Source organism: Umezawaea sp. NPDC059074, from assembly GCF_042738955.1.
In the GTDB taxonomy this organism is placed as follows: domain Bacteria; phylum Actinomycetota; class Actinomycetes; order Mycobacteriales; family Pseudonocardiaceae; genus Umezawaea.
Map to the genome: position 1 here is coordinate 57,246 of NZ_JBHYHC010000018.1, position 48,017 is coordinate 105,262.

The 48,017-nt window shown below is 71.0% G+C and carries 49 protein-coding genes (1 of these 49 only partly in view); 30 read left to right on the plus strand and 19 right to left on the minus strand.

The features are described 5' to 3' along the window. A protein-coding gene (locus ACFWW9_RS11200; RefSeq protein WP_390374592.1) for a hypothetical protein crosses the window boundary here: on the minus strand, positions 1–47 show its start. The gene continues 505 nt to the left of window position 1, outside the view; the window shows 47 of its 552 coding nt (coding positions 1–47); the start codon lies at positions 45–47; its stop codon lies beyond the left edge, outside the window. 29 nt (positions 48–76) lie between these two features. Between ACFWW9_RS11200 and ACFWW9_RS11205 the strand changes: the two genes are divergently transcribed. The 3 genes from ACFWW9_RS11205 (at position 77) to ACFWW9_RS11215 (ending at position 2,923) form a co-directional block, all read left to right on the plus strand. Beyond that, positions 77–757 carry a response regulator transcription factor gene (locus ACFWW9_RS11205; RefSeq protein WP_390374594.1) on the plus strand — a complete coding sequence of 227 codons (681 nt, stop codon included), beginning with the start codon at positions 77–79 and terminating at the stop codon, positions 755–757. Then, positions 754–2,040, plus strand: coding sequence for an ATP-binding protein (locus ACFWW9_RS11210; RefSeq protein WP_390374596.1), 1,287 nt, complete (start codon positions 754–756; stop codon positions 2,038–2,040). The genes ACFWW9_RS11205 and ACFWW9_RS11210 overlap by 4 nt, the downstream gene beginning before the upstream one ends. Positions 2,041–2,176: 136 nt before the next feature. Next, a complete protein-coding gene (locus ACFWW9_RS11215; protein WP_390374598.1) occupies positions 2,177–2,923 on the plus strand; it encodes a CAP domain-containing protein in 747 nt (248 codons plus the stop codon). Between the two features lie 79 nt (positions 2,924–3,002). Here the strand turns inward: ACFWW9_RS11215 and ACFWW9_RS11220 are convergent, their stop codons facing one another. Both ACFWW9_RS11220 and ACFWW9_RS11225 read right to left on the minus strand, forming a co-directional pair. Beyond that, the gene (locus tag ACFWW9_RS11220) at positions 3,003–3,914 is read right to left on the minus strand and encodes an aminoglycoside phosphotransferase family protein (RefSeq protein WP_390374600.1); all 912 of its coding nucleotides are present in this window, start codon (positions 3,912–3,914) and stop codon (positions 3,003–3,005) included. A gap of 2 nt (positions 3,915–3,916) precedes the next feature. After that, a complete protein-coding gene (locus tag ACFWW9_RS11225) occupies positions 3,917–4,402 on the minus strand; it encodes an Lrp/AsnC family transcriptional regulator (protein WP_390374602.1) in 486 nt (161 codons plus the stop codon). Positions 4,403–4,516: 114 nt separating this feature from the next. On the opposite strand from ACFWW9_RS11225, the gene pdhA reads away from it, so the two are divergent. From pdhA to ACFWW9_RS11240, 3 genes are read left to right on the plus strand one after another with little or no spacing between them, the layout of a single operon-like run. Continuing rightward, positions 4,517–5,608 carry a pyruvate dehydrogenase (acetyl-transferring) E1 component subunit alpha gene (pdhA, locus tag ACFWW9_RS11230; RefSeq protein WP_390374604.1) on the plus strand — a complete coding sequence of 364 codons (1,092 nt, stop codon included), beginning with the start codon at positions 4,517–4,519 and terminating at the stop codon, positions 5,606–5,608. Continuing rightward, on the plus strand, positions 5,605–6,603 hold the full coding sequence (locus tag ACFWW9_RS11235; protein ID WP_390374606.1) for an alpha-ketoacid dehydrogenase subunit beta: 999 nt from the start codon (positions 5,605–5,607) through the stop codon (positions 6,601–6,603). The genes pdhA and ACFWW9_RS11235 overlap by 4 nt, the downstream gene beginning before the upstream one ends. Further along, entirely contained in the window at positions 6,596–7,819 is a 1,224-nt protein-coding gene (locus ACFWW9_RS11240) for a dihydrolipoamide acetyltransferase family protein (protein ID WP_390374608.1), read from the plus strand. Before ACFWW9_RS11235 ends, ACFWW9_RS11240 begins: the two co-directional genes overlap by 8 nt. Here the strand turns inward: ACFWW9_RS11240 and ACFWW9_RS11245 are convergent. Next, on the minus strand, positions 7,816–8,289 hold the full coding sequence (locus ACFWW9_RS11245; protein ID WP_390374610.1) for a DUF1772 domain-containing protein: 474 nt from the start codon (positions 8,287–8,289) through the stop codon (positions 7,816–7,818). The two genes, ACFWW9_RS11240 and ACFWW9_RS11245, sit on opposite strands and share 4 nt — an antisense overlap. 81 nt (positions 8,290–8,370) lie before the next feature. Between ACFWW9_RS11245 and ACFWW9_RS11250 the strand changes: the two genes are divergently transcribed. Further along, positions 8,371–9,294: an AraC family transcriptional regulator gene (locus ACFWW9_RS11250; protein WP_390374612.1), complete on the plus strand. Its 924-nt coding sequence runs from the start codon at positions 8,371–8,373 to the stop codon at positions 9,292–9,294. Here ACFWW9_RS11250 and ACFWW9_RS11255 read toward each other — a convergent pair. Further along, complete coding sequence (locus ACFWW9_RS11255; RefSeq protein ID WP_390374614.1) at positions 9,291–9,674, minus strand: DUF5313 family protein; 384 nt, start codon at positions 9,672–9,674, stop codon at positions 9,291–9,293. The two genes, ACFWW9_RS11250 and ACFWW9_RS11255, sit on opposite strands and share 4 nt — an antisense overlap. 2 nt (positions 9,675–9,676) lie before the next feature. Further along, entirely contained in the window at positions 9,677–10,111 is a 435-nt protein-coding gene (locus ACFWW9_RS11260; RefSeq protein ID WP_390374616.1) for a MarR family winged helix-turn-helix transcriptional regulator, read from the minus strand. A gap of 79 nt (positions 10,112–10,190) precedes the next feature. Between ACFWW9_RS11260 and ACFWW9_RS11265 the strand changes: the two genes are divergently transcribed. Next, the gene (locus tag ACFWW9_RS11265) at positions 10,191–10,712 is read left to right on the plus strand and encodes a DUF2087 domain-containing protein (RefSeq protein WP_390374618.1); all 522 of its coding nucleotides are present in this window, start codon (positions 10,191–10,193) and stop codon (positions 10,710–10,712) included. 25 nt (positions 10,713–10,737) lie between these two features. On the opposite strand, the gene ACFWW9_RS11270 is transcribed toward ACFWW9_RS11265, so the two are convergent. Then, entirely contained in the window at positions 10,738–11,325 is a 588-nt protein-coding gene (locus ACFWW9_RS11270) for a TetR/AcrR family transcriptional regulator (RefSeq protein WP_390374620.1), read from the minus strand. Positions 11,326–11,408: 83 nt separating this feature from the next. On the opposite strand from ACFWW9_RS11270, the gene ACFWW9_RS11275 reads away from it, so the two are divergent. Continuing rightward, entirely contained in the window at positions 11,409–12,587 is a 1,179-nt protein-coding gene (locus tag ACFWW9_RS11275; protein WP_390374622.1) for a thiolase family protein, read from the plus strand. Positions 12,588–12,667: 80 nt separating this feature from the next. On the opposite strand, the gene ACFWW9_RS11280 is transcribed toward ACFWW9_RS11275, so the two are convergent. Continuing rightward, positions 12,668–14,704 (minus strand): MDR family MFS transporter, encoded by a 2,037-nt coding sequence (locus tag ACFWW9_RS11280; RefSeq protein WP_390374624.1) that lies wholly within the window; start codon positions 14,702–14,704, stop codon positions 12,668–12,670. A 99-nt stretch (positions 14,705–14,803) separates the two neighbouring features. Here ACFWW9_RS11280 and hisG point away from each other — a divergent pair, with 99 nt between their 5' ends. Then, entirely contained in the window at positions 14,804–15,661 is an 858-nt protein-coding gene (gene hisG / locus ACFWW9_RS11285) for an ATP phosphoribosyltransferase (protein ID WP_390374691.1), read from the plus strand. Positions 15,662–15,668: 7 nt separating this feature from the next. Here hisG and ACFWW9_RS11290 read toward each other — a convergent pair whose 3' ends face one another. After that, positions 15,669–16,229 carry a TIGR03086 family metal-binding protein gene (locus tag ACFWW9_RS11290; RefSeq protein WP_390374626.1) on the minus strand — a complete coding sequence of 187 codons (561 nt, stop codon included), beginning with the start codon at positions 16,227–16,229 and terminating at the stop codon, positions 15,669–15,671. 95 nt (positions 16,230–16,324) lie between these two features. Between ACFWW9_RS11290 and ACFWW9_RS11295 the strand changes: the two genes are divergently transcribed. Both ACFWW9_RS11295 and ACFWW9_RS11300 read left to right on the plus strand, forming a co-directional pair. Further along, positions 16,325–17,110, plus strand: coding sequence for a DUF6597 domain-containing transcriptional factor (locus ACFWW9_RS11295; RefSeq protein ID WP_390374628.1), 786 nt, complete (start codon positions 16,325–16,327; stop codon positions 17,108–17,110). Between the two features lie 98 nt (positions 17,111–17,208). Further along, entirely contained in the window at positions 17,209–18,540 is a 1,332-nt protein-coding gene (locus ACFWW9_RS11300; RefSeq protein WP_390374630.1) for a carotenoid oxygenase family protein, read from the plus strand. 84 nt (positions 18,541–18,624) lie between these two features. Here the strand turns inward: ACFWW9_RS11300 and ACFWW9_RS11305 are convergent, their stop codons facing one another. Both ACFWW9_RS11305 and ACFWW9_RS11310 read right to left on the minus strand, forming a co-directional pair. Beyond that, on the minus strand, positions 18,625–19,605 hold the full coding sequence (locus ACFWW9_RS11305) for a P1 family peptidase (protein ID WP_390374632.1): 981 nt from the start codon (positions 19,603–19,605) through the stop codon (positions 18,625–18,627). A gap of 85 nt (positions 19,606–19,690) precedes the next feature. Then, on the minus strand, positions 19,691–20,416 hold the full coding sequence (locus ACFWW9_RS11310) for a dienelactone hydrolase family protein (RefSeq protein ID WP_390374634.1): 726 nt from the start codon (positions 20,414–20,416) through the stop codon (positions 19,691–19,693). 261 nt (positions 20,417–20,677) lie between these two features. On the opposite strand from ACFWW9_RS11310, the gene ACFWW9_RS11315 reads away from it, so the two are divergent. Then, the gene (locus ACFWW9_RS11315) at positions 20,678–23,035 is read left to right on the plus strand and encodes a glycoside hydrolase N-terminal domain-containing protein (protein ID WP_390374636.1); all 2,358 of its coding nucleotides are present in this window, start codon (positions 20,678–20,680) and stop codon (positions 23,033–23,035) included. A gap of 90 nt (positions 23,036–23,125) precedes the next feature. Beyond that, a complete protein-coding gene (locus ACFWW9_RS11320) occupies positions 23,126–24,160 on the plus strand; it encodes an MsnO8 family LLM class oxidoreductase (protein WP_390374638.1) in 1,035 nt (344 codons plus the stop codon). A gap of 70 nt (positions 24,161–24,230) precedes the next feature. Here the strand turns inward: ACFWW9_RS11320 and ACFWW9_RS11325 are convergent, their stop codons facing one another. Continuing rightward, entirely contained in the window at positions 24,231–24,665 is a 435-nt protein-coding gene (locus ACFWW9_RS11325) for a hypothetical protein (protein WP_390374640.1), read from the minus strand. A 266-nt stretch (positions 24,666–24,931) separates the two neighbouring features. After that, entirely contained in the window at positions 24,932–25,615 is a 684-nt protein-coding gene (locus ACFWW9_RS11330) for a hypothetical protein (RefSeq protein ID WP_390374642.1), read from the minus strand. Positions 25,616–26,041: 426 nt separating this feature from the next. Here ACFWW9_RS11330 and ACFWW9_RS11335 point away from each other — a divergent pair, with 426 nt between their 5' ends. The 3 genes from ACFWW9_RS11335 to ACFWW9_RS11345 all read left to right on the plus strand — a co-directional run bounded on the left by ACFWW9_RS11335 (position 26,042) and on the right by ACFWW9_RS11345 (position 30,733). Further along, positions 26,042–28,258: an RICIN domain-containing protein gene (locus ACFWW9_RS11335; RefSeq protein ID WP_390374644.1), complete on the plus strand. Its 2,217-nt coding sequence runs from the start codon at positions 26,042–26,044 to the stop codon at positions 28,256–28,258. A gap of 150 nt (positions 28,259–28,408) precedes the next feature. Continuing rightward, positions 28,409–29,611, plus strand: coding sequence for an MFS transporter (locus ACFWW9_RS11340; protein WP_390374646.1), 1,203 nt, complete (start codon positions 28,409–28,411; stop codon positions 29,609–29,611). 81 nt (positions 29,612–29,692) lie between these two features. Then, a complete protein-coding gene (locus ACFWW9_RS11345; protein WP_390374648.1) occupies positions 29,693–30,733 on the plus strand; it encodes an LLM class flavin-dependent oxidoreductase in 1,041 nt (346 codons plus the stop codon). A 4-nt stretch (positions 30,734–30,737) separates the two neighbouring features. On the opposite strand, the gene ACFWW9_RS11350 is transcribed toward ACFWW9_RS11345, so the two are convergent. From ACFWW9_RS11350 to ACFWW9_RS11360, 3 genes are all read right to left on the minus strand, one after another. After that, on the minus strand, positions 30,738–31,508 hold the full coding sequence (locus tag ACFWW9_RS11350; RefSeq protein WP_390374650.1) for a DUF1684 domain-containing protein: 771 nt from the start codon (positions 31,506–31,508) through the stop codon (positions 30,738–30,740). A gap of 95 nt (positions 31,509–31,603) precedes the next feature. Continuing rightward, complete coding sequence (locus tag ACFWW9_RS11355) at positions 31,604–33,316, minus strand: DEAD/DEAH box helicase (protein WP_390374652.1); 1,713 nt, start codon at positions 33,314–33,316, stop codon at positions 31,604–31,606. Between the two features lie 66 nt (positions 33,317–33,382). Continuing rightward, a complete protein-coding gene (locus ACFWW9_RS11360) occupies positions 33,383–33,742 on the minus strand; it encodes a DUF2203 domain-containing protein (protein WP_390374654.1) in 360 nt (119 codons plus the stop codon). 752 nt (positions 33,743–34,494) lie between these two features. On the opposite strand from ACFWW9_RS11360, the gene ACFWW9_RS11365 reads away from it, so the two are divergent. The 12 genes from ACFWW9_RS11365 (at position 34,495) to ACFWW9_RS11420 (ending at position 43,405) form a co-directional block, all read left to right on the plus strand. Beyond that, positions 34,495–34,881, plus strand: coding sequence for a histone-like nucleoid-structuring protein Lsr2 (locus ACFWW9_RS11365; RefSeq protein ID WP_390374656.1), 387 nt, complete (start codon positions 34,495–34,497; stop codon positions 34,879–34,881). 370 nt (positions 34,882–35,251) lie between these two features. Beyond that, the gene (locus ACFWW9_RS11370; protein WP_390374658.1) at positions 35,252–36,010 is read left to right on the plus strand and encodes a BTAD domain-containing putative transcriptional regulator; all 759 of its coding nucleotides are present in this window, start codon (positions 35,252–35,254) and stop codon (positions 36,008–36,010) included. Continuing rightward, positions 36,007–36,837 carry a BTAD domain-containing putative transcriptional regulator gene (locus ACFWW9_RS11375; RefSeq protein ID WP_390374660.1) on the plus strand — a complete coding sequence of 277 codons (831 nt, stop codon included), beginning with the start codon at positions 36,007–36,009 and terminating at the stop codon, positions 36,835–36,837. Before ACFWW9_RS11370 ends, ACFWW9_RS11375 begins: the two co-directional genes overlap by 4 nt. A gap of 98 nt (positions 36,838–36,935) precedes the next feature. Continuing rightward, the gene (locus ACFWW9_RS11380) at positions 36,936–37,187 is read left to right on the plus strand and encodes an acyl carrier protein (protein WP_390374662.1); all 252 of its coding nucleotides are present in this window, start codon (positions 36,936–36,938) and stop codon (positions 37,185–37,187) included. A 26-nt stretch (positions 37,188–37,213) separates the two neighbouring features. Then, complete coding sequence (locus ACFWW9_RS11385) at positions 37,214–38,437, plus strand: beta-ketoacyl-[acyl-carrier-protein] synthase family protein (protein WP_390374664.1); 1,224 nt, start codon at positions 37,214–37,216, stop codon at positions 38,435–38,437. After that, positions 38,437–39,141 carry an alpha/beta fold hydrolase gene (locus ACFWW9_RS11390; RefSeq protein ID WP_390374666.1) on the plus strand — a complete coding sequence of 235 codons (705 nt, stop codon included), beginning with the start codon at positions 38,437–38,439 and terminating at the stop codon, positions 39,139–39,141. The genes ACFWW9_RS11385 and ACFWW9_RS11390 overlap by 1 nt, the downstream gene beginning before the upstream one ends. Before the next feature lies 1 nt (position 39,142). Next, a complete protein-coding gene (locus ACFWW9_RS11395) occupies positions 39,143–40,102 on the plus strand; it encodes a thioesterase family protein (RefSeq protein ID WP_390374668.1) in 960 nt (319 codons plus the stop codon). Between the two features lie 4 nt (positions 40,103–40,106). Continuing rightward, on the plus strand, positions 40,107–41,198 hold the full coding sequence (locus ACFWW9_RS11400; protein ID WP_390374670.1) for a beta-ketoacyl synthase N-terminal-like domain-containing protein: 1,092 nt from the start codon (positions 40,107–40,109) through the stop codon (positions 41,196–41,198). Then, positions 41,195–41,509 (plus strand): 3-hydroxyacyl-ACP dehydratase FabZ family protein, encoded by a 315-nt coding sequence (locus ACFWW9_RS11405; RefSeq protein WP_390374672.1) that lies wholly within the window; start codon positions 41,195–41,197, stop codon positions 41,507–41,509. Before ACFWW9_RS11400 ends, ACFWW9_RS11405 begins: the two co-directional genes overlap by 4 nt. Then, entirely contained in the window at positions 41,506–41,985 is a 480-nt protein-coding gene (locus ACFWW9_RS11410) for a 3-hydroxyacyl-ACP dehydratase FabZ family protein (protein ID WP_390374674.1), read from the plus strand. Before ACFWW9_RS11405 ends, ACFWW9_RS11410 begins: the two co-directional genes overlap by 4 nt. Beyond that, entirely contained in the window at positions 41,982–42,716 is a 735-nt protein-coding gene (fabG, locus tag ACFWW9_RS11415; RefSeq protein ID WP_390374675.1) for a 3-oxoacyl-ACP reductase FabG, read from the plus strand. Before ACFWW9_RS11410 ends, fabG begins: the two co-directional genes overlap by 4 nt. Further along, the gene (locus tag ACFWW9_RS11420) at positions 42,713–43,405 is read left to right on the plus strand and encodes a 2-hydroxychromene-2-carboxylate isomerase (RefSeq protein ID WP_390374677.1); all 693 of its coding nucleotides are present in this window, start codon (positions 42,713–42,715) and stop codon (positions 43,403–43,405) included. Before fabG ends, ACFWW9_RS11420 begins: the two co-directional genes overlap by 4 nt. A 46-nt stretch (positions 43,406–43,451) precedes the next feature. On the opposite strand, the gene ACFWW9_RS11425 is transcribed toward ACFWW9_RS11420, so the two are convergent. Both ACFWW9_RS11425 and ACFWW9_RS11430 read right to left on the minus strand, forming a co-directional pair. Continuing rightward, entirely contained in the window at positions 43,452–44,474 is a 1,023-nt protein-coding gene (locus ACFWW9_RS11425) for a hypothetical protein (RefSeq protein WP_390374679.1), read from the minus strand. 76 nt (positions 44,475–44,550) lie between these two features. Further along, positions 44,551–45,162 carry a TetR/AcrR family transcriptional regulator C-terminal domain-containing protein gene (locus ACFWW9_RS11430; RefSeq protein WP_390374681.1) on the minus strand — a complete coding sequence of 204 codons (612 nt, stop codon included), beginning with the start codon at positions 45,160–45,162 and terminating at the stop codon, positions 44,551–44,553. 41 nt (positions 45,163–45,203) lie between these two features. Here ACFWW9_RS11430 and ACFWW9_RS11435 point away from each other — a divergent pair, with 41 nt between their 5' ends. Beyond that, positions 45,204–46,592 (plus strand): FAD-dependent monooxygenase, encoded by a 1,389-nt coding sequence (locus ACFWW9_RS11435; RefSeq protein ID WP_390374683.1) that lies wholly within the window; start codon positions 45,204–45,206, stop codon positions 46,590–46,592. A 555-nt stretch (positions 46,593–47,147) separates the two neighbouring features. On the opposite strand, the gene ACFWW9_RS11440 is transcribed toward ACFWW9_RS11435, so the two are convergent. Then, on the minus strand, positions 47,148–47,843 hold the full coding sequence (locus ACFWW9_RS11440) for a class I SAM-dependent methyltransferase (RefSeq protein WP_390374685.1): 696 nt from the start codon (positions 47,841–47,843) through the stop codon (positions 47,148–47,150). Positions 47,844–48,017: the final 174 nt, after the last annotated feature.

The following is a 48,017-nucleotide window of genomic DNA, read 5'->3' on the forward strand; positions in this document are numbered from 1 at the left end:
GCCGTCGATGCCAGCCAAGCCGCGATGTACCGGATGCCATGTGCCACGGGTGGCATCCTGCCAGTACCTTCCTCCCATGCCTTCGGTGCTGCTCGTCGAGGACGATCCGGTCGTGCGTTCCGCTGTGACCAGGGCCCTCACCGCACTCGGCAACGCGGTGACCCCGGTCGGGACCGCGCTGGACGCGTTGCGGGAGATCACGTCGGGTTCGTTCGACGTGGTCGTGCTGGATCTGGGTCTGCCGGACATGGACGGCGGCGACGCGCTGCGCATGATGCGCGGCGTGTGCGACGTCCCCGTGATCGTGGCGACCGCGCGGGACGACGAGACGGAGATCGTGCGCCTGCTCAACGCGGGCGCGGACGACTACCTCGTGAAGCCGTTCTCCAGCGACCACCTGGCCGCGCGGTTGGCGGCCGTCCTGCGCCGTGCCAGACGCGACGACGCGCACGAGCCGCTGCGCGTCGGTGAGCTGGTGGTGGACCTGGAACGGCGGGAAGCCGCGTTGAGCGGGCGGGTCCTCGCGCTGACGCGCAAGGAGTTCGACCTGCTGGCGTACCTGGCGGCCCGCGAGGGCAAGGTCGTGCCGCGGGGGGAGCTGCTGTCGAACCTGTGGAACATGCCGGGCAACCAGGACGACCAGACGCTCGACGTCCACCTGTCGTGGCTGCGGCGCAAGCTCGGTGAACGCGCCGCCGCACCCCGTTACCTGCACACCGTCCGCGGTGTCGGGTTCAAGCTGACGGCGGCTGGGTGAGACGCTCGCTCGCGCTCGTCGCCCTCGCGGTCACCTCCATGATCGCGTTGGCGTTCCTCATCCCACTGGCGCTCGTGGTGGGACAACTGGCCGAGGACCGCGCACTCGCCGAAGCCGAGCGCCAAGCCGTCGCACTGACGCCGGTGCTCGTCATCACGAACGAGCCCAAGGCGATCGAGCAGGCCCTCGCCAGCACGCAGTACGGCGGGGCGGGCCGGATCGCGGTGCACCTGCCCAGCGGACAGGTGCTCGGGTTCGTGAAGTCGACGCCCGAGCAGCTCGCCACCGCCAAGGAGGAGGGCAAGTCGTTCACCGCGTCGGTGTCCGACGGCCGCGTCTACCTCCAGCCCGTCGTCCTCGACCGCGGCCGGGTGGCCGTCGTGGAGGCGTTCATCCCCGAGGCGGACCTGTCGCGCGGTGTCGAGTCGGCGTGGCTGGCGCTGTCCGGCGTGGCCATCGTGCTGGTCCTCGGGTCCGTGCTCGTCGCCGACCGCCTCGGCGCGCGGGTCGTGAGCGCCGCGTCGGCGCTGGCGGACGGCGCGCGCAAGATGGAGCAGGGCGACCTGACCGCACGCGTGGAGCCCACCGGTCCGCCGGAACTGGTCGAGGCGGGCGGCGCGTTCAACCGGATGGCGGCACGGATAGGCCAACTGGTCGCATCCGAACGGGAAGTGCTGGCGGATTTGTCACACCGCCTGCGCACACCGTTGACGGCATTGCGGCTCGATTCCGAAACGCTCGGCACGGACAGCAGCGCGAATCGCGTCCGGCAGGCCGTGCACGCGTTGGAGCGCGAGGTCAACGAACTGATCCGCGCGGCCCGGCGGGAACTGGTCGACCCGGACAGCAACCGGTGCGACGCGGCGCTCGTGGTGCAGGACCGGCTGGTGTTCTGGTCCGCGCTGGCCGACGACCAGCAGCGCCTGTGGAACCTCCGGGGCACCGAGAAGCGGGCCATGGTGGGCCTCGCCCGGTCCGACCTGGCGGCCGCGATGGACGCCGTGATCGGCAACATCTTCCGGCACACCCCGGAAGGCACGAACTTCGTCGTCGCCCTCTTCCACCAGGCAGAACGAGTCGTCATCGTCATCGAGGACGCGGGCCCCGGCATCCCCGACACGGCCGCCGCGATGAAGCGCGGCGTGAGCGGCGCGGGGTCGACCGGACTGGGCATGGACATCGTCCGGCGGGCCGCCGAGGCGACCGGCGGATCGCTGCGGATCGACCGGGGACCGCTGGGCGGCACCAGGGTCCAGCTGCGCCTCACGAGGCTACCGGACTGATCGGTCTCTTCCTTTAATTATCCTGTCGTGAGGTTTAAATGTACCATAAATAATTGTTCCTTGACATTGTTTTGAATGCGGCTAGGGTTTTGCGAGGCCATTGTTTCCGCCTATGCCGCAGAAGAGGAACCCCGCCGTGCCTCGCACCACAACACCCCTCCGCTCGCTCCTGCTCGCCTTCGGCACCGTCGTGCTGATCGCCGGATGCGAACCCGGTGGCACCGTTGGCGCGGGTGGCGGAGGAGGTGGCGGCGGCTTCGTGACCGCGACGGAGACCCCGAGCGCGGTGGCCACGTCGCCGTCGAACGACGACCTGCGCGGCCCGGCGTCCAGTTCGGCCTCGGCCTCGGCGTCGAGCAGCAGCGCCGCTCCCAGCAGCTCCGAGTCGGCCGCCCCGACCACGACGACCACCACCGAGACCTCCACGGCCGCCGCCCCGCCGCCCAAGACGACGGAGAAGCCCGCGGACCCGCCGCCCGCGAACACCCCGGCCCCGACCGAGGCGCAGGCCCAGGAGGCCAAGGTCCTGGAGATCACCAACCAGGAACGCGCCACCGCCGGCTGCGCCCCGTTGACCGCCGACGACCGCCTCGCGGCCTCGGCCCGCGGCCACAGCCAGGACATGGCCAACCAGAACTACTTCGACCACGTCTCCAAGGACGGCCGCACGTTCGTCGACCGCATCAAGGCCGCGGGCTTCCCGAACCCCGGCGCGGAGAACATCGCCGCGGGCCAGCCGACCCCCGAAGCCGTCATGAAGGGCTGGATGGAGTCCCCCGGCCACCGCGCCAACATCCTCAACTGCGGCCTCAAGTTCCTCGGCGTCGGCGTCGCCAAGGGCGGCTCGTTCGGCATCTACTGGACCCAGAACTTCGGCTGGTAGATCACTCCGAGTCGTTCGGAAGCTCTTCCCCCAGAACTCAGGCACCCCGAGCCCTGCACTCGGGGTGCCTGACCACTTCTCAGCCCAGCAGCTCCCGCACCCACGCCACGGTGGACTCGGCCTGCTCCCGCTGGAACGCCCGCAACGTCGGCAACCCCTCCGGCGCGGGCAACCGGGCCCCGTCGGCGAAGAACCCGGCCATCCCGGCCAACACCCCGACCAGGTCACCGAGGTCCACGTCGGGGACGTGCCGGGCCAGCAGCGCCGACGTGTCGTGCCCGCCGTGCAGCCGGACGTTGAGCAGCAGGAGCACCGTGTCCACCCACCACGGTCCCCGGCAGGCCCACGGCCAGTCCACGACGGTCACCGCGCCGTCCGCGCCCAGCAGGAAGTTGTCGGCGCGGACGTCCAGGTGCGCCAGCGTCTCGCCCGCCAGCGCCGCGAGCCCACGGTCGGCCGAGGCCCGCAACGCGTCCAGGTGCTCCGCCACCCACGGGTCGAGGTCCGGCGGCGGGTCGGCCGCGATCCGGTGCCACCCGGCGAAGTCGTGGGCCAATCCCTCGGCGGCCGTGCGCAGCCCGGCCACCGGCGAGGGCGTCGTCGACTCCGCGAGGTCTGCCAACGCCCGGAGCACCAGGTCCAGTTCGGGTCCGGTCCACGGCGTCACCGGATGACGTCCCTCCACGTCCGACAGCACCAGCGCGATCCACTCGCCGTCGTCGAAGGTCCCCAGCAGCTTCGGCGCGTGCGCCTGCGGAGGCAGCGCGGCGGTCACCACGGCCTCCCGGCGGTGCAACTCGCAGCTCCGCTCGTTCTGCGCCGGGCTCACCGCCTTCACGAACGCCCGCGACCCGGACGCGGTCACCACCCGGTCCGCTGTCCCCGGCGAGAACCCACCGGGCTGCGACACCGCCTCCACCACGGTCCCGCCGATGATCTCCTCCACGCCGCGGCGCACGGGCGCGGGCAGGTCGTCCCAGGTGATCCGCATCGTCACTCCCCAGGGCTGTGCAGCTCGTCGAGCACGAGCACGGTGTGGCTGGACGTCACGTCCGGCATGGTCTGCAACCGGTTCAGGACCAGGTCGCGCAGGCTGTGCGCGTCCGGAGCGCGCACCAGCAGCACGAGGTCGTAGTCGCCGGACACCAGCGCGCCGTGCCACACCTCCGGGATCTCCCGGATCCGCCGCCGCACCGTCTTCCACGAGTGCTGGCTGATCTTCAGGTACACGTACGCCGAGATGCCGAACCCGTACCGCTCCGGGTCCACGTCCGCGCTGTAGCCGGTGATCACCTTGTCGCGGTGCAGGCGGTCCACGCGCGAGTACGCGCTCGCGCGGGAGATGTGCAGGCGTTCGGCCAGCCCGCGCATGGACAGCCTGCCGTCGGCGCGCAGCTCCTCCACGATGCGGCGGTCGGTGTCGTCGAGCGGGTCCAGACGTCCAGTCGGCACGGCCTTCACGGGGGGCTTGGCAGGCATGTGGTTCACGATAACCGCCGGTCACGACCATTCGTCCAGGGAAACGGCCTGGATCTAGAACTTTGGCTGTGACCCGGTTCACCATGGGCCTCACCCTGGGCCCGAGGAGGACACATGGCACGCACGAGCCTGCCCGCGAGGGAGCGCTCCCTGCTCCCGACCGACGCGCCGTTGTCCCTGCTGACGAAGACCGGCGAGCCGGTCGTGGACTCCGAGCTGGTCATGCCGGACGACGACGTCCTGCTCGAACTGCACCGCCGCATGGTGATCGGCCGCCGGTTCGACACCCAGGCCACGGCGTTGACCCGCCAGGGCAGGCTCGCGGTCTACCCGTCCAGCCGCGGCCAGGAGGCCTGCGAGGTCGGGTCCGTGCTGGCGCTGCGCGAGCAGGACTGGCTGTTCCCGACCTACCGCGACTCGGTCGCGCTGGTGACCAGGGGCGTTCCGGCGCAGGGCACGTTGACGCTCCTCCAGGGCGGCTGGCACCTCGGGTACGACCCGCACGAGCACCGGGTCGCGCCGCAGTGCACGCCGCTGGCGACCAACACGCTGCACGCGGTCGGCCTCGGGCACGCCGCCCGGCTCAAGGGCGAGGACACCGTCGCGCTGGTGCTGCTCGGCGACGGCGCGACCAGCGAGGGCGACACGCACGAGGCGCTGAACTTCGCCGGGGTGTGGCAGGCGCCGGTGGTGTTCCTGGTGCAGAACAACGGCTACGCGATCAGCGTGCCGATGAGCAAGCAGAACGCCGCGCCCTCGTTGGCGCACAAGGGCGTCGGCTACGGCGTGCCCTCGGTGCTGGTCGACGGCAACGACCCGGCCGCCGTCTACGCCGTGGTGCGCGACGCCGTCCGCACGGCCGCCGAGGGCGGTGGCCCGACGCTGATCGAGGCGCTGACCTACCGCGTCGAGGCGCACACCAACGCCGACGACGCCACCCGCTACCGCGACGCCGACGAGGTCGCCGCGTGGCTGGACCGCGACCCCGTGGACCGGATCGAGGCGTACCTGACCGCGCGGGGCCTGCTCGACGACGCCCGCCGCGCGTCCGTCGCCGCCGAGGCCGAGGCGTACGCGGCGAGCGTGCGCGAGGTGATGAACGCCGACGTCGAGGTCGACCCGGCCGAGCTGTTCGCGCACGTCTACGCCGAGCCGACCCGCCACCTGCGGGAGCAGGCCGCCCAGCTCGCGGAGGAACTCGCATGAGCACGCTGTCGATGTCCGCGGCGCTGAACCTGGCGCTGTCGGACGCGCTGGAGGCCGACGAGCGGGTGCTGGTGTTCGGCGAGGACGTCGGCCCGCTGGGCGGGGTCTTCCGGATCACCGACGGGCTGGCCGCGAAGTTCGGCGACCGCAGGGTGTTCGACACCCCGCTCGCCGAGTCGGGCATCGTCGGCACCGCGATCGGCATGGCCATGAACGGGATGCGCCCGGTCGTGGAGATGCAGTTCGACGCGTTCGCCTACCCGGCGTTCGAGCAGATCACCAGCCACCTGGCCAAGATGCGCAACCGCACGCGCGGCGAGGTCGAGGTGCCCGTCGTCATCCGCATCCCGTACGGCGGCGGCATCGGCGGCGTGGAGCACCACTGCGACTCCTCCGAGGCCTACTACACGCACACGTCCGGGCTGCGGGTCGTCACGCCCGGCACCCCGCAGGACGGCTACGACCTGCTGCGCGACGCGATCGACTCGCCGGACCCGGTGATCTTCCTTGAACCCAAGCGCCGGTACTGGTCCAAGGGCGAGGTGTCGCTGGGCGCGCACCGGCTCGGGTTCGAGAAAGCGCTGGTCCGACGGCCCGGCAAGGACGTCACGCTGATCGCGTACGGGCCGATGGTCGCGACGGCGCTGGAGACCGCCGAGGCCGCCGTCGAGGAGGGCTGGGACGTCGAGGTCGTCGACCTGCGCAGCCTGTCGCCGTTCGACGACGAGACGGTGTGCGCGTCGGTCCGCAAGACCGGGCGCGCGGTCGTGGTGCACGAGGCGGCCGGGTTCGGCGGGTACGGCGCGGAGGTCGTCGCGCGGGTCACCGAGCGCTGCTTCCACCACCTGCACGCGCCCGTCCTGCGGGTGACCGGGTTCGACATCCCCTACCCGCCGCCGAAGCTGGAGGAGCACTTCCTGCCGGGCGTGGACCGGATCCTGGACACGATCGGCAGGCTCCAGTGGGACGACGAAGTGGTGGGCTCCCGTGCCTGACTTCCTGCTGCCGGACCTCGGCGAGGGCCTGACCGAGGGCGAGATCGTCACCTGGCTGGTCAAGGTCGGGGACACCGTGTCCATCGACCAGCCCGTCGTCGAGGTCGAGACGGCCAAGGCCGTGGTGGAGGTGCCGTGCCCGTTCGAGGGCGTCGTCACGGCCACGCACGGCAAGGCCGGTGAGTCCCTCGCCGTCGGCGCGGTGCTGCTGACCGTGGGGGGAGAAGGCTTCCAGGAGCCGGGCGTGGTCGTGCCGGAGCAGGGCAGCGGCAACGTCCTGATCGGCTACGGCACGTCCGAGGCCCCGCGCCGGAAGCGCCGCGGAGCCCGAACGGCCGCGCCTGTTCCTGTTGTCGCGCCTGCCCCGGTCGCCGCCGTCGCCGCGCCCGTGGCCAAGCCCGGTGTGATCTCGCCGCTGGTGCGGAGGTTCGCGCGGGAGAACGACGTCGACCTCGCGACGGTCACCGGCACCGGGCCGAGCGGGATCATCCGCCGGACCGACGTCGAGCAGGAGCTGGCTCGTCGGGTCGTCGTCCCCGCGGTGACCGGCGAACGCCGGATCCCGTTGAAGGGCCTGCGGAAGACCGTGGCGGACAAGCTCTCCGCGTCCCGCCGCGAGATCCCCGAGGCGACGGTGTGGGTCGACGTCGACGCCACCGACTTCCTCGCCGCCCGCGCGGCCCTCGAGGACGTCGGCCTGTTCGCGCTGCTGGCCCGGTTCACCGTGCTGGGCCTGAAGAAGTTCCCCGAGCTGAACTCCCGCGTCGAGGGCGACGAGATCGTCGTGCTCGACCAGGTGAACCTCGGCTTCGCCGCCCAGACCGATCGCGGGCTGGTCGTCCCGGTCGTCCGGAACGCCCAGGACCTCACCGCGAGCGAGCTGTCGGCGGCGCTCGCCGACCGCACGGCCGCCGCGCGCGCGGGCAAGCTGTCCCCGGCCGACCTGACCGGCGGCACCTTCACCGTCAACAACTACGGCGTGTTCGGCGTGGACGGTTCGGCCGCGATCATCAACCACCCGGAGGCCGCGATCCTCGGCATGGGCCGGATCATCGACCGGCCGTGGGTCGTGGACGGGCAGCTCGCCGTGCGCAAGGTGTGCGAGCTGACGCTGGCGTTCGACCACCGGGTGTGCGACGGCGGCGTGGCGGGCGGGTTCCTGCGGTACGTCGCGGACTGCGTCGAGTCGCCGATCACCGCGTTGGGCGACCTCTAGGTCCGCGACGCCTGGAGCAGGCAGGCGAACGCGGCGATCGACGTCAGGGTGCGGGCGAGGTTCCACGGCACCCAGGTGGCCTCGAACGCCTGGCGCACGGCGGCGAGGTCGGTGATCCCCGCGGGGTCGCCCGCCGCGTCGAGCGCGTTGTTCAACGGGATGTTGACGGCCGCGGTGATCGCGATCGTCGCGAGGTAGAGCACCGCGCCCGCCGCCACCCAGCCGAAACCGGGACGGCCGAAGCGCAGCACCGCGGCCAGCACGCCGAAGGCCGCCGCGCCGAGGAACGCGAGCAGGAACCAGCCGTTGACGATCGCGATGTTGATCCGCTGCATGGTGTCGACGAGGGTCCGGTCGTCGGCGCCCTTGAGGGCGGGCATGACCGAGCAGGCGTAGGCGAAGAAGAGACCGGCGATCAGGCCGGTGGTGAGGGTGGCCGCGGTCAGTGCGGCCCCGCGCAGCGTGTCCATGCCGTCGAGTCAAGTGGACCGGGCCCGCCGCGGCCATCGTTCAGACGCTCTCCGGTGTGCGCCTCCGTCTACGCTGGACCGGTGGACGCGCTGGTGGGGTTGCTGGACGGTCCGCGCGCCCGCGGCGCGTTCCTGCTGCGCACGGTGCTCGACCCGCCGTGGTCGGTCCGGATCCAGGACGAGGCGCCGCTGACCGTGGTGTCGCTGGTGCGCGGTCACGCGTGGATCGCGCACGACGACGGCGACCCCGTCCGCCTGGTCGCGGGTGACGTGGCCGTGGTCCTCGGACCCGACCCGTACACCGTCGCCGACGACCCGGACACCCCGCCGCGGGCGGTCATCCACCCCGGCCAGCGGTGCGAGACGCCCGACGGGGAGAGCCTCGCGGCGAGCATGGACCTCGGCGTCCGCACGTGGGGCACGAACCCCGACGGCCGGATGATGATGCTGACGGGCGCGTACCCGATGCGCGGCGAGATCAGCCGACGACTGCTGGACGCGCTGCCGAGGGTGCTGGTGCTGCGCGAGGACGAGTGGGACTGCCCGATCGTGCCGCTGCTGACCGCCGAGATCGTGAAGGACGACCCCGGCCAGGAGGTCGTCCTCGACCGGTTGCTCGACCTGCTGCTGATCGCGGTGCTGCGGACGTGGTTCTCCCGCGCCGACGCGCCCGCCTGGTACCGTGCGCTGGCCGATCCCGTGGTGGGGCAGGCGGTGCGGCTGTTGCAGCACAACCCCGCGCACCCGTGGACGGTGGCGGCGCTGGCGGCGAAGGCCGGGGTGTCGCGGGCGGCGCTCGCGCGGCGGTTCACCGACCTGGTGGGGGAGTCGCCGATGGCGTTCCTGACGGAGTGGCGGCTGGCGCTGGCCGCCGACCTGCTGCGCGAGTCCGACGCCACGGTCGGCGCGGTCGCCCGGCAGGTCGGCTACGGCAGCTCGTTCGCGTTGAGCACCGCGTTCAAGCGGGAGCGCGGGGTCAGCCCGCAGGAGTACCGGACGGGCTAGCTGCGCCAGGTCGCGTTGTAGCGGGCCTGCTGGTCGTCGTCGGTGCGCTTGGCGCGGGTCTCGCCCGCGGACCCGTGCCGGAAGCCGTACTTGGTGATCCGGTTCTCCACGCTCTCGGCCGCGTACGACAGCGAGAAGTAGACGCCGACGATGAGGCCGATCGCGCCGCACGCCACGGCCAGCCCGATCGGGGAACCCAGCGCCAGCACCAGGACCGTGCCGATCACCAGGCTGAGCGGCAGGACCTGGAGCAGGGCGCGCACCGTGAAGCGCAGCAGCCAGTCCGGGCGGGTCACGTCCTGGAACACCCACTCGCGGTAGCGCTGCGGCAGGCGGCCGCCGACGAAGTACCAGAGGCGCAGGGCGACGTTCGGGGTCATGGCTACTCCTGGTGGGCTGCGGCGATGACGCGGGTCAGCGAGGTGTGCAGCACGCGCAGCTCGTCGAGGCTCATGTCGAGCTTCCCGACGATGGCGGGCGGGATCTTGAGCGCCCGCTCGCGCAGGGCCCGGCCCTCGGCGGTGAGCGTGACGGCCAGCGCGCGTTCGTCGGTGCGGTCGCGGTCGCGGGTGATGTACCCGGTGGACTCCAGGCGCTTGAGCAACGGCGAGAGCGTGCCGGGGTCGAGCCGGAGCAGTGAGCTGAGCTCCTTGCCGGACAACGGATCGCGCTGCCACAGCGCCAGCATCACCAGGTACTGCGGGTGCGTGAGGCCCATCGGCTCCAGCAGCGGCTTGTAGACGGCCACCACGCCGCGCGCGGCGATCGACAGCGCGAAGCAGACCTGGTTCTCCAGGGCCAGCGGGTCCTCTTCCATGTGGTTAGCGTACCAAAGATTGGTGCACCAACTAAATATTCGACTGTGTGGTTCGTCATGGATCGGGTTAGGTGGAGGAGTGACCCCAGAACACCTCGTCGGCCTGCTGGCCGAACCGGAACGCCTCCGCGTCGCGGCCGCCGTCGTCCTCGGGGCGCGCACGCCGTCGGCGATCGTCGCCGCCACCGGGCTGGACGTCCGGGTGGTGGCGAAGGCCGTGCAACGCCTGGAGAGCGGCGGGCTCGTCTCGTCCGGCGCGGACGGGATCGTGCTGCACGACGAGGTGTTCAAGGAGGTCGCCAGCTCGGTGGTCGCGCCCGCCGTGGAGCACGAGGACCAGGTGCTGCGGGCGTTCGTGCGCGGCGGCAGGCTCGTCCGGTTCCCGACGCAGGCCGCCAAGCGGCAGGCCGTGCTGGAGCACGTGGCGCAGTCGTTCGAACCGGGGCGGCGGTACCCCGAGGTCGACGTGAACGCGGTGCTGCGGGCGTGGTGCGAGGGCGGCGAGGCGGACCACGTGGCGTTGCGGCGGTACCTGATCGACGCCGGGCTGCTGAGCCGGGACGCGGGGCTGTACTGGAGGTCCGGCGGGCCGGTGGTCTAGGTCCGGCGGTCCAGGTCTGATCGTCTTAGGTCCGGCGGATGCCGTCGAAGGCCATGTGGCACACGGTGTCGGCGAGTTCGGTCGAGTCGGAGCACCGTCGGGGGCGGTACCACTCGGTCAGCGAGTTGACCATGCCGAAGAGGAGCCGGGCCACCGTGGCGGGGTCGAGGCCCTCGCGGACGTCGCCCTCGGCCTCCGCCTGCTTCACCAGGTCGGTGACGAGGTGGTCGAACTCGCGCCTGCGGGCGAGCGCCGCTCGTTCCACCTTGGTGTTGCCGCGCACGCGGAGCAGGAGTGTGACGAAAGGCAGTTGCGCCACGAGGACCGCGACGCTGCCCCGGAGGACGTGCTCCAGGCGGTCGATGGCCCTGCCGGGGACGTCGTCGGCTTCGGTGATGACCTGGAAGAGGCCGTCGAGGGCTCGGTCGACGGCGAGCCGGAGCAGTTCGTCCTTGCTCGGCACGTGGTAGTAGATGGCGGACTTGGTGATGCCCAGCTTGCGGGCCAGGTCCTCCATGCTGGTGCCGTCGTAGCCGCGCTCGTTGAACAGCTTGACGGCCACCAGGAGCAGGGACTCCAGGTCGTAGCCGGGGCGGCCGCGCTTCGTGGTCATGGTCGGCATTGTCGCCCACGTCTCGTTTCCTGACCGAACGGACGGTGGATAATGGGCCGCATTCGCGAGGAAGGGAAGCCCTGATGCCCGAGGTGTACCTGGTCGACGGAGTCCGCACCCCCCAAGGCCGCTACGGCGGCGCGCTGGCCGGAGTCCGGCCGGACGACCTCGCCGCGCTGGTGGTGGGGGAGGTGCTGCGGCGCGTCGGGTTGTCCGGGGAGGCCGTGGACGAGGTGATCCTCGGGGCCGCCAACCAGGCCGGGGAGGACAACCGGAACGTGGCGCGGATGGCGGTGCTGTTGGCCGGGCTGCCCGATTCGGTGCCCGGGTACACCGTGAACCGGCTTTGCGCGTCCGGGTTGACGGCGGTGTCTTCCGCGGCGCAGGCGATTCGGTCCGGGGAGGCCGATGTCGTGGTCGCCGGTGGGGTGGAGTCGATGACTCGTGCGCCTTGGGTGATGGCGAAGCCAGGGACGCCGTGGGCGAAGCCTGGGGAAGTGGTGGATTCGTCGTTGGGGTGGAGGTTCACCAATCCCCGGTTCACCGGGGAGACGACGTTGAGCATGGGGGAGACGGCTGAAGAGGTCGCCGCTCTGGACGGGATCACGCGGGAGGAGTCGGACGAGTTCGCGTTGCGGAGTCACGCGAAGGCTGTGGCGGCTATCGACGCGGGGCGGTTTGACGGGGAGATCGTTCCCGTCCCGGTGAAGGACGGGGTGTTCTCCGTTGACGAGGGGCCTCGGCGGGGTGGGTCGCTGGAGAAGTTGGCCTCGTTGCGGACGGTGTTCCGCGATGGGGGTGTGGTTACCGCCGGGTCGTCGTCACCGTTGTCGGACGGGGCCGCGGCGGTGGTGTTGGCCAGTGAGGACGCCGTGCGGCGGTACGGGTTGACGCCTCGGGCGCGGGTGGTGGCCGGGGCTAGCGCTGGGGTGTCGCCGCACGTGATGGGGCTGGGGCCGGTGCCCGCTACCGAGAAGGTGTTGGGGCGGGCCGGGTGGGGCGTCGAGTCCTTGGACGCCGTGGAGTTGAACGAGGCGTTCGCCGTGCAGAGCTTGGCTGTCATGCGGCGGTTGAAGCTGGATTCGTCGATCGTGAACGCCGACGGTGGGGCTATTGCTCTGGGGCATCCGTTGGGGGCGTCCGGGGCTCGGTTGGTCGTGGCGTTGATGGGGCGGTTGGAGAGAGAAGGCGGGTCGCGGGGGTTGGCGACGTTGTGCGTGGGGGTGGGGCAAGGGGTGTCCTTGCTGGTGGAGCGGGTCTGAGGGTGATCCGGGGAAGGCGGTTCCGCGGAATCGCCTTCCCCGACCCGCACCGGGCCTGACCGTCGGGTAGCTGGTCCTGGTCAGGGGGCCAGGGAGGCGTGACGGCCCGAGGTGAGGGTGTGGCCCGTGTCGATCAGTTGTTCGGCCATGGTGTCCACCGCCTCGGTGAAGTCGTGCTCCGTGTCCCAGTCGGTCAGCTGTTCCAGCAGCCACAGGCGCCACGCGCCCACCAGGTGGCTGAAGGTTTCCGCGCCCTGTGTGGTGAAGCGGTGGTGGCCGTGGGATTCGACGACGTAACCCAGGTCGACCAGGGCTCGTGCTGTTGGTTCGAAGATGCCTGCCGGGATGCCTGTCTCGGTGGCGATCTCGTCCAGTGTGGTGTCGCCGTCGTCCACCGCGTGGCGGTAGATGCGGACGATCAGCCACGCCTGGGCCTCGGTGAGCTGGGTGCCCGCTCGGGCCAGGAGTTCCGGGCCGGGGTTGACGTGTTGTTTGCGCCAGATCTGGCCGACCAGCTTTTCCAGTTCCTGTTGTGACGTAGTGGAGGCTGGGGCCGCGAAGCTTTCGCCTACGCCGCTGTTGCCGTCCGCCGAGGCCCGTGCGGTGTCGCGCAGGCGTACTTCCGGGAGGAAGAGGGCTACCAGGAAGGCGATCGCGCCGATGGGGACCGCGTAGAGGAACACGGTGTGCAGGGCGCCCACGTAGGCGTCCAGGAACGGGGCTTTTGCCTCTGCTGGAAGGGCGTGCAGGCCCTTGACCGTGGTGACCGCGCGGGGGTCCACGGCCGGGGAGGCCGCGATGGCCTTTGCCAGGCGGTCCGGGAGTTCGCTGGCGTAGATGGTGCCGAAGACCGCTACACCGAAGGAACTGCCCATGGTGCGGAGGAAGCTGACGCCTGACGTTGCCACACCCAGGTCCGCGTAGTCGGTGGTGCTCTGCACGACGATGACGGGGACCTGCATGGTGCAGCCGATGCCCAGGCCCAGCACGATCATGTACGCGGAGGCGACGGGGAAGCTGGTGTCCGCGTCCAGGCGGGAGAGCAGGAAGAGGCCCGCGACGATGAGGGCCGAGCCGCCGATGGGGAAGTAGCGGTAGTGGCCGGTTTTGCTGATGACGTTGCCGGTGACGATGGACGCGGCCAGCAGGCCCAGGACCAACGGGAGCATGCGGAGGCCGGATTCGGTCGCGGTGGCGCCTTGCACGTACTGCATGTACGTGGGGAGGAAGGTGATGCCGCCCAGCATGGCGAAGCCGACGATGAAGCTGAGGATGCCCGCGACCGTGAAGACCCTGCTGCGGAACAGGCGCATGGGGAGCATGGGTTCCGGCGCGCGCAGTTCGACGAAGACGAAGGCGGCCAAGGCGATCACCGAGCCCGCTGCCATCCAGAGGATGGTGGGGGAGCCCCACGGGTATTCGGTGCCGCCCCAGCTGGTGACGAGGGTGAGGCCGGTGGCCGCCAGGGCGATCAGGAGGATGCCCGCGTAGTCGATGACCGGCTTGCGGGAGCTGCGGGTGGTGGGGAGGGCGAAGACGGCCACCGCCAGGACGATCAGGCCCAGTGGGACGTTGATGTAGAACGCCCAGCGCCAGCTGAGGTGGTCGACGAAGAGGCCGCCGAGCAGTGGGCCGGCTACGGTGGCCACGCCGAACATCGCGCCCATCGCGCCCTGGTACTTGCCGCGTTCGCGCAGCGGGACGACGTCGGCGATGATCGCCGTGGCGGTGACCATGAGACCGCCCGCGCCCAGGCCTTGGACGGCGCGGAACGCGATCAGGCCCGTCATGGTGTCGGTCCAGCCGCAGAGGAAGCTGCCGACCATGAACAGGGCGACGCTGATCAGGAACGCCGGTTTGCGGCCGAAGAGGTCGCCGAACTTGCCGATCAGGGCGGTCATGATCGTCTCGGCGAGCAGGTAGGCCGTGACCACCCAGGAGAGGTGGTTGCCGCCGCCGACGTCTCCCACGATCGTGGGGAGTGCGGTTGCCACGATGGTTTGATCGAGTGCTGCCAGGAGCATCCCCAGCATGATCGCGACCACGACCAGGTCACGGCCGCGGCGGCTGAGTCCCGGTGTTCGGTCCTGTCGTTCGGTCTGCTCCACTAGCACCATGCACGGAGGGTAAGGCTGCCGTCGCGGTCCGGCAGCACGAACGTGGTGGCCTTGATTGTGGAATGGCGGAGGCGTTGTGCGACCATTGCGATCATGACTCTGCTTCGTGTCGCGGTACCGAACAAGGGTTCTTTGAGTGCCGCTGCCATGCAGTTGCTGACCGATGCCGGTTATCAACTGCACCGCAACAATCGCGAACTTTCGATGCTCGACGTCGCGCACGGTGTGGAATTCTTCTTCCAGCGCCCGAGGGACATCGCGGTCTACGTCGGAAGTGGCGCGCTCGACGTCGGCATCACCGGTCGGGATCTGCTGCTGGACTCCGGCGCCGCCGCGCGGGAAATCCTGCCGCTCGGTTTCGCCAAGTCGCTGTTCCGGTTCGCCGCCAAGCCCGGCGGGGTGGCCGAGATCGCCGGGCTGCACGAGCGGAGGGTGGCGACCAGCTACCCGATGCTGGTGGAGAAGTACCTGGTGGGCGTGGGTGTGAGCGCGGATCTGGTCAAGCTGGAGGGCGCCGTGGAGAACGCGGTCGCGCTCGGGCTCGCCGACGCCGTCGCCGACGTCGTGGAGACCGGGACGTCCCTGCGCAACGCGGGACTGGTGGCGTTCGGCGAGCCCGTGCTCGCCTCGGAAGCGGTCCTCGTCCGCACCGAGGGGCGAAAGTTGTCACCCGAGTTGGAGACCGCCGTCGACGTGCTGGTGCAGCGCTTGCAAGGCGTGCTGCACGCCCGTGAATTCGTGTTGATCGATTACGTGTGCCGCGCCGACGTGGTCGATCGCGCGTGTGAATTGACCCCTGGTCGCGAATCACCGACGTTGTCGCCACTCGCGAAAGAAGGATGGGTCGCCGTGCGTTCCCTGGTCGAGCGCCACGGAATTCAGCGCGTCATGGACGAGCTGACCAACATCGGCGCCGAGGCGATTCTCGTGACGAAATTGGAAGCCTGCCGGATCTGACCCGCTGTCACGGCCTCCACCCCGGATCGCGACCGGTCAACCCGAGCACCCGGTCCACCGTGGACGCCCCGTCGGGCACGACGACCTCCGCGCCGTACACCCCCATGGCGCGGCCCTGGTCCGCGGTCTTCGCCACCTCGTCGAGGGCGAACTCCAGGACGTCGTCGTCCCACTCCGGCCGCTGCCCGCTCGCCCGGCCGAGGTCCCACCCGTGCACCAGCAGCTCCACCAGCACCATCCCGCCGACCAGGTCCGCGGGCATCTCCGTCGGCCCGCCCATGTGCGTCGTGCCCGACCACGCGGCCTCGTCGCTCCACGCCTCGGCCACCTCCCGCACCTGCGCCTCCACCTCGTCCGCCCAGTCGTCGCCGACGCGCACGCCCTCGCGCGGCGGCACCGACTCCTTGCGCCCCGCGCCCGCCAGCGACGGCCCCCACGTGAGCAGGTGCTCCGCCAGCGCGCGCACGTCGAACTCGGCGCACGGCGTCGCCGCGTCCAGCCGGTCGACGGCGCGCACGACCTCGATCGTGGTCGCCGCGGTGCTGGTGATCAACGAACCCCGTGCCATGTGCCGTGCTCCTCGGATCGTGTTGTCGTCGCGCCGTCACGGTAGGAGCGCGTGCCGCCGCTGTCTTGGACGAACGCGACAGTAGGGTGGGCCGGGTGGCGGAACGGGACGTCCGGGAGATCGGCGGTGCGTGGGCGAACTTCCAGGCCCACTCGTTCCCCGAGCCCGCCGCCGACCTCGCGCCGTTCGTCGACCACTTCTGGGCGGTGGCCTGGGATCTGGGCGACCAGCCGCCCTACCGCCAGCTGATCGTGCCGAACCCGACGGTCCAGCTGTCCTTCCCGAACGGCGCCGCCGAGGTCCACGGCGTTGGCCGCCGGTCCGGGTACAAGGTGTTGGCGGGCAAGGGACGCGTGTTCGGGGTGGCGTTCCGGCCCGGCTGCTTCCGGCCGCTGCTCGGGCGGTCGGTGTCGACGATCACCGGGAGGGTCGTGCCCGCGGTGGAGCTGTTCCCGGACGTGCCCGTCCGCGCGATGGCTGACGCCGTCGACGAGCGGGAGCAGGCGCGGATCGCCGAGGAGTTCCTGCGTTCCGCCTGTCCGCCACCGGATCCGACCGCCGAGCACGTCGCAGGCGTCGTCGCGTTGGTGGCGGCGGAACCGGGGATCACCAGGGTCGCGGACCTCGCCCAGCGTCTCGATACGCACGTGCGTTCGGTGCAACGGCTGTTCGCCGAGTACGTTGGGGTGGGCCCGAAGTGGGTGATCCGCCGTTACCGGTTGCGCGAGGTGACGGACCGGATGGCGCGGTCCGCGGCGATCGACTGGGCCGGTCTGGCGGCGGAGTTGGGCTATGCGGACCAAGCCCACCTGACGCGGGACTTCACCGCGATGGTCGGAGAGTCACCGACCCGCTACGCGGCGCGGTATCCCGCACCCTGACGTGCCGGATTGCTTGACTAGCCAATCGTCACGGTGTTCCATAACAAGGTTTCCACTATCTGGGAGTAGGTCATTCCATGCGCGGGTACCAAGACGGGGTGACCCTGGAAGTTCCCGCACCCGTCCTCCCGGTGGAGGGAGCAGTGCCGAACTGGCTCTCCGGCACCCTGCTGCGCACCGGTCCCGCGACCTCGCCCACCGCGTTCCGCAACTGGCTCGGCGGGCCGACCTCCGTGCACCGCTTCGGTTTCGGCGGCGGCGCCGTGGCGTACCGGTCGATCTCGCCGGACACCGGACCGCCCGCGCACGGCCGCGGCCGCGTCGACTTCGCGGAGTTCACCGCCGACCCGTGCCGCTCGCTGTTCTCCCGGTTCCTCACGCGCTACCGCATCGCGCCGAACGCGGCGGCCAACGTGCTGTCGCTCGCCGACCGCCAGTGGGCCCGCCACGACACCCCGATCGCGGTCGACTTCGAGCCCGGAATCCTCGACGGCGTCGGCATTTCCGGCGGCATCGCGTCCGCCGTGCCGAGCGCGCACCCGCACCACGCGCCGCTCACCGGCGACGTGCTCGACTACGTCCTCTGGTTCGGCGAGCACAGCGAGTACCGCGTCCACCGCAGACGCCCCGGCAGCCGCGCCCGTGAACTCCTGGTGGCCGTGCCGACCGAGAACCCCGGTTACCTGCACAGCTTCGCGGTCACCGACCGGTTCGTCGTGCTGGTCGAGTACCCGTTCGTCGTCGACCCGCGCCACCCGCTCGCGCCCGGCAGGCCGTTCACCGCGAACCACCGCTGGCGGCCGGACCTCGGGACCCGGTTCATCGTGATCGACCAGGCCGACGGCCGGATCGTCGCCGACCACCGCACCGAGGCGTTCTTCGCGTTCCACCACATCAACGCCCGCGACGCGGGCCACCGCGTGGTGCTGGACATCTGCTCCTACCCCAACGCCGACCCGGTCAACGCGCCCCGCCCGGCCCGCTGGCGCGGCGAACTGCCGCTGGCGCTGCCGACCCGCTACGAGATCGACCTGCTCGGCGGCGTCCTGCACACCCGCCGCCTGGCCGCCGAGGCGTTCGAACTGCCCCGCATCTCCTACCGCGCGCACAACGGCGGCGACTACCGGTACGCCTACGGCGTCGGCGTCCAGGGTCCGCGCGGCGACAGCGTGTTCGACCGCCTGGTCAAGATCGACGTCCAGTCCGGCGACACGACCGTGTGGCACGAGCCCGGCCAGCACCCCGGTGAACCCGTCTTCGTGCCCTCGCCCACCGCCCGCCACGAGGACGACGGCGTGCTGCTGTCCGTGGTGCTGGACGGCCGCGACGGCCGGGCCGGGATGGTCGTGCTGGACGCCAGGACGTTCGAGGAACTCGCCCGCGTGGGCGTCCCGCGCCACGGCGACACGGCGGTCTCCACCGCCAGTTGAGCGTCCGGCGGTCCGGTGGTGGTGCCACGCCACCGGACCGCGCCGGAGCGCTTTCCCGCTCGGACGGCCGAGGTCGCTGTTCGGCTAGCGCCGGTACCCGGCTCCCGTCCTCGGGTACCTCTCGCGGTATGCCGCCAGGTGGCCGGTGTCCGTGGTCACGGATTCGGCGGACAGCAGGCCGTGCACCAAGGCTCGCGCGAACACCTCGGCTGCCGCGGCGATGACGGTCTCGGGGTCCGTTTCGGTGCTGCCGGTGGACGCCGAGAACACGGTGTCGCCGTCGAACAGGCCGTGTGCGGGGCGGATCGCCAAGGCCATACCGTCCTGGCCCGCGTTCGCCAGGCGGTACAGGTCGGCGGGGGAGAGGCGGGCGGTGGTGGCGATGACGCCGATGACCGTGTTGAGCGGGTTGCCGTCGAGCGCGGGTGGTGGGACCGGGTCGTCGCCGCCGTCGGCCGGGAATTCTTGCCAGGCAACGGTTTCACCGTCGTGGATCCGGTGCGTGGCACCGAGGGGCAGGCCGTGCGGGAGGCCGGTCCGGTGGTCGACGGACGGGCCGACGGCGTTCAGCGCGGCGAGCGCGGCGACCACCGTCCCGTCCGGCAGCACGACGCTGGCGGTGCCGAGGCCGCCCTTGAGGTCGGCGTTCAGCGCCCCGGCGCCCGCCCCGACGTTGCCGCACTCGACCAGCACGTCGGCCGCCGCCACCGCTTCCGCGCCGAACGCGGCGGTGGGGCGCAGGCCGAAGTCGCCGCCGCGGCCGAGGTCGAACAGGGCCGCGGCGGGCACGACCTCCGCCCCCACGCCGTCGGCGGCGGCCAAGCCGTAGGAACTCCCGCCGGTCAGCACGATCACCGGTACCGCGCGGCCGCCGTACCGGGGGTCGAGGGCGGCGGTCTCCCGCGTGGCGGGGGCTCCGCCGCGCACGTCCACGGTCACCAGCGAGTCCGGCGGGAGCAGCACGGCGGTCGTGCCGGTCAACGCCCCGCCGCCGATCCGGGTGGTGTTGCCGACGCGGACGCCGGGCACGTCGGTGATCGCGTTGCGCTCGCCCGCGGTGGTCATGGCGGTGTCCTCTCGGCTGACGACAGGCGGATTGTGCCCTGTCCGGCCGCCGCCACCGGGGACCTGCCCCGGTGGCGGCGGGGCCTCACCCCAGGTGCCTGGCGAAGAACCGGTTCGCCGCGTCCCCGGCGTACGCGGGGACACCGGTGTGGCCGCCCATGTTGGCGTTGAGCGTCTTCTCCTTGGACCCGAAGGCGTCGAACAGGTCCAGCGCCATCTGCCGGTCGTTGCCCTCGTCGTCCCACTGGAGCAGGACGTGCAACGGGATGGTGACCTGCCGGGCCTCCTCGATGATGGCGCGGGGCACGTAGCTGCCCGCGAACAGCGCGGCGGCCACAATGCGCGGTTCGACCACCGCCAGCCGGACGCCGATGGAGATCACGCCGCCGGAGAAGCCGACCGGGCCGCCGATCTCGGGCAGTTCCTGGAGGGCGTCCAGGGTGGCCCGCCACTCCGGGACCGCCTGGTCGACCAGCGGGAGGACGAGCCGGTCGACGATGTCGTCGCTGACCCGCTCGCCCGCCTCCACCGCGCGGCGCAGGTCGGCGCGGGCCTGGTCGGCGGCGGCGACACGGGGTCGGACGCCCGCTCCCGGCAGTTCGATGGTGGCCGCGGCGTACCCCTCCGCGACGGTCTGGCGAGCACGGGCCGCCAGCCTGGGGTGCATCCGGTCCAGGCCGCCGGGGTGGCCCATCAGGATCAGCGGGGCGGGTGCGGAGCCGGACGTCCACAGGACGCCGGGGATCTCGCCGAGGGTGAACCGGCGTTCGAGGACGCCGTCGTCGAGGAGCTGTTCGGACGTGAAGTGCATGGTCGTGCCTTTCGGGAGTGAGAAGTGCTCCCGGACGACCTATCGCCCGACCATGACCCCTGAGGGGAGCACCCATGTCGCTACAACGGTCACGGGTACCACCTCCTCGATCTCTCGCACGGTCGCCGGAACGGTAGCAAAGGGCCCTTGGCGTCCGCCACCGGGTTTTCGTTGACACCGGTCGACGATGAATCATATCTTATATCCGATTTTGGCTACCGACTGTCACCCGCTCGTTACCGGTCAAAGGGGACCCCGACGATGTCGCGAGACGAACGCAGCACCGGACCGACCCGCCGCGACGTGCTGAGGTTCGGCGCGGCGGCCGCGCTCGGCGCGCTGCCGGTGTTCACCGCCACCGCGGCGGCCACCGGACGACCTGCGAGTCCGGCGCTCGTCCCGGACGGCTCGGCGACGAGGTTCACCTACCCGGCCCCGGCGGTCGAGGCGAAGATCATCGAGCAGGGGTTGCCGATCGGCAACGGCCGCCTCGGTGCGCTGGTCGGCGGCGACCCCACCCGCGACTTCCTCTACCTGACCGACGCCACCCTGTGGACCGGCGGCCTCAACGACGCGCTCCAGGACGACGGCCAGTTCCCGTACGACGAGGCGCGCTTCGGGACGTTCTCCTTGCTGGCCAAGGTGTTCCTCGCGCTGCCGTCGCACACGGGCGTGACCGGCTACCGGCGGGAACTGGACCTGAGCAACGGCCTCGTCACCACGACCTACGACCACCAGGGCACGACCTACCGGCGTGAGGTGTACTCCAGCCACCCCGACGACGTCGTGGTGATCCGGCTCAGCCGCCGCGGCACCGGCACGCACACCGGGACGGTCTCGATCGCCGGCACGCACGGCGAGACCACTCGGAACGGGTCGTTCACCGCCTCCTTCGGCAACGGCCTCAAGTACGCGGCCACGGTGACCGCCGCCAGCCGCACCGGCAGGGTGGCCGTCACCGGCGACCAGGTGGTCTTCACCGGCTGCGCCGAGGTCGTCATCGTCGTCAGCGGCGGCACGAACTACACCCGCGACCCGGCCACGGCGTTCAAGAACCCGAAGGCCGACCCGCTGGCCATCGCCCGCGACAAGGCGCGCGCCGCGGCCCGCGAGACCGGTGACGCGCTGCTCGCCACGCACGTCGCCGACTACCGGAAGCTCTACGACCGGATGACCGTCAGCCTCGGCACGTCGACACCCGCGCAGAAGGCCATGGACACCTGGACGCGGCTCGGCGCGCGCGCCGCGGAGGGCTCCGCGCCGGACCCGGAGCTGGAGGCGTCCTACCTCCAGTACGGGCGCTACCTGATGATCAGCGGCTCCCGCGGCAGCGCCCCGCTGAACCTCCAGGGCCTGTGGCTGAGCGACAACACCCCGGACTGGTTCAGCGACTACCACACCGACATCAACGTCCAGATGAACTACTGGCTCGCCGACCGCGCGGGCTTGCCGTCGTGCTTCGACGCGTTCGCCGACTACTGCGTCTCGCAGCTCTCGTCGTGGACCACGCAGACCCGGCGGCTGTTCAACGACGAGCGCAACGGGTTCCGCAACCGCTCCGGCCACGTGGCGGGCTGGACGACCGCGTACTCCACGAACCTCTACGGCGGCAGCGGGTGGTGGTGGCACCCGGCGAGCAACGCGTGGCTGTGCAACTCGCTGTGGGAGCACTACGAGTACGGCAAGGACCTCGCGTACCTGCGCAAGATCTACCCGCTGCTCAAGGGCGCGTGCGAGTTCTGGGAGGCGCGCCTGGTGTGGACCACCGTCACCGACGCCTCCGGGGTCGAGCGCCGGGTGCTGGTCAACGACCACGACTGGTCGCCGGAGCACGGGCCGACCGACGCGCTGGGCACCACCTACGCGCAGGAACTCGTGTGGGACCTGTTCGAGCACTACCGGCAGGCGTGCCTGCTGCTCGACGTCGACCGCGGCTACTGGAAGACCGTCGGGGACCTCCAGCTCAAGCTCTACCTGCCCGAGGTCAGCCCGAAGACGGGCTGGTTGCAGGAGTGGATGACGCCGGACAACCTCGGCGAGACCACGCACCGGCACCTCTCGCCGTTGATCGGCCTGTTCCCCGGCGACCGGGTGCGCCCGGACACCGTGACCCCGGAGCTGCTCACCGGCGTGCGGAACCTGTTGGTGGCACGGGGTTTCGACAGCTTCGGCTGGGCCTGCGCGTGGCGCGCGCTGTGCTGGGCGCGGCTCAAGGAGGGGGAGAACGCCTACCGCCTGGTCCTCACCGTGCTGCGGCCGTCGGTGGACTTCGGCAACGGCAGCGCGGCCAACCTCTTCGACATGTACAGCTTCGGCGACCGGACGATCTTCCAGATCGACGCCAACTTCGGCACGCCCTCGGCGATGATCGAGATGCTGCTCCACTCGCGCCCCGGCGTGGTCGAGCTGCTGCCCGCGCTGCCGTCCGCGTGGGCGGACGGCCGGATCACCGGCGTCGGCGCGCGCGGCGGCTTCGAGGTCGACTTCGCCTGGCGGGCCGGGAGGGTCACGTCGGTGACCGTGCGCAGCGTCGGCGGCACGTCGACCGTCGTGAAAGCCGCCGGGTGGAGCCGAGCCGTCACCCTGAAGCGCGGTGGGTCCACGACCTTCTCGCCCTGATCAGCACGGCCCCCGTCCCACATCCCGGACGGGGGTCCCGGCGCTCCCTAGGCTTCGGGGAGGACCTGGGGAAGTGGGGGCACACCGCCGATGACGCTGTCAGTTCTGGACCTCGCGCCCGTCGTGTCGGGGCAACGGGCCGCGGACGCCCTGCGCAACACGCTCGACCTCGCCCGGCACGCCGAACGGCTCGGCTACCGCCGGTACTGGCTGGCCGAGCACCACCTCACGCCCGGTGTCGCCTCGACGTCGCCCGCCGTGCTCATCGCCGCCGTCGCCGCGGCCACCGAGGACATCCGGGTCGGCTCGGGCGCGGTGCTGCTCGGCTACTACCCGCCGCTGGTCGTGGCGGAGCAGTTCGGCCTGCTGGCGAACCTGCACCCCGGCCGGATCGACCTCGGGCTCGGCCGGTCGGCGGGCATCAAGGAGAGCGACCTGGTCAAGCACCCGGTGTTCTCCGCGCCCGAGTTCATCGCCCGCTACCGGATCCAGCAGGGGCTGCTCGGCGTGCGCGAGGGCGCGGTCGAGCCGCCGTACGCCGAGCAGGTCGGCCGGATCCTCGGGCTGGTCGGCGGCGAGCACCACGCGAACGTCGTGGAGGGCGCCGACTTCGAGGTGTGGGTGCTCGGGTCGAGCGCGGGGGAGAGCGCCGTGACCGCCGGTGAGCTGGGCCTGCCGTTCGCCGCCGCCTACCACGTCTCGCCGCGCACGGCCCAGGACGCCGTGGACGCCTACCGCGCGGCGTTCGTGCCGTCGGAGCGGCTGGCCGCGCCGTACGTCGTCGTGTCGGCGGACGTCGTGGTCGCCGAGGACGAGGCGACGGCCGTGGAGCTGGCCGCGCCGTACGGCCAGTGGGTGCTGAGCATCCGGGCGGGTGACGGGGCCGTCCCGTTCCCCTCGCCCGAGGGGGCGGCCGCGTTCGAGTGGACCGACGAGACCCGCGCGAAGGTCGTGGACCGGACCGAGACGCAGTTCGTCGGGGCTCCCGGTGACGTGGCGCGGCGGTTGGACGACCTCAGGACCGCCACCGGAGCGGACGAGGTACTGGTCACGACGATTGTCCACGACCACGCCGCGCGCGTGCGGTCGTACGAATTGCTGGCCAAGGCCTGGGCTCAGGTCTAGTCCAATTTCGGCGCGCTCCCCCTTTGCGGACGCGGGGCGCGCCGCAAAGGGAAAGCGGTTACCGGAGCGGTTACGGGTGGCCCAGTCGCCACACCTTGTACGACGCCGCCTGGAGCGTGTCGTCGGCCACGCCCAGCGCGTCCGCCGACCCGGCCCAGTCGTCCGCGCGCAGCGCCGACTCGCCCTCGTCGAGCTTGACGAGCACCACCGCGACGTCCGCCTGGGCGACCGTGATGCCCGCGCAGTCCGGGCCGTTCAGCAGGGCTCGGGCCGACGCCAGGTCGTCGTAGACGAAGTCGTGCTGCTGGAAGGGCCCCTGCTCCACGCCGAACTCCGCCGCGTACGCCGCCCACGCCACGAAGTTCCCCGCGCGGGCGAGCTGGGTGTGGCAGGCGCCCGCGGACGGCGCGGCGCTCGCGGCGGGAGCGGCCAGGACGAGGGCGCCGGTGGCGGCGGCCAGTGCCGCGACCACGGAGGCGGCGCGGTGGGAGAACGTGATCGGCATGGATTACCTCGCAGGTGTCGTCGTGATTCCGGAAAGCGCGACGCGCTTTCGGAACCCGACTATCCCGGCGTGCCGGACGAATGGGCAACCCCTGAATTCCAGCCGCGTTCCGGCGATTCGACGGAAACCGGAAATCCTCGCTCCGAATGGGCGAAATAATCCGTCTCGATGAACCGTTCCGAGTTCCGCCGCGTAATGCGCCCCGCACGATCCGGTCCGGGAGGACCGGCCGTCGACGTCTCGTTTCGCGGTGGACCGGAACGCGGTCAGGCGCGCCCGAGCGCCTGGCCCGCCGCCGCCAGCGTGCGTTCCACGAGGTCGGTCGCCGTGCCGGGCGCCCAGCGCTCCGCCCACTCGGCGGCGTAGCCGAGGTAGTCCCCGTACTGCTCGCTCGACCACGGCCCGTCCGGCTTCCAGTCGCTGCCGCGCAGGGCGTTCACGCCCACCGTGACGTGCTGGTCCAGGATCAGCGGGCCGCCGGTGGCCGGGTCGTACGCGCCGAAGTGCAGCACCCGGCCGACGTCGGCGGCGCCGAGCCGGGCGAGGGCGTGGTCGCCGCGCTTGGCGAGGGTCGAGTACCCGGCCACGGCGCCTTCGGCGCGGGCCGTGCGGACGCCGTGGGCGAGGTTCGCGCCGACCAGGCCGGGGTTCGCGTCGAACACCGAGCCGAGCTTTGCCGCGTTGCGCCACTTGGTGCCCACGGCCCAGACCTGCGCCGCGACCAGCGTGTGGACCGCTCCCAGCTCGTCGTCCGCGCGGGCGCCGATGGCGAACAGGACCCGCCGGTCCACGGTCGTGCGGTCGTCCAGCTCCTCCGGCCAGTACGCCCGGTCGGGCAGGTGGCCGAGCCAGTGGCCCTTCACGAAACCGATCGGCTGGTCGAGCAGATAGGCGCCGTCGCGCGGGGGAGGGTCGCCGCGGAACACGGTCTCGAACGCGAGTGTGGGCACGGGGGCATCCTATGGACCGGTTTTCCGGTCACTCGCCCGGTGGAGTCCCGGTACATCGTTCATGACTTAGTTTAAGTGATGTATTGACACCTGGCTGTAACAGCCATAACGTCCTGAACCACGCGGAAGGGAGCCCCGGTGAGCAGAACTGACGTCGATGCACGACATCGACATCGGCGGAAACCCGTGGCCGGAGCGATTCACTAGTTTCCGCCTTTGAGGGGTCGCGCGGCTATCGCCGGACAGCGCCCCGACGTCCCCAGCGAACAATCCGCCCGCTGTTCCACCCTGCCATCATTGTTCGACGGAACTCCGGCGCGCGCCACCCCTGCCATCGGCCCCTGCGTCCTCTGCGCGGAGCGGCCCGATCGCGTCCGCGCGCGTTGGGTGACGACGCCGCGCAGCGCGGCCGAGGAGGGTTTCCCAGTGCTTCCACGCCCCAGGTTCGGCGTACCACGAGGTCGACGAACAGCCCTGGCCGCGGTGCTCGCGGTCGTCGCGGGCATCACCACGGCGCTCGCCGCCGCCCCCGCCGCGAGCGCGGCGGTCGACCCGGCGGTCTGGTACACGGTCCAGAGCCAGGCCAGCGGCAAGTGCGTCGACGCGCGCGCCGCCGCCACCGCGAACGGCACCGCCGTCCAGCAGTACACCTGCAACTCCAGCACCGCCCAGCAGTGGCAGTTCCAGGCCACCAGCGGCGGCTTCAGCCGGATCAACGCCCACGACAACGCGGCGCAGGTGCTGGACGTGGCCAACGTGTCCACGGCCGACGGTGGACTCATCCACCTGTGGACCTATGGTGGTGGCAACAACCAGCAGTGGCAGGCGGTCGAGCAGGCTGGTGGCTCGTACCGCTTCGTCAGCAGGCTGAGCGGCAAGTGCCTCGACGTGCCCAGCGCGTCCACCGCGGACAGCGTGCAGCTCCAGCAGTACACCTGCAACGGGTCGAGCGCTCAGTCGTTCAACCTCGTTCCCGCAGGAGGTACCACCCCCGTGCCCGGTACGCCGGACTTCGGCCCCAACGCGATCTTCTTCGACCCGTCCATGTCGGCGGCGACGATCCAGAACAGGGTCAACCAGGTCTTCGCGCAGCAGGAGCGCAACCAGTTCGGCCAGCAGCGCTACGCGCTCATCTTCAAGCCGGGCACGTACAACGCGAACGTGAACGTCGGCTTCTACACCCAGGTGCTCGGGCTCGGCCTGTCGCCGGACGACGTGAACATCAACGGCTCCGTGCACGCCGAGGCCGACTGGTTCGACGGCAACGCGACGCAAAACTTCTGGCGGTCGGCCGAGAACCTGTCGGTCACCCCGACCGGCGGCAACGACCGCTGGGCCGTGTCCCAGGCCGCGCCCTACCGGCGCATGCACCTGCGCGGCAACCTCGCGCTCGACGACGGCGGCTGGTCCAGCGGCGGCCTGCTGGCCGACAGCAAGATCGACGGCCAGGTCCGCTCCGGCTCGCAGCAGCAGTGGCTGACCCGCAACACGGACATGGGCAGCTGGACCGGGTCCAACTGGAACATGGTGTTCGTCGGCGCGACCAACGCCCCCGCGGGCACGTTCCCGAACCCGCCGTACACGAAGGTCGCGCAGACCCCGCAGGTCCGCGAGAAGCCGTTCCTGAACGTCACCGCGGCCGGTGACTACAACGTCTTCGTCCCCGCGGTGCGCAACAACTCCTCCGGCGCGAGCTGGACGAACGGCGCCCCGGCGGGCCAGAACCTGCCGCTGAGCCAGTTCTTCATCGCCAAGCCGGGCACCACGGCGACGGCCATCAACGCCGCTCTCGCCGCGGGCAAGGACCTGATCTTCGGACCGGGCGTCTACCACCTGAACGAGACGATCCGGGTCACCCGCCCGAACACCGTCGTGCTCGGCCTCGGCCTGACGACGCTGATCCCGGACAACGGGATCACCGCGATGACCGTCGCGGACGTCGACGGCGTGAAGATCGCTGGCCTCCTGATCGACGCGGGCCCCACGAACTCCAGCGTCCTCATGGAGGTCGGCCCCGCGAACTCCAGCGCGAACCACTCGGCCAACCCGACGTCGATGAACGACGTGTTCTTCCGGGTCGGCGGCGCGGGTGTCGGCCGGGCGACGACGAACCTCGTCATCAACAGCGACAACGTCATCGGCGACCACATGTGGATCTGGCGCGCGGACCACGGTGACGGCGTCGGGTGGAACTCCAACACCTCGGACACCGGTCTGATCGTCAACGGCGACAACGTGACGATGTACGGCCTCTTCGTCGAGCACTACCAGAAGTACCAGACCATCTGGAACGGTCAGGGCGGCAAGACGTACTTCTACCAGAACGAGATGCCGTACGACCCGCCGAACCAGGCGGCGTACATGAACGGCTCGACGCAGGGCTGGGCCGCGTACAAGGTGGCGAACTCCGTCACCAGCCACGAGGTCTGGGGTTTCGGCAGCTACGTGTTCTTCAACGTCAACCCCGGCGTGGTGAACGCCCACGCCATCGAGACGCCGGTCAACGCGAACGTCCGGTTCCACAACATGGTCACCTTCTCGCTCGGCGGTGGCCAGGGCACGATCCGCAACGTCGTCAACAGCACGGGGCCGACTGTCGGCCCCAACAACACCCAGCCCGGCAACCTGGTGAGCTTCCCGTAGTTCCCCTGTCCGAAAAGCGGCCGCCGGGCTCCCCGCCCGCGCATTTAGGTTTCCGGTAACAGGAAACCCCTGGCAACGGTCGTCGGCCGGGATCGCCGGACCCCGGAGGTACGTTCGGGACCGGTTCCCCTCCAGCGCTCCGAGGACGACATGACCGAAGTGATGACGCTCCCGCCCGTGCCCGGCGACCTGCGGATGGCCCGAACGCTGGGGCCGGTCCTGCTCGCCGCGGCCGTGGGGCTGCTGCCGTTCACGGTGTTCAGCACGTTCCTGGTGCCGATCGCGGAGGAGGCGGGCAGCGGCGTCGCGGCGCTGGGCAGCCTGCGCGGCCTCGGCGGGCTGGCCGCGCTCGCCGTGGGCGCGGCGATGGCGCCGCTGCTCGACCGGCTGCCCAAGCAGCACCTGGCCGCGGCCGGGCTGGCGTTGCTCGGGGTGTCGTCGGTGCTCGGGGCCACGGGCCACTTCCTCGCGCTGGTGGCGTTCGCGGTGCTCGTCGGCGCGGGCACGTCCGTGCTGTCCCCGGCGATGGCCGCGATGGCGGCCGACCGGTTCGGCGACGGCCCCGCCGCCGGGCGCGCGGCCACGCTGGTGACCGCCACGCAGTCGTTGACCGCCATGCTCGCCGCGCCGCTGATCGCGGTGCCCGCGCTGCTGTGGGGCTGGCAGGGGAACCTGCTGGCGGTGGCGGTGATCTCGTTCGCGCTCGCGGCCGTGTTTTTCCTCCGGCGGCGGCCGGTGGTCGTGGTCCGGCCGCGGATCGGCTACCTGGAGACGTTGCGCGCCTTGGGTTCCGTGGCGGGAGCCGTGCCGCTGCTGGCGGTGGCGCTGCTGCGGACCGGGGCGTTCATGGGGTACCTGTCCTACCTCGCCGCGTACTACGACGAGCGCTTCTCCTTGTCCCCCGGCGTTTTCGCGCTGGTGTGGACGCTGAGCGGGGGCTCGTACTTCGTCGGCAACCTGCTGGCGGGGCGGGTCGCCAACGCCGCGGGGTCGTGGATCCGGCCGGAACGCGTGCTGGTCGGCGGGCTGGTGGTCGCGCTGGGGGCGGTGGTCGGGTTCTACTTCGCGCCCGTGCTGCCGGTGGCGCTGGCGTTGACGGTGGTGCTGGCCGCGAGCCACGCGACCGTGGCGGCGTGTGTGACGACGCTGCTGGTGCGGCGGTGCGGGGAGCTGCGCGGGGCGGCGCTCGGGATCAGCGCGGCGGGGATGAGCCTCGGGGTGTTCGTCGGGTCCGCGCTGGGCGGGCTCGGGTTGGGGTTCGCGGGATACCCCGGCGCGGCGGTCGTGATGGGGGTGCTGACGGTGGCCGCGCTGGCCGCCGCGGTGCGCGTCCACTCAGTGACTTCAGTGTAGACCGAAGTCAGTGTCCCAGTCCGTGGACGGTGGAATCGGGCCCCGACGCCGTTCGTTCGACGTGGTGACCAAGGGAGGCCCATGAAGTTCCTCGTCATCACCCTCATCACGCACACGCCCGACCCCCTCACCGGGGTGCTCAAGCCGACCACGGAGCGGTTGCGCGAAGTGGTGGACAACGCGGTCCTCGTCGAGGAGCTGGGGTTCGACGGGTACGGCGTCGGGGAACGGCACGAGCGGCCCTTCATCTCCTCGTCGCCGCCGGTGATGCTGAGCCACATCGCCGCCCGCACGTCGACCATCCGGCTGTTCACCGCCGTCACGACGTTGAGCCTGCTCGACCCGGTGCGGGCGTTCGAGGACTACGCGACGCTCGACCACCTCTCCGGCGGGCGGCTGGAGCTGATGATCGGCAAGGGCAACGGGGCCGCGCAGGCCGAGCTGTTCCACGTCACGACCGAGGACCAGTGGGAGCGCAACCGCGAGGGCTACGAGCTGTTCCGGCGGCTGTGGCGCGAGGACGAGGTGACGTGGGAGGGGAAGTTCCGGCCGTCGCTGACCGACGCGGAGACGTGGCCGCGACCGTTGCAGCAGCCGATCCGGACGTGGCACGGCAGCGCGACGAGCCGCGACTCCGTGGAGCTGGCGGCGAAGTGGGGCGACCCGCTGTTCTCGGCGAACGTGACGAACCCGATCGAGCCGTACGCCGAGCTGATCGCCCACTACCGCGAGCGGTGGGCGTTCCACGGGCACGACCCGGCGGACGCGATCGTGGGCGCGGGCAGCGCGGGCTACTACGCGGCGAAGACGTCGCAGGAGGCGGTCGACAAGTTCCGGCCGATCTTCGAGTCGCGGCTGGCCACGCAGACCAAGCTGGGCCTCCAGCCGGTGTTCACCACCGTCGAGGACCTGGTGGAGCGCAGCTCGGCGCTGATCGGCAGCCCGGAGCAGATCGTCGACAAGGTCCACCGCTACCACGAGCGGTTCGGCCACGAGGTGCTGCACATCTCCGCCGACCGCGACGGGCTGACGGACCGCGAGCACCGGGAGACGCTGGAGCTGTTCCAGACCGACATCGCCCCGGTGCTGCGCCGCGAACTGCCCAGCCGCGACCTCTGGTGACGCGCTAGCGCGGCTTCAGCTCCCCGGCCTCCACGGCGACCGCCAGCTCGTTGCCCTCCGGCGGCCGGGGGCAGGTGCCGAAGGGGGAGAAGGCGAACGGCATGTTGGTCGCCCGGTTGAAGTCCAGGACCGCGCGACCGTCGTGCAGCGCGGCGGACAACGACCGCCACGGGGCCGTGGACGTGCCGCTGGTGGCGTCGCTGAACCGGAAGTCGACGCTGTCGCCGTCGCGGGACGCGGCCACCCGCTGCTCCACGCCCGCGAGCGTGAAGACCAGCTCACCGTCCACAGTGGTCTCCTGCTTCAGGCCGGGCTGGGCGGTGCCGACCACCTCGGTGCGGGGCGCGGGGAAGGGGTGGAACTCGGCGTCGACCACGAAGTCCGGCCGCACGGCGAACGCGGGCACGCCGGTGAACGCCGTGCGGGTGGGGGAGTGGGGGTCGCGGGGCCGCAGGGCGTACCGGCCGGACCGCAGGGCGACCTCCACGTACACGCCGCCCGCGGTCGCGAGGATCTTGGAGCCCTGCTCGGCCACGGTGAGCGAGGCGGTTCCGTCGAGCACGGCGCCGTCGACCTCCAGACCTTCGGCGGCGGTCGCGGTCACCTGCGCCGCGTCGCCGTCGACGACCCACTCGCCCGGCACGCCGGGGAACCGCCGGGGCGTCCCGTCCAGCCACAGCAGGCCGGTGAGGCTCAACCAGCCGTGGGGCTGCCGGAGCACGGCTTCCCGGCGGCGGTGCCAGTCGGCCCAGGAGGTCTCAAGATCCGTGGTCATGCCTGGGCAACGCCGTGGACGGCGAGGGGATTCCACGGGCCGGAAACGACGGTGGGGGGTGTGGCGAACCACACCCCCCACCGTCGAGCACGGGATCAGGCCAGCTGGTCGCGCTCCAGGCGCACGGACACCTTGCGGCCCTTGACCGTCGCGCCGCGCAGCGCCACGATCACCGACTGCGCCACCGACTCGGGGACCTCGACCAGCGAGAACCGGTCCGCGATCTCGATCGCGCCGATGTCGCGGCCCTTGAGCTTCGCCTCACCGGCGATGGCGCCGACGAGGTCCTGCGGGCGGATGCCCGCGCTGCGGCCCGCGCCGAAGAACAACCGGGTCATGCCCGCCGTGGGCGTGCGCGGACGGCGTTCGCGCCGGTTGCCCGGCTCCGCCGACCCGCGACCCGGCCGGTCGCGGTCGATCCGCGCCGACACGTCCGGGATCTCTTCCTCTTCGGTCGCCGCGGCACCGGAGGCCTCGTGGGCCAGCTTCACGGCGGCGAGCGCGATCTCCATGAGGTCGAAGTCGTCGGTCAGCGTCTCCACGACCACGCGGAAGCCCTCGAGGTCGTCCTCGAGCAGCGACTCGTGCAGCGCGGCCCGCGTCAGCTCCAGGCGACGGGCCCGCAGGTCCGCGACCGTGGGGACCTTCTCGACCGGGATGCGCTGCTTGGTGACCCGCTCGATGGTCTTCAGCATGCCGTGCTCGCGCGGCTCGACCAGCGTGATCGCCACGCCCTCGCGGCCCGCGCGGCCGACCCGGCCGATGCGGTGCACGTACGACTCCGGCGCGGAGGGCACGTTGTAGTTCACGACGTGCGTGAGCTGCTCGATGTCCAGGCCGCGCGCGGCCACGTCCGTGGCGACGAGCAGGTCGGCGGTGCCGTTGCGCAGTCGGCCCATGACCCGGTCGCGCTGCTCCTGGCTGATGCCGCCGTGCAGCGACTCCGCGCGGTAGCCGCGGCCGTTGAGGGTCTCGGTCAGCTGGTCGACCTCGTCGCGGGTGCGGCAGAAGACGATCGCGGCAGTGGGGGCCTCGACGTCCAGCACGCGGCCGAGCGCGGCGGGCTTGTGCGCGCGCGGCACGATGTACGCGCTCTGCCGGACGCGGGGGGCCTCGCCGGGCGCGGTCTGCTCGCGCCCGATCGTGATCCGCACCGGGTCCTTCAGGTGCTGGCGGGCCAGCTTGTCGATGCGCGGCGGCATCGTCGCGGAGAACAGCACCGTCTGCCGCTCGGACGGGGTCTCCTGGAGGATCGACTCGATGTCCTCCGCGAAGCCCATGTCCAGCATCTCGTCGGCCTCGTCGAGGACGACGATCTGGAGGCTGTCCAGCTTCAGGGTGCCGCGACCGATGTGGTCGATGGCGCGGCCGGGCGTGGCGACGACGACGTCGATGCCCCGCTCCAGCGCCTGGAGCTGACGGCCGATGGGCTGGCCGCCGTAGATCGGCAGCACCCGCGCGCCCAGGTCGCGGCCGTACTTGTGGATGGCCTCGCACACCTGCACCGCGAGTTCGCGGGTCGGCACGAGCACCAGGGCGAGCGGAGCGGTCGTGCGGCTCCGCGTCTCGGTCAGCTTCTGCAGCACCGGCAGCGCGAACGCGGCGGTCTTGCCCGTGCCCGTCGCCGCCTGGCCCAGCAGGTCCTTGCCTTCGAGCAGGGGCGGGATCGCCTCGCGCTGGATCGGGGTCGGCTCTTCGTAGCCGAGGGTCGTCAACGCCTTGAGGAGTTCGGGGCGCAGCGCCAGATCGGCGAACGTCGTCCTGTCCTCGGTCGCGTCGTCGGCCACGTCGGTCACTTCGGGGGTCATGCGCAAGCTCCTCGTTCCAGGTCCGATCAACTGTGGCGGACCGGCCGAGTTCTGCTCGGCGAGAGTTCAGGCCAACCGGCGCCTACCTGCGAAACCGAGGTCGAGACGGTGGTACCAACTCAGCTCGGTGTCGCCTTCCAACCAGCACAGCAGCACCGGCGCGCCGTCAAGGTCCGAGGGGAAGTCTACGAGGAGAGGTGCGAACCCCTTGAGTTCGGCCCCTGTCTGCTGCACCCGCGTGAGCAGATCGTCCAGCTCAGCCTGCGCGGCCTTCCACTCGGGAAGGCCTCCCAGACCGGACGGTTCACCGTGCCCGACGGCGTGGGCCAGCTCGGCCGCGTCGGCCCTGAGGGCGACGATCCGGTGGAGGGTGGGGAGGAGGTTCCGGAGCTCGGACCGGGCTTCCTCGAGGGTGAAGAGGGACATGGGGGAAGTGTGGCGGGTTCACCTGAACCGGTGACCGAGGTGGGGGATTCAGGGGCCGGAACTGTCGGACCCCAGTACTAGCGTGTGTGTCGGGGGGCGCTCACTTCCGGGGGACCTCTGGGTGGCGTCGGCCTGGTCGCGGCGACCGCGCCTCCGAGCCCGCCCGCGACCGGACCGCCGCGCCACCCCGCGCTCTCATGAAAAACTCTCGGTTTTCCTCTCGTGGCGACTACCCCTGGTACGTGCCCGCGATGTGGATACGCCCAATCGGGGGTTAACACTCACCGACGTCGTGACTAATTGACTGTTGACGCCTTCACCGTTGACCCTGCGGTCGCCCCTGAGGTTCGGTGTCACGAAGTGCCAGAAACAGGTTGCGGTATCAACAAGAAAAGCCCCTCGACCTTCGCGAGAAGGAGCCCCGGTCAAACCGGGAATTACTTCCTGGGGAATCCCGAAGGTCATTCCGAGCATCCGTCGGTTCCCGGCCTCGGCGACCGCCGTGCCAACCTGGCCGAGTGGTCGAACACCCTCTCCTCGCCCCGGACAACGGCCCGGAATGCTCCGCATCCCCGCTATAGCACTTCTATACTCCGCCTGTCCGCCGAAAGACGTGTTCTGCATTGATCGTTCTCCCGCTACGGTGCGATCGAACACCTTCCCGAAACCCGTTCCCGGCGCCTGGAACCGCGACCGCCCCCCGCGTCCCGGAGCCGTTCCGCGGGCGGGGGCGACGGACGATCGGGGCGGATGTGGGGCACGAGGGCACCGTCGGCTACCTGGACGGCAGCAGGGGAGACGGCGTGGTGACCGTTCTGTTCGGGTTGGACGGTGTGTCGTTCGAGGTCGATCTGACGCCCGTCGACGCCGCGCGGCTGCGGGAGTTCCTCGGGAGGTATGCGGTTCGCGGGCGGTTGGTCCTGCGGGAAGCCGAACCCGTGGTCCGGGAGCGGCGGGCGGCCACCGTGCGCAGCCTTGACGTGGAGGAACTCCGGGCGGTGCGGGTGTGGGCGCGCGGGCGGGGGTTCAGCGTCCCGGATCGTGGGCGGCTGTCCGAAGCAGTGCTCAGTGCCTATGGCGAGGCGCACCCGAATGCTTTCGCGGGGCGGCGCGTGCACCGCGAAAGATTGTGGAACTGAGCGGTAACATAAGTCGTGGATACGTCTCGGATGGCCATCGTGGCTGGTACGGGGCTCGCGGTGAACATCCGCCTGACTGCTGTTGCAGTACGTTAGTTCTCGCGCAAGGTCCAGCGGACTGCTCCGTTCGGCCGCATACCGCGCGCGTCCCCCCGGTGCGAGCCAAATGATATTTCCCCCCATCGTGTCCATCTAGGCAACATGTGATCGCTTTAACAAGGGCTATTCCAGGCTGTCGTTCGTTGATCGACGGCCTGGATTACCGTGCTCTACCACCGCCCGCGTGCCAAGCAGAGGTCCGCTGGAGGTAAAGACAGGTTGAACGGCGAAGTACACCTTCGCACCGCCGAGGGACTTGGGGGTCCTGGCCATGCAGATTCAGATTCTGGGTGCCGTCGCGCTCGCACACGGAGACCGACGGATCGGAGTCGCTGCCCGGCAGGTACGCACGCTTCTCGCCTTGCTCGCGCTCTCTCCAGGAACCCCGGTCCCGTTCGACCGGTTGGTGGAGGAGTTGTGGGCCGGAAAAACCATGGGCAACGCGCGGAACGCACTTCAGGCGAATGTGGTGCGGCTGCGAAAATTGTTGGAAGGAGTAGTGGACCGACCAGGTGACGAACTCGTCCGCACATTGGGCAGTGGTTACGTGCTCGACGTCGACGCCGATTCCATCGACGCCTACCGCTTCCGCGACCTGGCCGATCTCGGGTCCAGCTGCGTGACCCGCAGGCCCGCCGAGGCCATCGACCTGCTGGAGCGGGCGCTGCGGCTGTGGCGCGGCCCCGCCCTGTTCGACGTCGGCGACGGGCTCCGCTTCCGGATCGAGGCGGCGCGGCTCGACGAGCGCAGGCTCAGCGCCCGCGAGGACCTCATCGCGGCCAAGCTCGCCAACGGCGAGGACCGCGGGGTCGTCTCCGAGCTCAAGCAGCTCGCCGCCGAGTACCCCGAGCGGGAGCGCTTCAGCGAGCAGCTCATGGTCGCCCTCTACCGCAACGGGCGGCAGACCGAGGCCCTCGACGTGTTCCACCACACCCGCAAGCGGCTCGCCGCGGAGCTCGGCCTTGAACCGGGTCACGCGCTGCGCGAGCTGTACCAGGCGATCCTCGTCCACGACCAGGTCCTGCTGTGACCGCGAACGGTCGTCCGACGTCGCTGTTCGCCGCTCAGAGGGGTGTGAGTCCGTTGCTGGAGTTCCGGGTGCTGGGGCCGGTCGAGGTGCTGAACGACGGGGAGGAGGTGCCGCTGGACGGCTCGAAGCCGCGCACCGTGCTCGCCGCGCTGCTGCTCGCCGACAACGGGACGGTCTCCGACACGGAGATGAGCGACTTCCTGTGGGGCCACCACCCGCCCGCCACGTTCAACGCGCAGATCTACACCTACGTGTCGAGGCTGCGCAAAACACTGCTCCACGAGGTCGGCATAACGCGGCGTTCCCGCGGTTACGACATCCGGCTGGGGAATTGCCGGTTCGACCTCTGGGAATTCGAGGAACAGGCCCGGCTCGGCCAGAGCGCCTTGGCCGCCGGACGATTCGAGGAATCCGCCGCATTGCTGCGCTCGGCGTTGTCGTCGTGGCGGGGACCGGCGCTGTCGGGCGTCTCCGAGCACCTGACCGACGCCGAGGGGCCGCGGTTGGAGGAGGCCCGCATCGCGGTGCTGGAGAGCCGCATCGAGGCCGACCTCGCGCTCGGCAGGCACGCCCAGCTGCTGCCCGAACTGACCCGCCTGGTGCGCATGCACCCGTTGCAGGAACGGTTCCGCGCCCAGCTCATGACCACTTTCTACCGGTGCAACAGGCAGGCCGACGCCCTAGTGCTGTACGAGGAGGGCAGGCGCATGCTCGCCGACGAGCTGGGCATCGACCCCGGTTCGCTGCTGCGCCAGGTGCACCTCGCGATCCTCACCGCCGACCCCGTGCTCCAGGTTCCGCACGCGCTGCGCGTCGGAGTGGGCTGACCTCGCACATAGGACAAATATAGGCCGCGGTCGCAGTCTTTGAACGGTAGGAAAAAGCTGCGTCCGTGGAGGAAACAATGACCACTTCCCAGTCCGCCGTGACGATCGACGAAAACCAGAAGGCGCAGATCAAGGAAATCGTTTCCGAGATCCTGGAAATCGACCCGGCGGAGATGACCGACACCAGCCTGTTCAAGGAGGACCACGACGCCGACAGCCTCGGCGCCATCGAGATCCTCTCCGCGCTGGAGCGCGCCTTCAGCGTCGAGATCGACCAGGCCGAGCTGACCCGCATGGTCAACCTCGAGGGCGTCATCGCCGTCGTGGCCGAAGCCGCAGCCGCCAAGTAGTCCCCTCGGCCCGGTTGGAGCAGACGATGCACGAAGAGCCCCGTCGAGTGGTGATCACCGGTCTGGGTGTGGTCACGAGCATCGGCATCGGCGTCACCGAGTTCCTGGCGGGCCTGCGGGCCGGTCGCAGCGGCGTCAAGCCGATCACGTCCTTCGACACCACCGGGTTCGCCCACGCCAACGGCGCCGAGATCGACGAGTTCGACCCGGCGGACTGGCTGGAGCGGGCGGACGCGGCGGAACTGGGCCGGGCGAGCCAGTTCTCGGCCGCCGCCGCGCGGATGGCCGTCGCCGACGCCGGCCTGTCGCTGGAGGAGGTGCGCGGCCGCCGGGCGCTGGTGTCGGTCGGCACCACCGACGCCGAGTCCCGCGACCTGGACAACCTGATCGGCGTCCAGCTCGAGCACGGGCCCGAGGGGCTCGACCCGGTCGTGGCGCGGCGCTCGACGGCGGGCAGGCTCTCCTCCAGCATCGTCCGCGAGCTGGGCCTGACCGACGTCGAGGCCGTGACGATCCCGACGGCGTGCGCGGCGGGCAACTACGCGATCGGCTACGGCTTCGACGCCATCCGCGACGGCGACGTGGACGTGTCGCTGTGCGGTGGCGCGGACGCCGTGTGCCGCAAGACGTTCACCGGGTTCTACCGGCTCGGCACCATCGCCCCCGAGGTGTGCCAGCCGTTCGAGCGCGACCGCAAGGGCATCCTCACCGGCGAGGGCGCGGGCATCCTCGTCATGGAGAGCCTGGACTCCGCGCTCGCGCGCGGCGCCCGGATCTACGCCGAGGTGCTCGGCTACGGCCTCAACTGCGACGCGAACCACCCGGTCGCGCCGGACCGCGACAGTCTGGCGCGGTGCATCGAGCTGGCCCACCGCAACGCCGGGGTCAAGCCGGAGGACGTCGACTTCATCTCCGCGCACGGCACCGGCACGAAGGCCAACGACGTCACCGAGTCCGGCGCCATCCGGCAGGTGTTCCCGACCCCGCCGCCCACGATCTCGATCAAGGGCATGCTGGGCCACACCATGGGCGCGGCCAGCGCGCTCGCCTCGGCGGCCTGCGCGCTGGCGATCAAGGAGGGGTTCATCCCCCCGACGATCAACCACGACGTGACCGACCCCGAGTGCGGCGTCGACTGCGTGCCGAACGTGGCGCGCGAGGCGAGCCTCGACGTGGTGCAGAACAACGCGCTGGCGTTCGCGGGCAACAACGCCGTGCTCATCCTCGGCCGGTACCGGGACGCGGGCTGATGGTCCGGGTCCTGCTGCTGCACGGGCTCGCGGGCAAGCCCGCCGTGTGGGACCCGCTGCTCGCGCTGCTCCCCGAGGACCTGGAGTTCGTCAACGCCGAACAGCCGTGGCACGGGATGTCCGACGGCACGTGGGCCCACCACCCCGACCCGGTGCGGCTCGTCGTGGACGCGGTCCGCCCGGAGCACGACGTGGTGGTGGCGCACTCGTTCGGCGCCACCCTGCTGGCCGAGGCGTACGCGACCGGACGCGTGCCCGCGCGGCCGACGGTGCTGCTCTGCCCGTTCCACCGGTCGTCGGTCGCCGAGTTCGACTGGTCGACGATCTCCTACTACCTGAACGACTTCCACCGCACGTTCGAAGAGGCCATGCGGGTCGGCGAGACCGCCCGCTTCCCGGAGAAGCGCCGCGCCTGGCTCGCCCGCGCGCTGCGCGACCAGGTCGGCCCCTACGGCTGGATGCGGTGGTTCGAGACCTACCTGCGGTCGCCGTTCCTCGACTTCGCCGAAGTCGGGAGCCCGCTGCTGGTGCTGTCCGGCGTGCACGACGTCGCCGCCCGCCCCGAGGACGGGCGGGCCCTCACGAAGTCGTTGCCGCGCGGCCGGTTCGAGCTGCTCGACGACTGCGGCCACTTCCCGATGCTGGAACAGCCCGCCAGGGTCGCGGCGCTGATCCGCGATTTCCTCGACGACGCCTGGAGTTGACGTGAGCCCCACCGTTACCGACAAGACCACGACCACGCAGATCCGGCCCCGCTACGAGGGCTCGAACATCTGCACCTGGATCGGCTTCAAGCACGTCAACTACATGGTCGAGGAAGCCGTGCTGGACCACCTGCGCCAGCGCGGGTTCCCGGCGGGCGCGCTGTACGAGCGCTACGGCCTGTGCACCGACATCACCGACCTGGACACCAAGATCCTCACGGCGTTCCACATCGACGACCTGGCCACGGCCACCGTCAAGGAGGTCGCGCACGACGGCCCCGAGCTGCGGCTGGCCGTCGAGTTCACCGTCGACCGCGGCAAGCCCGTGCGCGCGGTGAAGTCGAAGGTGTCCGTGTCGCTGCGCCTGGACCCGCACGGCTTCGACGCCGAGGACGCGCCCGCCGAGCTGGCGCCCCACGTCGTGGACGCGATCTCCGCGCCCAGCGACAAGGTCGTCCCGATCACCGTCGGCGACGCCGACCCGCTGGACCTGCTCACCGCGGGCCGCAACGCGTTCGGCTGGGCGTGGCGGATGCCGTACTTCTACTGCCACTTCACCGAGCGCGTGCAGATGTCGGGCTACCTGCGCCAGATGGAGGAGATCCTCGACCTGTTCGTCGAGGACCGCGGCGTCTCGATCAAGACCCTGCTCGACGAGCAGAACTGGATCCCGGTCGTGCCGCACTCGCGGATCACGTTCCTGGCCGAGGCGAAGATGGAGGAGACGCTCTACACCGTCTTCACCGTCGAGGACATCTTCAAGCGCTACACGTTCACCGCCCGCATGGACTGCTACGTGCTGCGCGACGGCGTGCTCGTGCCCACCGCCACCGGCAAGATCACCCACGGCTGGGCCGTGATCGAGAACCGCAAGGACTGGAGCCTGGTCAACTTCGACGACCGGCTCACCGACGCCCTCACCGGCAAGGCGGGCGTGATCTCCGGCCGCGGGACGGTCTGACCCCGTGACCGCCACGACTCCCGTCGACCGCACGGGTCGACTCGTCTTCTCGGCCTGGTCCGCCGTGTCGCCCTACGGCATCGGCGGCGACGCCTTCACCGCGGGCGTCGTGGCGGGCCGGGACGCGACCACCGAGCTGGACCAGGAGACCTACCCCGGCCCGTACCCGCGGGCCGGGCTGGTGCCCGAGTTCAGCGCCGCGGGCGCGTTGGGCCGCAAGGGGACCAGGACCATGGACCGGGTCACGGCCATCGCCGTGTCCGCCGTCGGGCAGGTCATCTCCGACTGCGGCCCCGACCTGCTCGCCGAGCCGGACCGGGTCGGCCTGGTGCTGGGCACCGGGTCCGGCTCCGTCCAGTCCATCATGGACTTCACCAAGGACTCGCTGACCGGGATCAAGCCCTACCACGTCGACCCGGCGCTGTTCCCGAACACGGTGATGAACCGCGCGGCCGGGCAGAGCGCCATCTGGCACGGCATCAAGGGCCCCAACACGACCATCGCGGGCGGGGCCCTGACCGGCCTGCTGGCGTTGAGCTACGCCGTGCGGCTCTACCGCGGCGGCCACTGCGACCGGGCCCTGCTCGGCGCGGCCGAGGAGTACTCGGTGCAGCGCGCGTGGCTGGAGTACCACGGTCGCACCGGTGACGGCGACGCGCCCGCGCTCGGCGAGGGCGGCGCGGTGTTCCTGCTGGAGCAGGCGTCGGACGCCGAGTCGGCCGGTCGGTCGCCGCTCGCGACCGTCCTGGCCACCCGGTTCCGCGCGTTCGGCGACGCCGCGGACGCCCGCCAAGCCGTGGCGGACTGCGTGCGGGCCGCGTTGACCCAGGCAGGCGTCACGGCCGCCGATGTGCGGCTGGTCGCGCCCGCCGGTGGTGAGTTCGAGGCCGCCGAGGACGGCGGCCTGGCCGACGCGCTCGACGGCGGCACGCCCGAGTTCGTCCGGTGTGGACGGTTGTTCGGCGACACGTCCGCCGCCGGCGCCAGCTTCCAGTTGGCGGCCGTGCTCGCCACGGGCGGCGGCGGGATCGCGCTGGTCACCGGCGTGGACCGGGACGGCACGGTCGGCTGCGCGGTGCTGGGGCTGGCCGGATGACCGCGGTGGAGGAGGGGACGCGGATCTTCGTGGATCCGGAGGACCCGGTGTTCGCCGGGCACTACCCCGGATTCCCGATCCTGCCCGGCCTGTTCGTGGTCGAGCACGTGCACGCGGCCGTCCGCGATCGACTGCCAGGCAAGCGGGTCAGCGCGGTGCAGCGGGCCAAGTTCCTCCGGCCCGTGTTCCCCGGCGACACGCTGTCCATCGCGGCGGAGTTCGAGGACGACGGCGACGGCGTGCGGGTGTCGGCCGTGGTGTCGAAGGACGACGGGCCCGTCGCGGAGATCAAGCTGAGGTACTCGGCATGACCGGCGTCGCGGGCATCAAGAAGATCATCCCGCACCGCTTCCCGGTGCTGCTGGTGGACCGGGTGTCCGAAGTGGACCCCGGCCGCACGCTGGTCGCGCACAAGGCGGTCAGCGGCCGCGAGCCGTGCTACGACGGGCTTCCCGACGACGCCGACCACGCGTACCCGATCGGCCTGCTGCTGGAGTCGTGGGCGCAGTGCGCGGTGCTGCTCACCCGGTGGGAGAGCCCGAACCCGGACGTGCTGGCGGACAAGGTGGAGCTGATCACCGGGATCCGCGGGGTGTCGCTGCTGGCCCCGGTGTACCCCGGCGACGTGCTGACCCACCACGTGCGGCTCGTCCGCGAGGTCGACGACGCCGCGATCCTGGCCGGGCACAGCGTGGTCGCCGGTCGCACGGTGCTGGAGATCGGCACGTTCACGATGGCCCGCCGCGGGGTCGAGGTCCTGCGGCCGCAACGGGGAGTGGTGGCATGAGGCGCGTCGCGCTGGTTTCCGGAGGATCGCGCGGGATCGGGCACAAGGTGGTGACCCGGCTCGCCGAGGACGGCTACGACGTCGCGTTCTGCTACCAGTCGAACGTGGACGCCGCCGCGGTCGTGGCGAAGGAGGCCGAGGCCGCCGGGGCGACCGTGTTCACCGCGCAGGTGGACGTGTCGCAGCGGCGCGAGGTCGAGGTGTTCGTGAAGACCGCGGAGAAGGAGCTCGGCGGTCTGCACACCGTCGTGTCGTGCGCGGGCATCGTGCGGGACAACCCGCTGGTGCTGCTCAAGGACGACGACTGGCAGGCGGTGCTGCGGGTCAACCTCGACGGCACGTACTACCTGTGCAAGGCCGCGGCGTTCTCGATGATGAAGCGCCGCACGGGCAGCGTGGTCACGATGTCGTCCGTCGCGGGCGTGTACGGCAACGCGGCGCAGACGAACTACTCGGCGTCCAAGGCCGGGATCATCGGGTTCAGCAAGGCGCTGTCCAAGGAGGTCGCCAAGTACGGCATCCGGGTCAACGCCGTCGCCCCCGGTTTCATCGAGACCGACATGGTCGCCGGCCTCGCCGACGACTTCGTGGCGCGGATGACCGAGAAGATCCCGCTCGGCCGGTTCGGCACGGCCGACGAGGTCGCGGACCTGGTGTCGTTCCTGGCGTCCGACCGCGCGACCTACGTGACCGGCCAGGTGTTCGGCGTCGACGGCGGGTTGGTGCTGTGAAGCCCAAGTTCTACTTCTCCCTGCGCAGCCCGTACTCCTGGATGGCGTACCGGGACCTGCTGGACCGCCACCCCGACGTGGCCGAGGCCGTGGAGTGGGTGCCGTTCTTCGAACCCGACGAGCTGAGCGAGCGGATGCTGGCCGAACGGGGGGAGGAGTTCCCGTACTCGGCGATGTCGCGCGCGAAGCACTTCTACATCCTCCAGGACGTCGGCAGGCTCACGAAGGCGCGCGGGCTGCCGTTGACGTGGCCGGTCGACCGCGCGCCGGTCTGGGAGGTGCCGCACCTCGGGTACCTCGTGGCGGAGCGGAACGGGAAGGGCCCCGAGTACATCGCGGCGGTGTACCGCGCGCGGTGGGAGCTGGGGCTGAACATCTGCGACCCGGCCGTGATCGCCGACGTCGCCACCTCGCTCGGGCTGGACCCGGTCGAGGTGTCCACCGCCGCCACGTCACCCGACCTGCGGTTGGCGGGCGTGGAGGTCCTGCTGCGGATCTGCAAGGACGGCGTGTTCGGCGTGCCGTTCTTCGTGCACCGGTTCTCCCGGTTCTGGGGGATGGACCGGCTGGACGAGTTCGCCGCGCACCTGCGGTCGAAGCTGGCCCCCGCGGGCGCGCTGCCCCCCACGGCGTCGTCCGTCTCGGTCGGGCGGTCGTCGGAGGAGAGCCACGCGGGCGGCTGCGGCTGACGGGACCTGGCTCCCCCGGACACCTCCGGGGGAGCCAGGTCGTCGGTCAGGAGCAGCGCCAGAACGCGGGCTGGCTGAACGTGGTGGAGTTCCAGCTGTAGCCCGCGACCGTGCCGTTGTCGGCCGAGACCTCGAACGTCCGCTGCCCGCTGAGCGTGCCGACCTTGGCCGTGCCCTGCCACACCCAGTGCGCGGCGGTGAGGCCGGTGACGATCTTCCAGCCGGTCGTCTGGCCGGTGCGGTTGATCGACGTGATCAGGTTGGACGCGACCGGCTTGGTGATCGAGCCGTCCTGCTCCCACACCGCCCCGACCATGCCGCCCGCGTTGATCGCGCCTGCGACGCGGCCGTTGGAGATGGCCTCGCCGTAGACGGACGTGGTGCCCGACGGCGTCGGCAGGACCCGCGCCGATCCGGCCTTCCACAGGTACAGCGCCGTGGCGTCGATGGAGTTCGTGATCGTGGGGTAGTACTCGACCAGCACGGTGCCGTCCTGGTCGACGGCCTGCCCGAGCGTCTGGCCCGTCGACGGCAGACCGCCCAGCTTCACCACGGTGCCGGGCGCGCTCGCGGGCCACAGGACCGCGGTGCGCACGAGGTAGGTCGAGCCGCCGGACGTGACGTTCGAACCGACCTCGCCGACGATGTCACCCGCGTCGTTGACCCCGTTGGCCCAGGAGTGCTGCGCGCCCGCCGGTTCGGGCAGCACCTGCAACGCGGTGCCGACCGAGCGGAACGCGCGCTGGTGGTTGCCGGTCGTCGCGCTGGTGTGCCCGACGATCGTGCCGGACTTGTTCACGCCCGACACGAAGGCGTGGGAGTAGCCGGGAACCGTGCCGTAGTCGACGGCCTGACCGCCGACCCAGCGGACGGCGTGCACCGTCCCGCCCGACGTCTGCGCCTCGCCCGCGTACCCGCTCAGGCTGTCGGCGGCCCGCACCACGCCCTGGGTGAGGCCCGCGGGCAGCGGAAGGTTGGTCGACGTCCACGTGCACGTCGCCGCGGAGGCGGTGGGGGAGACGATCGCGGTGAGCGCCAACGCGACGACCACCGGGTAGCTGAACCGCATGATTCTCCTTGACTGGTAAGGAAACCAACGGCCCACGGTGGCGAAACGGGCTGACTCGCGGCTGACCGTGCGCTGATCAGCCGCGGCGCAGGACGAGGTCGAGGCCGAAGTCGAACCGCTCGTCGAACCCGGCGCGGTCGAGGTGGGGCAGGACGCGGGCCAGCGCCGGGTACGCGCCCGCCGTGACCGCGCGGGCGAGCCGGTGGTCGCCCGGATCGGGGAACGCCTGCTCCTCCTGCGCCAGCCCCAGGGTGAAGTAGACGACCGTCCAGCACAGCCACACGGCTTCCTTCTCGCCGTGGCCGTCGGCGAGGAGCGCGCCGACCAGCGCGTCGGCGAAACCGAGGGTCGCGGGCTCGGCGGCGTAGGTGCCCGCGACGATCGACGCGCCGTCGCGGTGCCGCAGGAGGGCCTGGCGGTAGCGGTGGGCGAGTTCGCGCACGCGGTCGTGCGGGTCGGCGGGCAGGTCGTCCGTGGAGGCCTTGGCGATGATCGCGTCGGCCATCAGTTCCCGCAGGCGGGCCTTGGTCTTCGCGTGCCACAGGACGGTGTTCATCCGCACGTCCAGGCGGGTCGCGATCGAGCGGATCGACACCGCGTCCGCGCCCTGCTCGTCCATCAGGTCCAACGCGGTCCACACCACGGAGTCGACGTCGAGGCCCGATCTGCTCGCTTGACTCTTGGTCACCGACCTAGTATATCTCTTGGTCAGTGACCAAGGAGGCAGCGGTGGAGCAGGTAGTGGTGGTCGGGGGCGGTCCCGTGGGGCTGTGGCTCGCGGCGGAACTGAGGCTGGGCGGGGCGTCCGTGACGGTGCTGGAGGCGAGGGAGGAGCGGGATCCGCACTCGAAGGCGTTGACGATCCACCCGCGCACGCTGGAGGTGCTGGCGTGCCGGGGGATCGTGGACCGGTTCCTCGTTTCCGGGGTGCGGATCCCCAGCGGGCACTTCGCCGGGTTGGACGACCGGATGGACTTCGGCGTGCTCGACACGCCGTACCCGTTCACCCTCGCCCTGCCACAGGCGCGGACGGAGGAGTTGCTGGAGGAGCACGCCCTGTCGTTGGGCGTGAAGGTGCTGCGGGGTGAGCGGGTGGAGGGCTTGGTGCCGCGCGACGACCACGTGACCGTGCACGGGTCGTCGGTGGTCGACGCGGCGTACGTCGTGGGGTGCGACGGGGCGCGCAGCACCGTGCGGTCGTCGGCGGGCATCGACTTCCCCGGCACCGACGCCACGAACTGGGGGTGGCTGGGCGACGTCGTGCTGGACGACCCACCGCCCCAGCCGGTGCTGTCGGTGACCGGGGCCGAGGGCGGGGTCATGGTCGTGGCGGTGCCCGGCGGCGTGCACCGCTTCGTGGGCAACGACCCGACCGGCAACCGCACGACGTGGCCAGGTGAGCTGACCCTGGAGGAACTGCGCGCCACGGTCGTCCGCGTGACGGGCCGGGACTTCGGGATGCGCGATCCGCGCTGGCTGTCCCGCTTCGGCAACACCACGCGCCAAGCGGCTCAGTACCGCAAGGGCCGGGTGCTGCTCGCGGGCGACGCGGCCCACGTCCACTTCCCGACGGGCGGCGTCGGGCTCAACGTGGGCGTCCAGGACGCCGCCAACCTGGGCTGGAAGCTGGCGGCCGTGGCGACGGGCCGCGCCCCGGATTCCCTGCTGGACACCTACCACGCCGAACGCCACCCGGTAGGCGAAGACCTGCTCCGCGCCACCAGAGCCCAAACCGCCCTGATGACCTCCTACACCCCGGAAACCCTCGCCCTGCGATCGATGCTGAGCGAGTTCATCGCCGACCTCCCGGCCTTCTCCAGCGCACTGGCGAACCGCCTTTCGGCCCTGGACGTCACCTACCCCTCCTCACCGAACGCACACCCGTTGACGGGCAGCCGCGCCCCAGACCTCCGCTTCACCGACGGCACAGGCCTGTTCGACCTCCTACGCCACGCCAGACACGTCCTCGTGGGCGTCGGAGATGTCGATGACGCGGTGCCCGCGGGCCCGTTGCTGAACCCACCCGCCGAGTGGGCCGGTGTGACAGCCGCCCTGATCCGTCCGGACGGCCACGTCGCCTGGGCCACCGAGGAGGCCGAATCCCTTATGCCGCAGTGAACCACCGGCCCGAGACCAGGGAAGGCAGGTGCCAGGAGGACTTCCACCTCGTTGAGCGCGACGACTGCCCGGAGCCGCCCGAGCCGCCGCCGGCCCCAGCAGGTGGGCCGCTGGGATGGCCACAGTGCTTGGGTGACCGCGCGGCGCGGATCGCCGGTGCCGTCGTGAAGGGTCGGCCGGCCCAGACGCTACGTCGATCCCGGAGGGCGATGAGCTTCAAGGCGACTTCCGCTTGAGCGGCGTGGCGGACCGGCATCGCTGATGGCAACAGCTCGGAACTGATCAAGCCGGTTGGTGCGGGTCCTTCGCCGGACCCGTTTACCAAGTGGACCGCCGTCACTGCCGCGCTGATCCAACTAGGCGGCCATGTCGGTTTCCGTCCAGAGGGTCGGTGGTCCAGCTCTATCGCTGGCGCGGATCTGCTCAGGCCGGTTGATGCCTACCCGACAATCCGGTGTTGCCAACTCCCAGTCCTGAAGGAGGACGACCATGACCATCCTGCCGTTACCCCGACGCACACCGGCCAGAGCGCCCCCGCCGAGCCGAGGGCGACCTTCAGCGGGTGAGCGGGCGGCGGGCCACGAACACGTACTCCGCGCTGGCATCGTTGAACGGTTCGGCCGCGAAGCCGCCGTGCAAGGTCTCCAGTTCGAGGTTGGCCACGTCGAGCAGGCCCAGCCACTCGTTCTTCGTCGCCCACCACAGCGAGCTGGTGGCGCCGTCGTCGCGGATGATGTCGATCCTGTTGTCGCCCACCCAGTACCGGAGCGTGTGCGGGGTTCGGTCGTCCTGGTGCGCGCCGTCGACGCGGGCGGCGACGTGGTGGTCGAAGGCGAACGCGTTCCAGGCGAACCGGCCGCCGGGGCGTAGTGCGGCGGCTACCCGTTCGAACGTGCGGCGGCGGTCCGACCACGTGGGCAGGTGCAGCAGTGAGCGGAACGGGCAGTAGACCAGGGCGGCGGGCTCGTCGAGGTGGAGGTCGCGCATGTCCGCCTCGCGCAGGTCGAGGTCCACGCCCGCGGTGGTCGCGTTGGCGCGGGCCAGGGCGAGCATCGCGGAGGAGGAGTCGAGGCCGATCACCCGGTGGCCGGTCGACCGGGCGACGGGGATCGCCACGCGGCCGGTGCCCACCGCCAACTCGACCACGGGGCCGTCGGCCTCGCGGGCGAGGGCCGCGTAGAAGGCGATGTCGTCGGTCATGTGGGCCGACCAGCGCTCGTAGTCGACCGCGAACGTCTCGTCCCAGGTCATCGGCCGAGGTAAGCACGGGCCGTCGTGGCGAGGCCAGTCGATTTCGGTGGAGTGGGGGCTTCCGGTGGGGCGGCGGGGCCGTCGCCCCACCCGAAGCGCCAGGCTAAAAACTGTCTCTTATAAACATAAGACGCGGCCCACCCCATATGGGGGGTATATCTCGGTGGGCGCCGG

What these genes read in the sequence shown, in the direction of transcription:
- ACFWW9_RS11220 (WP_390374600.1), bottom strand. Translation starts at nt 3,914, where the DNA reads ATGCGGATCACCTGGGACGACCTGCCCGCGCCCGTGCGCCGCGGCGTG.
- ACFWW9_RS11305 (WP_390374632.1), bottom strand. Translation starts at nt 19,605, where the DNA reads ATGACCACCGCGGGCGAGCGCAACGCGATCACCGACGTGCCCGGCGTC.
- ACFWW9_RS11425 (WP_390374679.1), bottom strand. Translation starts at nt 44,474, where the DNA reads ATGCGGTTCAGCTACCCGGTGGTCGTCGCGTTGGCGCTCACCGCGATC.
- ACFWW9_RS11290 (WP_390374626.1), bottom strand. Translation starts at nt 16,229, where the DNA reads ATGGCACGGGGTTCGTTGATCACCAGCACCGCGGCGACCACGATCGAG.
- ACFWW9_RS11355 (WP_390374652.1), bottom strand. Translation starts at nt 33,316, where the DNA reads ATGACCCCCGAAGTGACCGACGTGGCCGACGACGCGACCGAGGACAGG.
- ACFWW9_RS11360 (WP_390374654.1), bottom strand. Translation starts at nt 33,742, where the DNA reads ATGTCCCTCTTCACCCTCGAGGAAGCCCGGTCCGAGCTCCGGAACCTC.
- ACFWW9_RS11390 (WP_390374666.1), top strand. Translation starts at nt 38,437, where the DNA reads ATGGTCCGGGTCCTGCTGCTGCACGGGCTCGCGGGCAAGCCCGCCGTG.
- ACFWW9_RS11340 (WP_390374646.1), top strand. Translation starts at nt 28,409, where the DNA reads ATGACCGAAGTGATGACGCTCCCGCCCGTGCCCGGCGACCTGCGGATG.
- ACFWW9_RS11310 (WP_390374634.1), bottom strand. Translation starts at nt 20,416, where the DNA reads ATGCACTTCACGTCCGAACAGCTCCTCGACGACGGCGTCCTCGAACGC.
- fabG (WP_390374675.1), top strand. Translation starts at nt 41,982, where the DNA reads ATGAGGCGCGTCGCGCTGGTTTCCGGAGGATCGCGCGGGATCGGGCAC.
- ACFWW9_RS11245 (WP_390374610.1), bottom strand. Translation starts at nt 8,289, where the DNA reads ATGGACACGCTGCGCGGGGCCGCACTGACCGCGGCCACCCTCACCACC.
- ACFWW9_RS11345 (WP_390374648.1), top strand. Translation starts at nt 29,693, where the DNA reads ATGAAGTTCCTCGTCATCACCCTCATCACGCACACGCCCGACCCCCTC.
- ACFWW9_RS11440 (WP_390374685.1), bottom strand. Translation starts at nt 47,843, where the DNA reads ATGACCTGGGACGAGACGTTCGCGGTCGACTACGAGCGCTGGTCGGCC.
- ACFWW9_RS11315 (WP_390374636.1), top strand. Translation starts at nt 20,678, where the DNA reads ATGTCGCGAGACGAACGCAGCACCGGACCGACCCGCCGCGACGTGCTG.
- ACFWW9_RS11350 (WP_390374650.1), bottom strand. Translation starts at nt 31,508, where the DNA reads ATGACCACGGATCTTGAGACCTCCTGGGCCGACTGGCACCGCCGCCGG.
- ACFWW9_RS11405 (WP_390374672.1), top strand. Translation starts at nt 41,195, where the DNA reads ATGACCGCGGTGGAGGAGGGGACGCGGATCTTCGTGGATCCGGAGGAC.
- ACFWW9_RS11235 (WP_390374606.1), top strand. Translation starts at nt 5,605, where the DNA reads ATGAGCACGCTGTCGATGTCCGCGGCGCTGAACCTGGCGCTGTCGGAC.
- ACFWW9_RS11370 (WP_390374658.1), top strand. Translation starts at nt 35,252, where the DNA reads ATGCAGATTCAGATTCTGGGTGCCGTCGCGCTCGCACACGGAGACCGA.
- ACFWW9_RS11320 (WP_390374638.1), top strand. Translation starts at nt 23,126, where the DNA reads ATGACGCTGTCAGTTCTGGACCTCGCGCCCGTCGTGTCGGGGCAACGG.
- pdhA (WP_390374604.1), top strand. Translation starts at nt 4,517, where the DNA reads ATGGCACGCACGAGCCTGCCCGCGAGGGAGCGCTCCCTGCTCCCGACC.
- ACFWW9_RS11410 (WP_390374674.1), top strand. Translation starts at nt 41,506, where the DNA reads ATGACCGGCGTCGCGGGCATCAAGAAGATCATCCCGCACCGCTTCCCG.
- ACFWW9_RS11385 (WP_390374664.1), top strand. Translation starts at nt 37,214, where the DNA reads ATGCACGAAGAGCCCCGTCGAGTGGTGATCACCGGTCTGGGTGTGGTC.
- ACFWW9_RS11270 (WP_390374620.1), bottom strand. Translation starts at nt 11,325, where the DNA reads ATGACCACGAAGCGCGGCCGCCCCGGCTACGACCTGGAGTCCCTGCTC.
- ACFWW9_RS11325 (WP_390374640.1), bottom strand. Translation starts at nt 24,665, where the DNA reads ATGCCGATCACGTTCTCCCACCGCGCCGCCTCCGTGGTCGCGGCACTG.
- ACFWW9_RS11260 (WP_390374616.1), bottom strand. Translation starts at nt 10,111, where the DNA reads ATGGAAGAGGACCCGCTGGCCCTGGAGAACCAGGTCTGCTTCGCGCTG.
- ACFWW9_RS11255 (WP_390374614.1), bottom strand. Translation starts at nt 9,674, where the DNA reads ATGACCCCGAACGTCGCCCTGCGCCTCTGGTACTTCGTCGGCGGCCGC.
- ACFWW9_RS11205 (WP_390374594.1), top strand. Translation starts at nt 77, where the DNA reads ATGCCTTCGGTGCTGCTCGTCGAGGACGATCCGGTCGTGCGTTCCGCT.
- ACFWW9_RS11280 (WP_390374624.1), bottom strand. Translation starts at nt 14,704, where the DNA reads ATGGTGCTAGTGGAGCAGACCGAACGACAGGACCGAACACCGGGACTC.
- ACFWW9_RS11225 (WP_390374602.1), bottom strand. Translation starts at nt 4,402, where the DNA reads ATGCCTGCCAAGCCCCCCGTGAAGGCCGTGCCGACTGGACGTCTGGAC.
- ACFWW9_RS11275 (WP_390374622.1), top strand. Translation starts at nt 11,409, where the DNA reads ATGCCCGAGGTGTACCTGGTCGACGGAGTCCGCACCCCCCAAGGCCGC.